General features: G+C 71.9%; 53 protein-coding genes. 27 read left to right on the forward strand and 26 right to left on the reverse strand.

What is annotated here, in order from left to right; translation table 11 throughout:
- Positions 1–18: 18 nt before the first annotated feature.
- Positions 19–315 (forward strand): hypothetical protein, encoded by a 297-nt coding sequence (locus tag ACZ5VC_RS29295; RefSeq protein ID WP_469122995.1) that lies wholly within the window; start codon positions 19–21, stop codon positions 313–315.
- 104 nt (positions 316–419) lie between these two features.
- The gene (locus tag ACZ5VC_RS29300; RefSeq protein WP_469122996.1) at positions 420–1,331 is read left to right on the forward strand and encodes an MBL fold metallo-hydrolase; all 912 of its coding nucleotides are present in this window, start codon (positions 420–422) and stop codon (positions 1,329–1,331) included.
- A gap of 25 nt (positions 1,332–1,356) precedes the next feature.
- Here ACZ5VC_RS29300 and ACZ5VC_RS29305 read toward each other — a convergent pair whose 3' ends face one another.
- Entirely contained in the window at positions 1,357–2,661 is a 1,305-nt protein-coding gene (locus ACZ5VC_RS29305; protein ID WP_469122997.1) for a glucarate dehydratase family protein, read from the reverse strand.
- Between the two features lie 132 nt (positions 2,662–2,793).
- On the opposite strand from ACZ5VC_RS29305, the gene ACZ5VC_RS29310 reads away from it, so the two are divergent.
- Positions 2,794–3,816 carry a phosphotransferase family protein gene (locus ACZ5VC_RS29310; RefSeq protein ID WP_469122998.1) on the forward strand — a complete coding sequence of 341 codons (1,023 nt, stop codon included), beginning with the start codon at positions 2,794–2,796 and terminating at the stop codon, positions 3,814–3,816.
- An 8-nt stretch (positions 3,817–3,824) separates the two neighbouring features.
- Positions 3,825–5,039 (forward strand): acyl-CoA dehydrogenase family protein, encoded by a 1,215-nt coding sequence (locus ACZ5VC_RS29315; protein WP_469122999.1) that lies wholly within the window; start codon positions 3,825–3,827, stop codon positions 5,037–5,039.
- A gap of 21 nt (positions 5,040–5,060) precedes the next feature.
- Here the strand turns inward: ACZ5VC_RS29315 and ACZ5VC_RS29320 are convergent, their stop codons facing one another.
- From ACZ5VC_RS29320 to ACZ5VC_RS29335, 4 genes are read right to left on the reverse strand one after another with little or no spacing between them, the layout of a single operon-like run.
- Positions 5,061–5,207 carry a hypothetical protein gene (locus ACZ5VC_RS29320; protein WP_468709527.1) on the reverse strand — a complete coding sequence of 49 codons (147 nt, stop codon included), beginning with the start codon at positions 5,205–5,207 and terminating at the stop codon, positions 5,061–5,063.
- 56 nt (positions 5,208–5,263) lie between these two features.
- Entirely contained in the window at positions 5,264–5,857 is a 594-nt protein-coding gene (locus ACZ5VC_RS29325; RefSeq protein WP_469123000.1) for a TetR/AcrR family transcriptional regulator, read from the reverse strand.
- 47 nt (positions 5,858–5,904) lie between these two features.
- Positions 5,905–7,560: a class I adenylate-forming enzyme family protein gene (locus tag ACZ5VC_RS29330; RefSeq protein ID WP_469123001.1), complete on the reverse strand. Its 1,656-nt coding sequence runs from the start codon at positions 7,558–7,560 to the stop codon at positions 5,905–5,907.
- The gene (locus ACZ5VC_RS29335; protein WP_469123002.1) at positions 7,557–8,321 is read right to left on the reverse strand and encodes an SDR family oxidoreductase; all 765 of its coding nucleotides are present in this window, start codon (positions 8,319–8,321) and stop codon (positions 7,557–7,559) included. Before ACZ5VC_RS29335 ends, ACZ5VC_RS29330 begins: the two co-directional genes overlap by 4 nt.
- A gap of 180 nt (positions 8,322–8,501) precedes the next feature.
- On the opposite strand from ACZ5VC_RS29335, the gene ACZ5VC_RS29340 reads away from it, so the two are divergent.
- From ACZ5VC_RS29340 to ACZ5VC_RS29365, 6 genes are all read left to right on the forward strand, one after another.
- Positions 8,502–9,749, forward strand: a complete 1,248-nt coding sequence (locus ACZ5VC_RS29340) for an exo-beta-N-acetylmuramidase NamZ family protein (RefSeq protein WP_469123003.1) — start codon at positions 8,502–8,504, stop codon at positions 9,747–9,749.
- Positions 9,750–9,826: 77 nt separating this feature from the next.
- On the forward strand, positions 9,827–11,143 hold the full coding sequence (locus tag ACZ5VC_RS29345; protein ID WP_469123004.1) for an erythromycin esterase family protein: 1,317 nt from the start codon (positions 9,827–9,829) through the stop codon (positions 11,141–11,143).
- 81 nt (positions 11,144–11,224) lie between these two features.
- The gene (locus tag ACZ5VC_RS29350; protein WP_469123005.1) at positions 11,225–12,490 is read left to right on the forward strand and encodes an alpha/beta fold hydrolase; all 1,266 of its coding nucleotides are present in this window, start codon (positions 11,225–11,227) and stop codon (positions 12,488–12,490) included.
- A 311-nt stretch (positions 12,491–12,801) separates the two neighbouring features.
- The gene (locus tag ACZ5VC_RS29355) at positions 12,802–13,431 is read left to right on the forward strand and encodes a hypothetical protein (protein ID WP_469123006.1); all 630 of its coding nucleotides are present in this window, start codon (positions 12,802–12,804) and stop codon (positions 13,429–13,431) included.
- Positions 13,432–13,519: 88 nt separating this feature from the next.
- Positions 13,520–14,233: a 3-keto-5-aminohexanoate cleavage protein gene (locus ACZ5VC_RS29360; protein ID WP_469123007.1), complete on the forward strand. Its 714-nt coding sequence runs from the start codon at positions 13,520–13,522 to the stop codon at positions 14,231–14,233.
- A gap of 66 nt (positions 14,234–14,299) precedes the next feature.
- Positions 14,300–15,379 carry an RNA ligase (ATP) gene (locus ACZ5VC_RS29365; protein WP_469123008.1) on the forward strand — a complete coding sequence of 360 codons (1,080 nt, stop codon included), beginning with the start codon at positions 14,300–14,302 and terminating at the stop codon, positions 15,377–15,379.
- 76 nt (positions 15,380–15,455) lie between these two features.
- Here ACZ5VC_RS29365 and soxR read toward each other — a convergent pair whose 3' ends face one another.
- Positions 15,456–15,926: a redox-sensitive transcriptional activator SoxR gene (gene soxR / locus ACZ5VC_RS29370; RefSeq protein ID WP_469123009.1), complete on the reverse strand. Its 471-nt coding sequence runs from the start codon at positions 15,924–15,926 to the stop codon at positions 15,456–15,458.
- Positions 15,927–16,047: 121 nt separating this feature from the next.
- Here soxR and ACZ5VC_RS29375 point away from each other — a divergent pair, with 121 nt between their 5' ends.
- Positions 16,048–16,509, forward strand: coding sequence for a MaoC family dehydratase (locus ACZ5VC_RS29375; protein WP_469123010.1), 462 nt, complete (start codon positions 16,048–16,050; stop codon positions 16,507–16,509).
- Between the two features lie 44 nt (positions 16,510–16,553).
- Here ACZ5VC_RS29375 and ACZ5VC_RS29380 read toward each other — a convergent pair whose 3' ends face one another.
- From ACZ5VC_RS29380 to ACZ5VC_RS29390, 3 genes are all read right to left on the reverse strand, one after another.
- On the reverse strand, positions 16,554–17,177 hold the full coding sequence (locus ACZ5VC_RS29380) for a TetR/AcrR family transcriptional regulator (RefSeq protein ID WP_469123011.1): 624 nt from the start codon (positions 17,175–17,177) through the stop codon (positions 16,554–16,556).
- A 71-nt stretch (positions 17,178–17,248) separates the two neighbouring features.
- A complete protein-coding gene (locus ACZ5VC_RS29385) occupies positions 17,249–17,536 on the reverse strand; it encodes a YiaA/YiaB family inner membrane protein (RefSeq protein ID WP_469123012.1) in 288 nt (95 codons plus the stop codon).
- Between the two features lie 73 nt (positions 17,537–17,609).
- A complete protein-coding gene (locus ACZ5VC_RS29390) occupies positions 17,610–18,761 on the reverse strand; it encodes an acyl-CoA dehydrogenase family protein (RefSeq protein WP_469123013.1) in 1,152 nt (383 codons plus the stop codon).
- 120 nt (positions 18,762–18,881) lie between these two features.
- On the opposite strand from ACZ5VC_RS29390, the gene ACZ5VC_RS29395 reads away from it, so the two are divergent.
- From ACZ5VC_RS29395 to ACZ5VC_RS29405, 3 genes are read left to right on the forward strand one after another with little or no spacing between them, the layout of a single operon-like run.
- Complete coding sequence (locus ACZ5VC_RS29395) at positions 18,882–19,529, forward strand: TetR/AcrR family transcriptional regulator (protein ID WP_469123014.1); 648 nt, start codon at positions 18,882–18,884, stop codon at positions 19,527–19,529.
- A 46-nt stretch (positions 19,530–19,575) separates the two neighbouring features.
- Positions 19,576–20,271 (forward strand): ArsR/SmtB family transcription factor, encoded by a 696-nt coding sequence (locus ACZ5VC_RS29400; protein ID WP_469123015.1) that lies wholly within the window; start codon positions 19,576–19,578, stop codon positions 20,269–20,271.
- 32 nt (positions 20,272–20,303) lie between these two features.
- Positions 20,304–21,260 carry a DMT family transporter gene (locus tag ACZ5VC_RS29405; RefSeq protein WP_469123016.1) on the forward strand — a complete coding sequence of 319 codons (957 nt, stop codon included), beginning with the start codon at positions 20,304–20,306 and terminating at the stop codon, positions 21,258–21,260.
- On the opposite strand, the gene ACZ5VC_RS29410 is transcribed toward ACZ5VC_RS29405, so the two are convergent.
- The 11 genes from ACZ5VC_RS29410 to ACZ5VC_RS29460 all read right to left on the reverse strand — a co-directional run bounded on the left by ACZ5VC_RS29410 (position 21,223) and on the right by ACZ5VC_RS29460 (position 36,496).
- A complete protein-coding gene (locus ACZ5VC_RS29410; protein WP_469123017.1) occupies positions 21,223–22,545 on the reverse strand; it encodes an MFS transporter in 1,323 nt (440 codons plus the stop codon). The genes ACZ5VC_RS29405 and ACZ5VC_RS29410 overlap by 38 nt on opposite strands.
- Positions 22,546–22,793: 248 nt before the next feature.
- Positions 22,794–23,873: a Zn-dependent alcohol dehydrogenase gene (locus tag ACZ5VC_RS29415; protein ID WP_469123018.1), complete on the reverse strand. Its 1,080-nt coding sequence runs from the start codon at positions 23,871–23,873 to the stop codon at positions 22,794–22,796.
- A gap of 18 nt (positions 23,874–23,891) precedes the next feature.
- Positions 23,892–25,283, reverse strand: coding sequence for an aldehyde dehydrogenase family protein (locus ACZ5VC_RS29420; RefSeq protein ID WP_469123019.1), 1,392 nt, complete (start codon positions 25,281–25,283; stop codon positions 23,892–23,894).
- Positions 25,284–25,374: 91 nt separating this feature from the next.
- Entirely contained in the window at positions 25,375–25,878 is a 504-nt protein-coding gene (locus tag ACZ5VC_RS29425; RefSeq protein WP_469123020.1) for a DUF3574 domain-containing protein, read from the reverse strand.
- Between the two features lie 136 nt (positions 25,879–26,014).
- Complete coding sequence (locus ACZ5VC_RS29430; RefSeq protein WP_469123021.1) at positions 26,015–27,247, reverse strand: MFS transporter; 1,233 nt, start codon at positions 27,245–27,247, stop codon at positions 26,015–26,017.
- A 1-nt stretch (position 27,248) separates the two neighbouring features.
- Complete coding sequence (locus ACZ5VC_RS29435) at positions 27,249–28,694, reverse strand: CitMHS family transporter (RefSeq protein ID WP_469123022.1); 1,446 nt, start codon at positions 28,692–28,694, stop codon at positions 27,249–27,251.
- Between the two features lie 134 nt (positions 28,695–28,828).
- Positions 28,829–31,024: a molybdopterin oxidoreductase family protein gene (locus ACZ5VC_RS29440; RefSeq protein WP_469123023.1), complete on the reverse strand. Its 2,196-nt coding sequence runs from the start codon at positions 31,022–31,024 to the stop codon at positions 28,829–28,831.
- Positions 31,025–31,209: 185 nt separating this feature from the next.
- Positions 31,210–31,986: a TetR/AcrR family transcriptional regulator gene (locus ACZ5VC_RS29445; RefSeq protein WP_469123024.1), complete on the reverse strand. Its 777-nt coding sequence runs from the start codon at positions 31,984–31,986 to the stop codon at positions 31,210–31,212.
- Positions 31,987–32,013: 27 nt separating this feature from the next.
- The gene (locus tag ACZ5VC_RS29450; protein ID WP_469123108.1) at positions 32,014–33,303 is read right to left on the reverse strand and encodes a hypothetical protein; all 1,290 of its coding nucleotides are present in this window, start codon (positions 33,301–33,303) and stop codon (positions 32,014–32,016) included.
- 125 nt (positions 33,304–33,428) lie between these two features.
- A complete protein-coding gene (locus tag ACZ5VC_RS29455) occupies positions 33,429–34,286 on the reverse strand; it encodes a hypothetical protein (protein WP_469123025.1) in 858 nt (285 codons plus the stop codon).
- Positions 34,283–36,496 (reverse strand): right-handed parallel beta-helix repeat-containing protein, encoded by a 2,214-nt coding sequence (locus ACZ5VC_RS29460; RefSeq protein ID WP_469123026.1) that lies wholly within the window; start codon positions 36,494–36,496, stop codon positions 34,283–34,285. The genes ACZ5VC_RS29455 and ACZ5VC_RS29460 overlap by 4 nt, the downstream gene beginning before the upstream one ends.
- Positions 36,497–36,682: 186 nt before the next feature.
- Between ACZ5VC_RS29460 and hmgA the strand changes: the two genes are divergently transcribed.
- The 3 genes from hmgA to ACZ5VC_RS29475 are packed head-to-tail and all read left to right on the forward strand — an operon-like array spanning position 36,683 to position 40,051.
- On the forward strand, positions 36,683–38,053 hold the full coding sequence (gene hmgA, locus ACZ5VC_RS29465) for a homogentisate 1,2-dioxygenase (protein WP_469123027.1): 1,371 nt from the start codon (positions 36,683–36,685) through the stop codon (positions 38,051–38,053).
- A gap of 29 nt (positions 38,054–38,082) precedes the next feature.
- Complete coding sequence (locus ACZ5VC_RS29470; RefSeq protein WP_469123028.1) at positions 38,083–38,832, forward strand: GntR family transcriptional regulator; 750 nt, start codon at positions 38,083–38,085, stop codon at positions 38,830–38,832.
- 28 nt (positions 38,833–38,860) lie between these two features.
- A complete protein-coding gene (locus ACZ5VC_RS29475) occupies positions 38,861–40,051 on the forward strand; it encodes a type ISP restriction/modification enzyme (protein ID WP_469123029.1) in 1,191 nt (396 codons plus the stop codon).
- Here ACZ5VC_RS29475 and ACZ5VC_RS29480 read toward each other — a convergent pair.
- Positions 40,033–40,764: a TetR/AcrR family transcriptional regulator gene (locus ACZ5VC_RS29480; RefSeq protein WP_469123030.1), complete on the reverse strand. Its 732-nt coding sequence runs from the start codon at positions 40,762–40,764 to the stop codon at positions 40,033–40,035. The genes ACZ5VC_RS29475 and ACZ5VC_RS29480 overlap by 19 nt on opposite strands.
- Before the next feature lie 62 nt (positions 40,765–40,826).
- Between ACZ5VC_RS29480 and ACZ5VC_RS29485 the strand changes: the two genes are divergently transcribed.
- From ACZ5VC_RS29485 to ACZ5VC_RS29495, 3 genes are all read left to right on the forward strand, one after another.
- The gene (locus ACZ5VC_RS29485; protein WP_469123031.1) at positions 40,827–41,765 is read left to right on the forward strand and encodes an ATP-binding cassette domain-containing protein; all 939 of its coding nucleotides are present in this window, start codon (positions 40,827–40,829) and stop codon (positions 41,763–41,765) included.
- The gene (locus ACZ5VC_RS29490; protein WP_469123032.1) at positions 41,762–42,538 is read left to right on the forward strand and encodes an ABC transporter permease; all 777 of its coding nucleotides are present in this window, start codon (positions 41,762–41,764) and stop codon (positions 42,536–42,538) included. Before ACZ5VC_RS29485 ends, ACZ5VC_RS29490 begins: the two co-directional genes overlap by 4 nt.
- A gap of 64 nt (positions 42,539–42,602) precedes the next feature.
- Positions 42,603–43,799 (forward strand): CaiB/BaiF CoA transferase family protein, encoded by a 1,197-nt coding sequence (locus ACZ5VC_RS29495; RefSeq protein WP_469123033.1) that lies wholly within the window; start codon positions 42,603–42,605, stop codon positions 43,797–43,799.
- A gap of 277 nt (positions 43,800–44,076) precedes the next feature.
- Here the strand turns inward: ACZ5VC_RS29495 and ACZ5VC_RS29500 are convergent, their stop codons facing one another.
- Positions 44,077–44,349 (reverse strand): hypothetical protein, encoded by a 273-nt coding sequence (locus ACZ5VC_RS29500; protein ID WP_468709586.1) that lies wholly within the window; start codon positions 44,347–44,349, stop codon positions 44,077–44,079.
- Between the two features lie 304 nt (positions 44,350–44,653).
- Here ACZ5VC_RS29500 and ACZ5VC_RS29505 point away from each other — a divergent pair, with 304 nt between their 5' ends.
- Complete coding sequence (locus ACZ5VC_RS29505) at positions 44,654–46,300, forward strand: serine/threonine-protein kinase (protein WP_469123034.1); 1,647 nt, start codon at positions 44,654–44,656, stop codon at positions 46,298–46,300.
- Here the strand turns inward: ACZ5VC_RS29505 and ACZ5VC_RS29510 are convergent.
- The gene (locus ACZ5VC_RS29510; RefSeq protein WP_469123035.1) at positions 46,284–47,090 is read right to left on the reverse strand and encodes an SGNH/GDSL hydrolase family protein; all 807 of its coding nucleotides are present in this window, start codon (positions 47,088–47,090) and stop codon (positions 46,284–46,286) included. The two genes, ACZ5VC_RS29505 and ACZ5VC_RS29510, sit on opposite strands and share 17 nt — an antisense overlap.
- Before the next feature lie 773 nt (positions 47,091–47,863).
- Between ACZ5VC_RS29510 and ACZ5VC_RS29515 the strand changes: the two genes are divergently transcribed.
- The 4 genes from ACZ5VC_RS29515 to ACZ5VC_RS29530 are packed head-to-tail and all read left to right on the forward strand — an operon-like array spanning position 47,864 to position 51,722.
- Positions 47,864–48,715 carry a glycosyltransferase family 2 protein gene (locus ACZ5VC_RS29515; RefSeq protein ID WP_469123036.1) on the forward strand — a complete coding sequence of 284 codons (852 nt, stop codon included), beginning with the start codon at positions 47,864–47,866 and terminating at the stop codon, positions 48,713–48,715.
- Positions 48,712–49,737 carry a glycosyltransferase family 2 protein gene (locus ACZ5VC_RS29520; RefSeq protein WP_469123037.1) on the forward strand — a complete coding sequence of 342 codons (1,026 nt, stop codon included), beginning with the start codon at positions 48,712–48,714 and terminating at the stop codon, positions 49,735–49,737. Before ACZ5VC_RS29515 ends, ACZ5VC_RS29520 begins: the two co-directional genes overlap by 4 nt.
- Positions 49,738–49,772: 35 nt before the next feature.
- Positions 49,773–50,546 carry a polysaccharide deacetylase family protein gene (locus ACZ5VC_RS29525; RefSeq protein WP_469123109.1) on the forward strand — a complete coding sequence of 258 codons (774 nt, stop codon included), beginning with the start codon at positions 49,773–49,775 and terminating at the stop codon, positions 50,544–50,546.
- A 54-nt stretch (positions 50,547–50,600) separates the two neighbouring features.
- A complete protein-coding gene (locus tag ACZ5VC_RS29530; RefSeq protein WP_469123038.1) occupies positions 50,601–51,722 on the forward strand; it encodes a DUF5925 domain-containing protein in 1,122 nt (373 codons plus the stop codon).
- Between the two features lie 88 nt (positions 51,723–51,810).
- Here the strand turns inward: ACZ5VC_RS29530 and ACZ5VC_RS29535 are convergent, their stop codons facing one another.
- Positions 51,811–52,185, reverse strand: a complete 375-nt coding sequence (locus ACZ5VC_RS29535) for a GntR family transcriptional regulator (protein WP_469123039.1) — start codon at positions 52,183–52,185, stop codon at positions 51,811–51,813.
- A gap of 83 nt (positions 52,186–52,268) precedes the next feature.
- Between ACZ5VC_RS29535 and ACZ5VC_RS29540 the strand changes: the two genes are divergently transcribed.
- Complete coding sequence (locus ACZ5VC_RS29540; RefSeq protein WP_469123040.1) at positions 52,269–53,198, forward strand: GNAT family N-acetyltransferase; 930 nt, start codon at positions 52,269–52,271, stop codon at positions 53,196–53,198.
- A complete protein-coding gene (locus ACZ5VC_RS29545) occupies positions 53,179–53,661 on the forward strand; it encodes a ribonuclease FAU-1 family protein (protein WP_469123041.1) in 483 nt (160 codons plus the stop codon). The genes ACZ5VC_RS29540 and ACZ5VC_RS29545 overlap by 20 nt, the downstream gene beginning before the upstream one ends.
- Before the next feature lie 115 nt (positions 53,662–53,776).
- Here ACZ5VC_RS29545 and ACZ5VC_RS29550 read toward each other — a convergent pair whose 3' ends face one another.
- Together ACZ5VC_RS29550 and ACZ5VC_RS29555 are read right to left on the reverse strand one after the other, a co-directional pair.
- Entirely contained in the window at positions 53,777–54,223 is a 447-nt protein-coding gene (locus tag ACZ5VC_RS29550) for a DUF6299 family protein (protein ID WP_469123042.1), read from the reverse strand.
- A gap of 96 nt (positions 54,224–54,319) precedes the next feature.
- Positions 54,320–54,772 (reverse strand): GNAT family N-acetyltransferase, encoded by a 453-nt coding sequence (locus ACZ5VC_RS29555; protein ID WP_469123043.1) that lies wholly within the window; start codon positions 54,770–54,772, stop codon positions 54,320–54,322.
- Positions 54,773–54,850 lie beyond the last annotated feature (78 nt).

Below are 54,850 nucleotides of genomic sequence, written 5' to 3' on the forward strand. Positions count from 1 at the left end.
CCATGCAGAGGCTCGGTCATGACCCTTCTCCACCACGAACACCCCACGCACGAGCACACGCACGGCCCCACCTGCGGCCACACGGCCGTCGAGCACGGCGACCATGTCGACTACGTTCACGACGGGCATGTGCACCGCGAGCACTCCGGGCACTGGGACGAGTGCGAGCCGGGCGAGCACACCGCGCACAGCGGACACGCACACGAACACGGCGACGGCTGTGGGCATCCGGCCATCGAGCACGGGGACCATGTCGACTACGTCCACGACGGGCATCGGCACGCGGCACACGACGGTCACTGGGACGATCACTGACCCCTCCCGGATCCGCTTCCCGGGCTTTCGGATCCGCTTCCCCCGGCGGTGCCTCGACTGGCAGGCTTCGACCCACCAGTTGCTCGTCTCACCGGGGGACATCCATGCCTGCCGACGACCCGTATCCCGTCCTGCTCGCCCCGGGCGTGCACGCCTATCTCCAGCCCGACGGCGGCTGGTGTCTGAACAACGCCGGGTTCGTCAGCGACGCGGGCAGCACCCTCCTCGTCGACACGGCCGCGACCGAGCGGCGCGCCCGGTCGCTGCGTGACGCGCTCGTGGGCAGCGGGGCCCCACTGCCCCGGATGATCGTGTCCACCCACCACCACGGTGACCACACCTACGGCAACGCGGTGTTCGCGCCCGAGGCAGTCGTCGTGGGGCACGAGTCCTGCCGCGCCGAGCAGATCGCGGCGGGACACCAGCTCCATCTCTTGTGGCCGCAGACGGACTTCGGGGACATCCGGCTCGTGCCGCCGACGGTGACGTACAGCGAACGGATCACGTTGCACATCGGCGAGCTGGAGGTGCGGGTGCTGCACCCCGGCGTCGCGCACACCACCGGCGATTCGATCATCCATCTGCCGGGGCGCGGGGTCGTGTTCACCGGCGATCTGATCTTCCAGGGTGGGACGCCGTTCCTGCCCATGGGTTCACTGCGGGGCTCGCTGCGGGCGCTGGAACTGCTGCGGTCGCTGGACGCGGAGACGGTCGTGCCCGGACACGGCGCCCTCACCGACCCCTCGGCGTACGACGCGACCGAGCGCTATCTGCGGTACGTCGCCGAGCTCGCCGCCGAAGGGCACGCCAAGGGGCTCACTCCGCTGGAGACCGCGCGCGGAGCGGATCTCGGCGAGTTCGGCGCGTGGCGTGAGAGCGAGCGGCTGGTGGCGAATCTGCACCGGGCGTACGCGGAGCTGCACGGCCTGCCGGACGGCTCGCCGCTGGATCCGATCACGCTGTTCGGTGACATGGCGATCATGAATGGCGGTGTGCCGGTGCAATGTCACGCGTAACGCGAAGGACAGAGGACCGCGGGCGTCACCAGCGCGGGATCGCGGGCGTCACCCACCCGGGATCGGCCTTCCGCATCGCCGCCGCGTCGTCCCGCTCCCGCAGCGCGCCGTCGTCCTCCAGCCAGCGCCGGTGGAGCGCCGCGAGCCTCTCGCGGTCCAGCTCGACACCGAGCCCGGGCGCGTCCGAGACGGTGAGCCTGCCCTCGCGGAAGACGTGCCGGGCGGTGATGACGTCCTCCGTCTGCCACGGGTAGTGGCTGTCGCAGGCATAGTCGAGGTTGGGGACCGTGGCGGCCACCTGCGTCATGGCGGCGAGGCTGATGCCGAGGTGGGTGTTGGAGTGCATGGAGAGCCCGATCCCGAAAGCGCCGCAGATCGCGGCCAGTTCGCGTGTCCGGTGCAGACCGCCCCAGTAGTGGTGGTCGGAGAGGACCACCCGCACGGCGCCGCGCGTGAACGCCTCGGGGATCTCGGCGAGGGTGGTGACGCACATATTGGTGGCGAGCGGCACGTCCGTGCGGGCCGCGATCTTCGCCATCCGTTCGGTTCCGCTCGCCGGGTCCTCCAGGTACTCGAGGACGCCCTCCAGCTCACGGGCGACGTGCAGCGAGGTCTCGACGGACCAGGCGCCGTTCGGGTCGAGCCGCAGGGGCTGTCCGGGAAAGGCCTCGGCGAGCGCCCGGACGGCGGCGATCTCCCGGTCCGGTTCGAAGACGCCGCCCTTGAGCTTGAAGGAGCCGAAGCCGTACGCGCGGGCGAAGCGGTGGGCCTGCTCCACGATGCCCGCCGGGTCGAGAGCGGCTCCCCAGTCGTCCCGTTCGGCCGGCACACCGGCCGGGTGTTCGGCCCAGCGGTGGAAGAGATACGCGCTGTACTCCACCGAGTCGCGCACCTTTCCGCCGAGCAGCGCGTGGACGGGCAGGCCCAGGGCCTTGCCCAGAGCGTCGAGGCAGGCGACCTCGAAGCCCGAGACGACGGAGAGCCGCAGTTTGTCCGCGGTCTGCACCCCGCGGAGCCCGCCCGCGTCGACCCCGGCGTCGACGGCCCGTGAGTCGCCGCACACCCTCTCCGCCAAGGAGAACAGGGCGTTCACATCCGTGACCGACTGCCCCGGCAGCGCGTCGGCGAGGGCTCGGGCGGGCTCCAGATACCTCCCGTCCCCATAGGTCTCCCCCAGGCCTGTGACGCCGCCGCGCGTCACCACTTCCACGATCAGCCTGGGCGTATAGGGCTGATGGACGCCCTGGGTGTTGAGCAGAGGGGGATCGGAGACGAGGATCGGTGTGAGCCGGACGTCCTCGATCAGCAGCGCGCTGCCCTCGATATTCATACGTGAACTGTATTCATGCACACGACCGGATATCCAGAGGGCGGCACTCGCTTTACCGTTCCGCACTGGACGACATACCGACTGGTCGGCATCATTAGCCGGAGTCGTCCCGTCACCCCGGAGGTGCGCACCATGAGCTCAACCCCGCCGCCAGGCCTCGATCCCGAACAGTTGCGCGGCCTTCTCGACCGCGAGCGCCCGGGGCTGGTGAGCGGACCGCTCAGCGCGCGCCTGATAGAGGGCGGCCGGTCGAACCTCACCTACGTCGTCGGCGACGGCACCGGACAGTGGGTCGTCCGCCGGCCGCCGCTCGGGCACGTCCTGGCGACCGCCCACGACATGAAGCGGGAGCACCGCGTGATCAGCGCGCTGCACCCCACGCCGGTCCCGGTCCCCCGGCCCGTGCTCCTCTGCGAGGACGAGTCGGTGCTCGGTTCGCCGTTCTACGTCATGGAGTTCGTGTCCGGCACTCCGTACCGTACGGCCGAACAGCTCGCCCCGCTCGGCCCGGAGCGCACGCGCGCGGCGGTCCTCGGGCTCGTCGACACCCTGGTCGACCTGCACGCCGTGGATCCGCAGGAGGTCGGCCTCGGTGACTTCGGCCGGCCCGATGGGTTCCTGGACCGGCAGCTGCGCCGCTGGGGCAAGCAGCTGGACGCGTCACGCAACCGCGAACTCGCCGGCATCGACGAGCTGCACGCCTCCCTCGGCCGCGCGCTGCCCGCTTCCCCCTCGCCGACCGTCATCCATGGCGACTACCGCCTCGACAACGTCCTGATCGGCGAGGACGACGGCATCAAGGCCGTACTCGACTGGGAGATGTCGACGCTCGGTGATCCGCTCACCGATCTGGGGCTGCTGGTGATGTACAGCGCGAAGCTGGAGCTGCCCGACTCCCCGATCAGCACGACGGCCACCGCCGCCGGCCACCCCACGCCCGCCGAGCTGATCGAGCGCTACGCCGCCCGCTCCGGCCGCGACACCTCCGCCATCTCCTGGTACACGGCCTTCGCCTGGTTCAAGCTCGCCGTGATCCTCGAGGGCATCCACTACCGCTACACCCTCGGCCAGACCGTCGGCGGCGGCTTCGACCGCATCGGCGAACTCGTCCCCGTCTTCATCGAGCACGGCCTCACCACCCTCCAGGAAGGCTGATCCCACCCATGGACTTCGCATTCGACGCCCGCACCGAGGAACTGCGGGCGAAGCTGCTCGCCTTCATGGACGAGTACGTCTACCCGGCCGAGCAGACCGCCGATGAGCAGCGGGCCCTGCTCGCCTCCCCGTGGGACACCCCGCAGGTGGTGGAGGACCTCAAGGCCGAGGCCCGCCGCCAGGGCCTGTGGAACCTGTTCCTGCCGGACGCGGAGTACGGGGCGGGTCTGACCAACCTCCAGTACGCGCCGCTCGCCGAAATCACCGGCCGCAGCCCGCAGCTGGCCCCGACGGCGCTGAACTGCGCGGCTCCGGACACCGGCAACATGGAGGTACTGACGCAGTTCGGCGACGAGGCCCAGCGCAAGCAGTGGCTGGAGCCGCTGCTCGCCGGGGAGATCCGCTCGGCGTTCGCGATGACCGAGCCGGAGGTCGCCTCGTCCGACGCGACGAACATCGAGACCCGGATCACCAGGGACGGCGACGACTATGTCGTCACCGGCCGCAAGTGGTACATCTCGGGGGCCATGAACCCCGACTGCAAGATCTTCATCGTGATGGGCAAGACGGACCCGGACGGTGCGGACATCCGGCGTCAGCAGTCGATGATCCTCGTGCCCCGGGACACCCCCGGCGTCGACGTCCGGCGCGCCATGCAGGTGTACGGCTACGAGGACCACTCCCACGGCGGCCACGCCGAGGTGTTCTTCGACGACGTCCGCGTCCCGGCGTCGAACCTGATCGGCGAGGAGGGCGGCGGCTTCGCGATCGCCCAGGCCCGCCTCGGACCGGGCCGGATCCACCACTGCATGCGGCTGATCGGCATGGCCGAGCGGGCGATCGAGCTGATGTGCCGCAGGGCCGTGTCCCGTACCGCCTTCGGCAAGCCGATCGCCCAGCAGGGTGTGGTCCAGAACTGGATCGCGGACGCCCGCGTCACCGTCGAGCAGTTGCGGCTGCTGGTCCTGAAGACGGCGTGGCTGATGGACACGGTCGGCAACCGGGGAGCCCACACCGAGATCCAGGCCATCAAGATCGCCACGCCGCGCGCGGTGGTCGACATCCTGGACAAGGCGGTGCAGCTGCACGGCGCCGGCGGGGTGAGCCAGGACTTCCCGCTCGCCGAGCTGTGGGCCTCGGCGCGGACCCTGAAGCTGGCGGACGGGCCCGACGAGGTGCACCAGCGCTCACTGGCCCGGCGCGAGTTGAAGCAGTACCTGTAGCAGTCCCCTGAAGCCGGCGGGTCAGTACTGCGCGAAGGGGCGGTGGTCGGCGAGCGCGAGCTCCCGCACGAACGCCGTGACGCGCAGGACCCGCCGGGCCAGGAAGTGGATCAGGGCCGGCCGGTACGAACCGTACGCCGCAGCCCACAGGGTCGGTACGCGGTCCATGCCTCCAGCGTGGACCCGTACCGGCCCGGGGTCCAACCGGGTCCGCGAGACGGGCGCTAAGGACGCAGGGCCCTCAGGAGCAGGTCCGCGAGCTGGTCGGCCACCTGCTGCGGGGTGAGCGGGCCGTCCGGGCGGTACCAGGTCGACAGGTGGTGGACCGAGCCGAAGTGGTAGTCGACCACCAGGTCGGCGGGGGTGGCCGTGGAGAAGACGCCGCTCCGCTGGCCCTCTTCGATCAGGGCCCGGAAGCGCTCGTGGTAGTACCGGCGCTCGGCGCGGACCTGCTTGTTCTTCTCCGGGCTCAGGTGGTGCATCGAGCGGAAGAAGATCGAGGCGTCGTCGAGGTTCTCGATGGTGGTGACCACCACGTCGGCGGCGGCGTCGCGCAGCCGCCGCTCGATCGGCGCGTCGGCGTCCGCGAAGGCGTCCAGGCGCTCCTGCTGGAGCCTGAGGACGCGCGAGTACACCTCCTGGAGCAGGTCTTCCTTGGAGCCGAAGTAGTGGTAGAGCGCTCCCTTGGTGACGCCCGCCGCCTCGACGATCTCCTGCACTGAGGTGCGGTCGTAGCCGCGCTCGGCGAAGAGCCGGGTGGCGGCGGCCAGCAGCCTCTGGGGGACGGGGGTACCGCTCCCGTCCGTCGTCCTGGCCATGTGCCGCCGCCTTCCGTGTGGTGAATCGTGTGACGCGTGTGCATTCTCTACGGCCGGGAACGCAGTTCCCGCCTGAGGATCTTCCCACTTGTCGTCTTCGGCAGTTCCGCCAGGATCTCGACCTCGCGCGGGTACTTGTACGCGGCGAGCCGCTCCTCGCAGTACGCGGAGAGTTCCACGGGGTCCAGCAAGTAGCCGGGGCGCAGGCTGACGTACGCCTTGACGCTCTCTCCCCGGTACGCGTCGGGGATGCCGACGACGGCCGCCTCGCGGACCGCCGGGTGGGTGTAGAGGACGTCCTCGACCTCGCGGGGCCAGACCTTGAACCCGGAGGCGTTGATCATGTCCTTCTTGCGGTCGACGACATAGAGCCAGCCGTCCGCGTCCATGAAGCCGATGTCCCCGGTGCGCAGTTCGCCGTCGGGGAAGGCCTGGGCGGTGGCCTCGGGCAGGCGCCAGTAGCCGGGGACGACCTGGGGGCCGCGGACCGCGATCTCGCCCTGCTCGCCGAACGGCACGTCCTGGCCCAGTTCGTCCACGATCCGGACGATGGTCTCGGGTCCCGGGACGCCGACGGAGAGGGTGCCCGAGCCGGGGTCGACCGGGGCCTCCTTCTCCGGCGGTACGGCGGCACAGGGCGCGGTGCACTCGGTCAGTCCGTAGCCATTGCGTATGTACGGGCCGAGGGCGGCGCGGAACTTCTCCACGAGGGCGGGCGGCACCGGCGCGCCGCCCGAGGAGATGACCTGGAAGGAGGAGAAGTGGTCCCGGGTGACGCCGGGGTGGGCGGCGAGCGCCATGAAGGCGGTGGAGGGGCCGACCGTGTAGGCGGGGCGGTGTTCGGCGAAGGCGTCGAGGACGACGCCCCCCTCGAAGCGGTAGGCGAGGGCGAGGGTGCCGGCGTTGGCGAAGCAGACGGCGAGCTCACAGACCATGCCCGTGATGTGGAAGAGCGGCGCGAGCGCGAAGTAGCAGGAGCCCTCCGGGATCGGGTGGCCGGTGCGCTGGCGCTCCGCGTTGTAGGTGATCGCTCCGTGCGGGTTCATGGCGCCCTTGGGGGTGCCGCTGGTGCCGGAGGTGTAACTGATCAGCGCGATGTCGTCGCCGGCCGGGTCACGGCCTTCGGGGGCGGTGTGCCCGGCGCGGGCGACGGCCAGCAGGTCGTCGGCGTCGCCGGGCGCGGGCAGCCGTTCGAAGCCGAGGACGCGCGGATCGTCCCGGGTCTGGAGGTCGAGCTCGCAGGCGGTGACGGCGAAGCGCACCGAGGGGGCGGCCGCGGCCGTCGCCCGCAGATAGCCCTCCCAGGCGCGGTCCGAGCAGATCAGCGCGGTGACCTCGGAGTCCTTCAGCACATGAGCGACCTCGCCGGACTTGTACATGGGATTGAGGGGCACGACGGTGGCGCCGGCCTTCCAGGCCCCGAGGAGCGCGAGGACGAAATGGGGGCTGTTCTGGAGCATGATCGCCACCCGGTCGCCCCGGCCGACCCCGCGCGCGGCGAGGTGCCCGGCGACCGAGTCGGAGAGCGCGTCGGTCTCGGCGTAGGTGAGCCTGCCGTCGAAGTAGGCGAGGGCGGCGTGTCCGGGGGCGCGTGCGGCGGACGCCCGGAAGGCGTGCACGACGCTCGCGGGCGGCGTGAGCGGCGCCTTCTGGGCGTCGCTCAGCTGCGCGAGCCATGGCTTCGCGGCATAGATCGAGGTCACCGGTGCGTCCCTTCCCACTTCTGCTGGAGGTGGTTCATATTGCCCAGCCAGCGTTCGGGGTCGGTTGCCCGGGCCCGGTAGTAGTCCGCGACCTCGGCATGCGGAAGGATCAGGAAGCGGTCGGTCTCGATGCCGTCGAAGAGGGCGTCGGCGACGTCCTCGGGCTCGATGGCGGTGGGGGCGAGGACCAGTTCGCCCGCGGATCCGGCGGCGGTGAGCATGTCCGTACGGACTCCCTGCGGGCAGATCGCGTGGACCTTGACGCCCCGGTGGCGGTAGGTGAGCGAGAGCCATTCGGCGAAGGCGTACGCGCCGTGCTTGGAGACGCTGTAGGGGGCGGCGCCGACCATGGTGAGCAGGCCGGCCGCGGAGACGGTGGAGACGAACCGGCCGCTGCCGCGCTCCAGCCAGTCGGGCAGCAGGGCGCGGGCCGCGCGGACGTGGGCCATCACATTGACGTCCCAGGCGGCGGCCCAGACCTCCTCGTCGGCGAAGGCGTCGCCGGGCGAGGCGAGGCCGGCGTTGGCGCAGTAGACGTCGATGGTGCCGTCGAGGGCGTCGCGGGCCGCCTCGACGACGGCCGAGGCGTCGCCGGGGACGGCGGTGGCGCCGATCTCGTCGGCGACGGCCTTGGTACGGCCGGGGTCGATGTCGTTGACGACGACCCGCGCGCCCTCCGCCACGAACCTGCGGGCGAGCGCGGCTCCGATGCCGCCTCCCGCGCCCGTGACCACTACCCCAGCGCCTTGCACCGAACTCATCGAAACCCGCCTCTCCGTCGTGACCGTGCCGACAGACTAACCAGTCGGTATGTAGTCGCGGAAGGGCCCGGGGCGAACCACCGTGCCGGGCTCGTTCCCCGGCGGCCCGGTGCGCGCTAGCGTGCGTGGCCGTGTCAGGCAGGGCGATCAAGGAGGTCCGATGAGTCCGGAGGTATCCCGATGAGCCTGTCCAGACGAGGCCTGCTGGCCGCCGGAGGGGTGGGTGTGGCCGCCGCCGCGGCCCCGCCCGCGACTGCCCACGGCGGGTCGCGCGGCCGGGTGCGCACCGGTTTCGACCGGCTTGCCGCCGACGGCTATGCCGCGCTGACCGGACAGCGGGTCGGCGTGGTCACCAATCCGACCGGGATCGCGGTCACCACGGGGGTGCGGCACATCGTCGACGTGATGCACGCCGACGAGCGGGTGGACCTGGTGGCCGTGTTCGGTCCAGAGCACGGATTCCGGGGAACGGCGCAGGCGGGCGGGTCGGAGGGACGGTACGACGACCCCGCGACCGGGCTGCCGGTCTACGACACGTATCTGAAGAGCGGGCAGGCCCTCGCGGACGTCTTCACGGCGTCGGGCGTCCAGACGGTCGTCTTCGACATCCAGGACGTGGGCGCGCGCTTCTACACGTACATCTGGACCCTTTACGACTGCATGGTGGCCGCGGCACTGGCCGGGAAGCGTTTCGTGGTCCTTGACCGGCCCAATCCGGTCACCGGACGGGCGGCGCTGGGGCCGGTCCTGGACCGGGCGTTCGCGACCTTCGTGGGCCGCGAACCGATCGCGCAGGCCCACGGGATGACGGTGACCGAGCTGGCGCGCCTTTTCAACGGCGAGTTCCTGGCGAAGCCGGTGGAGCTGGAGACGGTCCGCATGACCGGGTGGCGGCGCGGGGACTTCTACGACGCCACCGGGCTGCCCTGGGTGCCGCCGAGCCCCAACATGCCCACCCCGGAGACGGCGCTGGTGTACGCGGGCACCTGTCTCTTCGAGGGGACGAACCTCTCGGAGGGGCGCGGCACGACCCGGCCCTTCGAGCTTCTCGGCGCGGAGGGGATCGACCGGCGCTGGGCGCAGACGGCGAACGCCCTCGGGCTTCCCGGAGTGCGTTTCCGTGAGGCGTACTTCGCGCCGGTGTTCTCCAAGTTCCAGGGCAGGACGGTCGGCGGGGTCCAGCTCCATGTGCACGACCGGGAGGCGTTCGATCCGGTACGCACCGGAGTCGGGCTCCTGGTGTCGGCCAAGCAGTCCTGGAGCGGCTTCGCCTGGCGGCCCGACAACTGGATCGACAAGCTGACGGGCTCGGCGCGGGTGCGCACGCTGATCGACGCGGGCGCGGACACGGACGAGGTGGTGGGGGCCTGGGCGGCGGACCTGGCCGTCTTCCGGGCCCTGCGGGAGGGGTACTTGGTGTACCGCTGACACGGGGGCAGTCCCCCGTGCGCACAGGGGTGTGGGCTGGATGGCCGCCGGTCGCCGGCCGGCGACACCCTTGGTCCATGCACACATCACTACGACATCGGTTACCGGTGGTGGGGCTGCTCCTCACTCTGTGCCTGGGGGCGCTGGTCCCCGCGGCGCGGGCGCAGGAGCGAGCCTCCGACCCCGCCCGGGAACTCGCCCGTACCGCCCGCCCGCTGGAGGATCTGCGGCCGCTGGGCCGGATGATCGGCCCGGCGAAGGTCGTCGGGATCGGCGAGGCGACGCACAGCTCGTCGGAGTTCTTCACCACCAAGCACCGGATCTTCGAGTACCTCGTCGAGAGGAAGGGGTTCACCACCTTCGCCCTGGAGACGAGCTGGAGTTCGGGCCTGCTCGTCGACGCGTACGTACGAACGGGCAAGGGGGACCCCCGGCAGATCATGCGGGACGAGTTCCAGAACGCCTACCGGTTCTGGAACAACGAGGAGTACCTCGATCTGATCGGCTGGATGCGGCAGCACAATCTGCGGCACCCCGGCCACCCCGTGCGCTTCATGGGCAACGACGTCGGCCACGCGGGACCGCGGCTGTTCGACACGGTCACCGGCTATGTGGCCGACCGGTACCCGGAGCTGTTGCCGCGCTTCCGCGAGCTGTACCGGGCGTCGCGTCCGACGACCGGCACCGACGCGTGGATGAAGGCCTATCTGACCAAGCCGCACGAGGAGCGCCGGCGGATGGCCGCCGAGGTGAACCAGGCCCTCGCCCTCCTGGAGCGGCAGCGGCCGGGACCGGACCGCGAGCGGCACGCCTGGATGGTCCAGCACGCCCGCGCCATCGCCCAGGTCGGCACGGAGTACGCGTACGACATCCTCGGCGACGAGGTCGACGACGCGATGCTCTACCGCGACCGGACCATGGCCGAGAACACGGTGTGGTGGCAGCGGCGGACCGGGCACCGGATGCTGCTGTCGGCGCACAACGGTCACGTGGGCTACGAGACGAACGCGCCGCTTCAGTACCCGCGCCTGCAGGGTGCTTTCATGCGGGACGCGCTCGGGAGCGACTACGTGAGCGTGGGTGCCACCTTCGGGCAGGGATCGCTCAACGCCAGCGACACCCGTGAACCGGACGAGCCCATCAGGAAGTTCACTGTCGGCCCGATGCCCGAGGGCAGCAACGAGCACACGCTGGAGCGGGTGTCGCCGCGCGACTACTACCTCGATCTGCGGACCGCCCGCGGGCCCGCGCGCGGGTGGCTGGGCGAGTTCCGCCCGACCCGGTCGATCGGCACCGCGTACCCCTGGGACGGCGACGAGGCACCGATCCGCCTCGCCACCTCCTACGACCTCCTCATCCACTTCCACCGGGTGTCCGCGGCCGGGCTCCTGTAGGGGTCGTCGCAGGTCTGGCCGTCCCTCCGCCGCCGCAGGATGCTGAGCGCACAGCGATCCTCGACGCGGAGGGACGGGCCCATGGCCAACGCGGGTGCGGAGCCGTATCAGGAGATCACCTTCGACAAGGACGGAGACGTCGACGCGGCGCAGCGGGACGCGCTGGGGCGCCTCGGGGTCACGGATCTGGTGATGTTCGCCCACGGGTGGAACAGCTCCCGTTCCGTGGCGACCCGGTTGTACCGGAGCTTCTTCGCACCCTTCCCGGACGCGATCGGGAAAGCGCCCGGGGTGCGGGTCGGGTACGCGGGGGTGGTGTGGCCCTCGATGATGTTCGCGGACGAGCCGGTCCCCGACTTCGAGCACGGGGCGGCGCCGGACGCGCAGGGCGGGCCGGGGCTCGACGCGGCGACCCGGGCGGCACTGCTCGCGCTGTTCCCGGAGCGGGCGGCGGTCGTCGAACGGCTGGCGCAGCTGCTGGACGAGCAGCCCGGGGGCGAGGCGGCGTTCTCCGAGTTCGGCGCCCTGCTGCGGGAGTTCACCGGGACGGAGGGCACCCCGGGGCTGATCGCGGCTGAGGAGGCGCCGGATTTCCTCCGGGGGGACCCGGTGGAGATCTGCGACGCGTTCGCCCAGGCGCTGGCATCGATGGGCGGGGGTGGGCAGGAGCTGTTCGGCGGCGGGGTGAACCGGCTCTGGAAGGGGGCCAAGGAGGCGCTGCGGCAGGCCACCTACTACACGATGAAACGCCGGGCGGGCACCGTCGGGGAGCGGGGGCTCGGGCCGGCCCTCGGGTCGCTGTCCCGCTCGTCGCCCGCGCTGCGGATCCATCTGGTGGGGCACAGCATGGGTGCGCGTCTGATGGCGTTCGCCCTGCGCGGACTGCCCGACGGGGTACGGAACGTCAAGTCACTGACGCTGCTGCAGGGCGCCTTCTCTCATTACGCGTTCGCGCCGAGTCTGCCGCACGCCGTGCGGCAGAGCGGGGCGCTGCGGGACATGCAGCGACGGGTCGACGGGCCGGTCGTCGCCTGCTATTCGCGCCATGACACCGCGCTCGGCGTGATCTATCCGCTGGCGTCCCGGCTGGCCCGGGACTCCTCGAGCGTGGTGGGGCTCGACAAGCGGTGGTGGGCGGTGGGGCACGGCGGCATCCAGGCCGTGGCCGGGACGGCGGCGCTGACCCTGGAGGCGGCGCTGCGGGACGGGATCCCGGGAGCGGGCTGCGTGAACATCGACGCGGCGTCGGTGGTCCGGCGCGGCGGGCCCCCGGCGGGCGCGCACAGCGACATCTGCCACGCGGAACTGGCCCGGGTGGTGATCGCGGCGGGCCGGATCGGCCGGTGAGACCTGGGACCTCGCACGGGAAGGAGGCGTCGCTGAGGAGGCGTCGCTGAGGAATTCGGTCAACTTGCCGTCGGCGGGCCCGCCGTGGCCGCCTACGGGCGCGGCGTCCCGTCCGAGCCGGTCAGAGCCGTGCGCGGGGAGAGAACCGAGGAGCCGACGGGCGTGGACCTCGTCGCCGCACGCCTCCCGAATCACCACAACAAGCCGTCCTTGGCTCTTATGGGGCCCATCGGATTTTCGATGGAGCCGGATCGGGTAGTCGTACGTCCATTCCTTGACGCCGAAGTACCAGCGACGGAGGTGGCAGTGCGATGGCCGGTTTCCGGAGTCTTGCGAGACAGGTCCGCGATCCGAGGTCCGACCTGGCGCTGCGGAGGTATTCGCTCCGCAAGTGCCTGGAGAGGTTCGCCCCTTATGGGCACCGGGCGACCTGGAACCATCTGTGCGGACGGCACAGGTTCGACCCGGAGGACAGGGGGCCCGATCCGGCGCGGCTGGTGGCCGCGCTCGACGAACTGGAAGAGGCACGGAGGATCTGGCTCGCGTACGAGGTGGACTTCGCGAAGCGGCGCAAGCGCGAGAAGCACGACGGGTTGCGGCGCCCCGGGGTCTTCGACGACTGGCACCGGCGCACCTGGGGCGGCCGTGGGATCCTGCGGTGCGACGACCCGGACGTCCATCCGTCGGAGCCTCTCGACGAGGTGCTCCGACGGCTGATCGCCGCGCTGGGGTCCGGACCCGGGGATCACTGCCCGGTGTGCGCCGGCGACCGGATCGTCTGGCGGCCGGACTTGTCGCAGGAACCGTGGTTCGGCCCGGTCTGCACGGGCTGCGGGGTGGTGGTGCCCCAGCCGGTGCTGTCGTCCCGGGCGCTCGCGGTCGCGAAGCGCGGGCCGCGCGGACGGCTGTCCCTGCGCAAGGAGCTGGCTTCCGTGGCATGAGCCGGGGCGTGCGCGGGGGCGACGTGGGGCGGAATGCCCGGCGTCGGCGCGCCTCGCCTTGTCAGTGGCCCCTGGCACCATCGGTTCCATGATTCAGGTCTGTCTCAACGGGAGCCGCGGGGCGGCCGATTCGGCCGCCGTGCCCCTGTCTCCGAAGGAGCTGGCCCGGTCGGCCGCGGAAGCGGTCGCCGCCGGTGCCGTCGATGTGCATGTCCACCCGAAGACGCCGTGCGGTGACGACACACTCTCCCCGCGGGTGGTGGCGGAGGTGCTCACGGCGATACGGAGCGCGGTGCAGGTGCCCGTCGGGGTGACCACGGGGGCGTGGGCCGAGCCCGATCCGGTGCGTCGCGTGGAGCGCGTCCGCTCCTGGACCGTGCTGCCCGACCACGCGTCGGTCAACTGGCATGAGCCGGGGGCCGAGGAGGTCGCGGCGGCGCTGCTGGAGTGCGGCGTCGGCGTGGAGGCGGGCATCTGGTCGGGGACGGAGGGGGCCGAGCGTTTTCTGCGCTCCTCCCTGGGGCCCCGGGTGGTGCGGGTGCTCGCGGAGGTCACGGACAGGGACGCCGGGACCGCGGAGGCCTCGGCCCGGGCCCTGCTCGCCGCCCTGAGGCCCGCGCACGGGATACCGGTGCTGCTGCACGGCGAGGAGGGCGGCGCCTGGCCGGTGCTGCGGCTGGCCCGGCACCTCGGTCTGGCCACCAGGGTGGGACTGGAGGACGTCCTGGTCCTCCCGGACGGCCGATGCGCCCTGTCCAACGCCGAGTTGGTGGCGGCGGCGCGCGACATTACCAGGCGTTAAATCGATGGCTCCACCCCATTCTCGTCCGCAGAGTAGGGGCGATGAGACACGACCGAGGAGCCTGACATGTCGACGCTGCGCGTCACAGCCGAATTGCTGACCGTCCACGAGCACCCCAACGCCGACGCGCTCGAACTGGCCCAGGTGGGCCTGTACCGGGCGGTCGTCGCCAAGGGCGCCTATCGCAGTGGCGAAGCGGCCGTCTACATTCCCGAGCAGGCCGTCCTTCCCCTGGCCCTGGTCGACGAGCTGGGGCTGACCGGGCGGCTGGCCGGCGGAGCGTCCGACCGGGTCAAGGCGGTACGGCTGCGGGGCGAGTTGTCGCAGGGCATCGTCTGCCGGCCCAAGGCTCTCGCCGATGTCGACCTGAAGCGGGCGGCGGCCGAGGGCACCGACTTCGCCGAGCTCCTGGGCATCACGAAGTGGGTACCGCCGATACCGCCGACGATGAGCGGGGAGGTCGAGTCCGCACCCGAGCTGCTGCCGTGGGTGGACATCGAGAACGTGCAGCGCTACCCCGGGATCTTCGAGCCGGGCGAGCCCGTCGTGCTGACGGAGAAGCTGCACGGATCGGCCTGCCTGATGACGTACGTCGCGGACGGCGCCCGGGTGTACGTGTCCTCGAAGGGCTTCGGCTCGAAGGGGCTGGCGCTGACCGAGGACCCGCGCAACCTGTACTGGCGGGCGGTCCGCGGCCATGGTGCCCCCGAGGTCGCCGCCGCCCTCGCCGAGCGTCTCGGCGCCACCCGGGTCGGCGTCTTCGGTGAGGTGTACGGCGCGGGGGTGCAGGACCTGGCGTACGGCGCCGACGGCCGCCGGGAGACGCTGGGTTACGCCGCCTTCGACGTGTCGGCCGAGATCGACGGCCAGGTCCGCTGGCTGGACTCGGCCGAACTGACGACGCTGCTGGAGGACGGCGCGCTGCCGCTGGTGCCCCGGCTGTACTCGGGGCCGTACGACGTCGCGAAGGTGCTGGAGCTGGCGAGCGGGCGGGAGACCGTGTCCGGGCGCGAGCTGCATCTGCGCGAGGGGGTCGTGATACGCCCCGCCACCGAGCGGTACAGCCCGGTGGTGGGCGGCAGGGCGATCGCGAAGGCGGTCAGCCCGGCGTATCTGACCCGCAAGGGCGGCACGGAGTACGAGTAGCCGGCCCGCCGGAGCGGCGCGCCGCCGGCACCGGCCATGGACAGGGGGTCCGCCCACGGGGGTGGCGGGCCCCCGCTCACTTCTTCGCGGCGGGCCTCTCCGGCAGCAGCCGCGATCCGGTCAGGCGCTCGCCGAACACATCGTCCGGGTTGGACAGGACGCAGGTCTCCAGCGACAGACAGCCGCAGCCGATGCAGTCGGTCAGATGGTCGCGCAGCCGGCCGAGCTGTTTGATGCGTTCGTCCAGCTCCGAGCGCCAGGCCTGGGAGAGCTTCGCCCAGTCGTCCCGGGTCGGGGTGCGCTCCTCGGGGAGCTCGGCGAGGGCGTTCCTGATCGTCGCCAGCGGGATGCCCACCCGCTGCGCCGCGCGGACGAACGCGACCCGGCGCAGCGCGTCACGGCCGTAGCGGCGCTGGTTGCCACTGGTCCGGCGGCTGCTGATCAGCCCCTTGGACTCGTAGAAATGCAGGGCGGACACGGCCGCGCCGCTGCGTGCGGACAGCTGGCCGACCGTGAGCTCGTGGATCTTCTCTGGAATCTGCGGCACTCCTCGAACCCTACTGGGCGCCCGTTGACAGACAGCACGCCCACCCAACATGCTGAGCAAGCGCTTAGACATGAGCGGGGCGCGAGTCGCCCAGGGTGTGCGAGAGGCAGGGAACAGGGACATGGCAGAGCCGAGGATCTTCACCTCCGCCGAGGAGCTGCGCGCCGGAGTCGGTGAGCAGTTGGGCCACAGCGAGTGGCTGGAGATCGATCAGAAGCGGATCGATCTGTTCGCGGACGCCACCGGCGATCATCAGTGGATCCATGTGGATCCCGAGCGCGCGGCGGGCGGACCCTTCGGGACGACCATCGCGCACGGCTATCTGACGCTCTCGCTGCTGCCGACGCTGGTGCCGCAGATCCTGCGGGTCGAGGGCATGAAGATGGGCCTCAACTACGGCACCAACAAGGTGCGCTTCCCCTCCCCCGTGCCGGTCGGATCGCGGCTGCGCGCCTCCGCCGTGCTCCAGTCGGTGGAGGAGGCGGGCGGCGGCGTCCAGGTGACCGCGCTGGTCACGGTGGAGCGCGAGGGCGGCGACAAGCCGGTGTGCGTCGCCGAGTCGGTCTCCCGCTACTTCTTCTGACGGCCGCCGCCCCTTCCGGGGCCCGCCGGCTCCAGCGCGGGCGGCTACTTCTGGGCCGCGACCATTCTCAGGACGAGGTCGGCGTAGAACGCGCCGACCTCGTCCGGCGTCCGGCGCCCCTCCACGTTGAACCAGCGCGCCACGTCGATGCAGAGCGAGAGCACGGCGACCGTGGTGCCCGGCACGTCCGGCACGTCGAACTCGCCCGCCGCCACTCCCTCGTTGAGGATGCGGCGGACCACCGCGTCGCTCTTGCGGCGCAGCTCCATGATCTCGGTGCGGTGCTCGTCGCCGAGGGCGTCGAGTTCGTACTGGACGACCCGCGCGGTGGCGTGGCGCCCGGCGTGCCAGCGAACGAAGGACCGTACGGCGGCGGAGAGCCGGTCGGCCGCGGTCCCGTCGCTGTTCGCCGCCCCCTCCAGGATCTCCAGGGCCTTGTCGTGGCCGATCCGGCTGATCCGGTGGAGCAGCTCTTCCTTGGTCTTGTAGTGGATGTAGAGCGCGGCGGGGCTCATACCGGCCCGGCCCGCGATGTCACGGGTGGTGGTGGCGTGGTAGCCGCGCTCCGCGAACGCCTCTACGGCGGCGACCAGCAGCTTCCTGGCCGCCTCGGGGGCCACCTCGCCCCACGGCGCGTCCTCGCCGGTGGTCTCCTCCGCCGCAGTCATCGTTCGCCCCTTCTCAGGTCCATCCTCGGGTCCAGCAGGACGAACACCATACAACGACGGTGAGCAAGCGCTTAGAGCTTCTGGAACGGATCATGGTCGGCGAGGAGCTTCTCCAGCCGGGCCTGGTCCACCCGGCTGACGATCTGCCCGGCCTCCTGGCGGTCGCGGACGACCTTGGCGAGGGTGAAGGCGGAGGTCGTCAGATAGAGGACCGCGATCGCGAGGAAGGCCCGTACCCAGACGTCGGCCTCCAGATTGAAGATGCCGACGGAGACCGCTCCCATCGCGAGGGCGAAGGAGGCGACGGCCTGCCCGTAGTAGGCCGCCGTGTTCTGCTGCTTGACCGGTGTGTCACTCATGAGGACAGCATCGGGGACGTACGCCGGCGGCCGTATCCGCCCACATACTCACTCCCGTACTCACGTCGGGGGCTCAGAATGCCGAAACCCCGGTCAGCGCGCGGCCGATGATGAGCTTCTGGATCTGGCTGGTGCCTTCGTAGAGGGTCATCACGCGTGCGTCGCGCAGCAGCTTGCCGGCCGGGTACTCGTCGATGTAGCCGTAACCCCCGAAGACCTGCAGGGCGTTGTTGGCCGAGCGCACGGCGGCCTCGGAGGCGAAGAGCTTCGCCTTGGAGGCGGCGGTGGCGAACTCCCGGCCGCGGTCGACAAGATCGGCGACCCGCCAGGTGAGCAGCCGCGCCGCGTCCACGTCGACGGCGATGTCGCTGATCAGCTCCTGGACCAGCTGGTAGTGGGCGATGGACCTGCCGAACTGCTCGCGCTCGCCCGCGTAGCGCACGGCGGCGTCCAGGGCGGCCTGGGCGATGCCGACGCAACCCGCGGCGACCGACATCCTCCCCTTGGCGAGCGCGGACATCGCCAGCGAGAAGCCCTTGCCCTCGGGGCCGATCAGCGCCGACGCGGGGACCCGTACGTCCTCCAGGACCAGTTCGGCGGTGGCCTGGCCGCGCAGGCCGAGCTTGCCGTGGATGGTGCGGCGGGCGAGGCCCGGCGTGTCAGTGGGGACGAGGAAGGCGGAGATGCCCTTGTGACCGGGCGTGCCGTTGGTGCGGGCGAAGAGCAGCACGACATCGGCCCAGGTGCCGTTGGTGATGAACATCTTCGAGCCGTTGATCACCCAGTCGCCGCCGTCCCGCACGGCCCTGGTGGTGAGGTTGCCCGCGTCGGAGCCGGTGCCCGGTTCGGTCAGCCCGAAGCAGCCGATGGCCTCACCGGCGGTGAGCCGGGGCAGCCAGGCGCGCTTCTGGTCCTCGTCACCCCAGGTGGCGATGGTCTTCGCGACCAGGCCGAGGGAGACGGAGACGATCCCGCGCACCGAGGAGTCGCCGCGGCCGAGCTCCTCGGTGACCAGGCAGTACGCGAGATGGTCGCCGCCGGAGCCGCCGTACTCCTCGGGAACGGTGAGCCCGAGGAAGCCCAGCGCGCCGAGCTTCTTCACGATCGACTTGTCGACGTTCTCGGCGCGGTCCCACGCCACGGCATGGGGGGTGACCTCGCGGGCGACGAAGTCCTCGGCGAGCTGCCGTACGGCGGCCTGCTCCTCGCTCAGCTCCAGGTTCATCGGCCGACACCTCACTCCGGGATCGCTCCGGAGTCACTCCCGGACCACTGCCGGGACCACTCCGGGTTCGTTTTAATTAGCACTGCTAGTTTCTGCTGCGCAGGCCCTACTATGTGCGCCATGGCCCGACCGCGCAAGCCCCTCCTCAGCAGAGACCGCATCGTCCTGGCGGCAGCCGCGCTCGTGGACTCCGAGGGCCTCGACGCCGTCTCGACGCGGCGGCTCGCCGCCGAACTGGGCGTGAGCGGGCCCTCCCTGTACAACCACTTCCGCACGAAGGACGAGATCCTCGAGGCGGTCGCCGACGCCGTCAGCGCGCAGGTCGATCTGTCGATGTTCGAGGAGGACGACGGCCGGGACTGGCGCACCGCGCTGCACGACTGGGCCGTCTCCTACCGGGCCGCCCTCACCGACCACCCCAACATCGTTCCCGTCCTCGCCCGGGGCCCCGGGCGCAGGCCGGCCGGCCTGCGGGTGGCGGACGCGGTGTTCGGCGCGATGGTCCGCGCGGGATGGCCGGCCGCCCAGGCCACCTACATCGGCGCGCTGATGCGGTACTTCATCACCGGCTCGGCCCTCGGCTCCTTCGCCGAGGGCTTCGTGGACGACGAATCGGCCTACGATCCGGCCGACTATCCGCACCTCGGGCAGGCGCACCTGCTCGCCGACCGCCGCCAGAAGGTCGACGAAGGAGCCTTCGAGACGGGGCTGCGGGCGTTGATCGACGGGCTGGCCGTGCAGTACGAGACGGCCGCGCGCCCCCGGTAGCACGCTTCGGCCAGGGCCGAACTGTCCGTGCGCCATCCTGGAGGGCATGGCATCCAGAGATCTCGCCGCCCTCGCGGCCCTCTTCGCGGATGAGACCCGCGCCGCCTTCTGCCTCGCGCTTCTGGACGGACGGGCCTGGACGGCCGGGGAGCTGGCGCGGCACGCGCGGGTCGCGCCCTCGACGGCCAGCGAACACCTCGGCAAGCTCGTCGCCGGAGGCCTGCTCGCCGAGGAGCGGCAGGGCCGGCACCGGTACGTGCGGCTGGCCGACGAACGCGTCGCGCACCTCGTGGAGGATCTCGCCGCCCAGGCCGGGCCCGCCCGGCAGGACCCACCGCGGTCGCTGCGGGCCGCGAGCGCCGGCAGCGCGATGGCCCGCGGGCGCACCTGTTACGACCACTTGGCGGGGCGGCTCGGCATCGCGATCACCGAGGCGCTCACCACGCGCGGGCTGCTGCGGCAGGACACCGGCTTCGCGTTGAGCGACCGGGGCGTGGGGTGGTTCGCGGGCCTCGGCATCACGCTGGAGACGAAGGGGCGGCGGCCGGTCGCCCGGGGGTGCCTCGACTGGACCGAGCGCAAGCCGCATCTGGCGGGGGTCGCCGGGGCGGCGCTGTGCCGGCACGTGCTGGACGCCGGGTGGTGCGTACGAATCGGCTCCGAGCGGGCCGTGAAGGTGACGGCGGACGGCGAGCGGGCCCTCGGGGACCTGCTGGGCATCGAGCCCGCGATATTGCGGTGAGCGCCGAAGCGTCCGGAACGTACGGTCGGGCCATGACGAACCCCTCCCCCTCCGGCCGCCGTTCGCGGCGGCTCGCGCTCGCCGCCGCCGGTGCCACCGTCGTCCTGTGGGCCTCGGCCTTCGTGTCGATCCGCAGCGCCGGCGCGGCCTACTCCCCCGGGGCACTCGCCCTCGGACGGCTGCTGGCGGGTGCGCTCGTCCTCGGAGCCGTTCTGCTGGTCCGCCGCGAAGGGCTGCCGCCTCGCGCCGCATGGCGCGGGATCGCCGTGTCGGGCGTGCTGTGGTTCGGCGTCTACATGGTCGTCCTCAACTGGGGCGAGCAGGAGGTCGACGCGGGGACGGCGGCGATGGTCGTGAACGTCGGGCCCATCCTGATCGCGCTGCTCGGGTCCCGGCTGCTCGGGGAGACCCTGCCGTCCCGGCTGGTCGCCGGAATGGCCGTCTCGTTCGCCGGCGCGGTCGCGGTGGGGCTGTCCATGTCGGGCGAGGGCCACGCCTCGGTGCTCGGTGTGCTGCTCTGCCTGCTCGCGGCCGTCGCCTACGCGGGAGGGGTGGTCGGGCAGAAGCCGGCGCTGGCCCGTGCGAGCGCGCTGCAGGTGACGACGTTCGGATGCCTGGTGGGTGCGGTGGTGTGCCTGCCGTTCGCCGGGCAGCTGGCCGACCAGGCGGCCCGCGCGCCGATGTCGGCGACGCTCAACATGGTCTATCTGGGCGTGTTCCCGACGGCGCTGGCGTTCACGACCTGGGCCTACGCCCTGGCCCGGACGACCGCCGGCCGGATGGGCGCGACGACCTACGCGGTGCCCGCCCTGGTGGTGCTGATGTCCTGGGTCGTGCTGGACGAACTGCCGGGGCTCCTCACGCTCGGTGGCGGCGCGCTCTGCCTGGCGGGTGTGGCGGTCTCCCGCTCCCGGACGCGGACCGTGCCCGCGACCGGGAGCGGGGAGCCGGTCAGCTCCGGGCGGCAGCCCGGGAAGCCAGGATTTTGATCGAGATCAGCGCGATCACCCCGAGGCCGATGATGTAGCCGGAGACGGCCATCGAAGTGCCGGTCGCCTCCAGGAGCAGCACCATCACGAAGGGCGCCAGGCCGCCGCCGAACACGGCGGCGATCTGGTAGCCGAGGGACGCCCCCGTGTAGCGCATCTCGGCGGTGAACAGTTCGGCGAACAGCGCCGCCTGCGGGCCGTACATGATGCTGAGGAAGCAGCTGGTGACGAAGGTGCCGACGGCCAGCCACAGCAGGGACTTGGTGTCGATCAGCAGGAAGAGCGGGATCGCCCAGAGGACGAGTCCGGCCGCGCCCAGCGCGTAGATCCGCAACCGTCCGATGCGGTCGGAGAGCGCGGCGGACGCGGGTATCAGCAGCAGCTGGGTGAGGCTGACGCACAGGGACACGGTGAGGACCGCGCTGCGCTTCATGTCCAGTTCGCGGGTCGCGTAGTCCAGGACGCCGGTGATGATGATGTAGAAGGTCGCGGTGTTGACGGCGAAGGAGCCGCCCGCCAGGAAGACCGTGCCCAGGTGGTGGCGGAGGATCGTCCGCAGCGGGGAGGTGCGCTCGCCCTTCTCCCGCTCGGCCAGGGCGCGTTCCGCCTCGCGGAACTCGGGCGTCTCCTCGACCCGGGTGTGGATGTACCAGGCGAGGCCGAGGACCAGGAAGCCGACGAAGAACGGCACCCGCCAGCCCCAGGTGGCGAACTCGCTGTCGCCGGTGGTGGCGCCGGCGACCAGGAAGACGGTGTTGGCGGTCACCACACCGATGGGGACGCCGAGTTGGACGAGGCTGCCGTACAGGCCCCGCTTGCCCTCGGGGGCGTACTCGGTGGCCATGAGCATCGCGCCGCCCCACTGGGCGCCGACCGCGAGGCCCTGGACGACGCGGAGCAGTACGAGCAGGACGGGCGCGGCGATGCCGATCGTCTCGTACGTGGGGAGCAGGCCGATTCCGGCGGTGGCGAGGCCCATCAGGGTCAGCGCGAGGACCAGCATCGGCTTGCGGCCGCGCCGGTCGCCGAGGTGACCGGCGATGATCCCGCCGACGGGGCGGGCGAGGAAGCCGACGGCGAAGGTCGCGAAGGCGGCGAGGACTCCCGCCGACGAGCTGCCGGACGGGAAGTAGAGGTCGCCCAGTACGAGGGCGGCGGCGATACCGAAGACGAAGTAGTCGTACCACTCGACGGCGGAGGCGAGGGCGGCCGCGGTGGCCACCCGTCGGCGGTGCCGGTCGGTGGGAGCGGAGGCGGCGAGAGCGGGAGGGGGTGCCGTGTCCATGGGGTGCACACTCCGATGGGTGCCGGGGGGACGAGGGTCTTCGAGGGGGGCGGCTCCGAGATGTGCCGGGAACGTACCGACCAGCCGGTACGTCGGTCAACGGGTTGGGCGGAGGAGTTTTCCGCGAGCCCCTCACGCGGGGCCGCCCGGACGCGGGCAGCACCAACACCCCGGCCGCGCGCGGCGGCCGGGGTGCTGTGGGTGGGCTTCTGCCGGGAAGGACCCGGTCAGGAGGGGCTCGAGGAGCCCTAGAAGATCACCAGGGCCCGGCCCCCCTTGCCGGCGAGCATGTTGTCGAAGGCCCCGGGGATCCCTTCGAGGGTGATCCGCTCGGTGACGAGGGAGCCGAGGTCGAGGCGTCCGGCCCGGATGTGCTCCGCGAGCACGGGCAGGTCCTCGGCCGGGTTGGAGTTGCCGTAGACGCAGCCGGAGAGCGTGCGGCCCCAGTGGAAGATCTCCAGCGCGTTGAAGGAGACCTGCTGGTCCTTGCCGCCGATACCGACGACCGTGGTGCGGCCGCCGCGCCGGGTGGAGTCCCAGGCCGTCCGGATGGTGGCGGCGCGGCCGACGCACTCGACGGCCACGTCGGCGCCCTGGCCGCCGGTGAGCTTGCGGATCTCCTTGGCGGTCGTGTCTGAGGCGACGACGTACTCGGTGGCTCCGGCGGACCGGGCCAGCGCTTCCTTCTCGGGCGACACGTCGACCGCGATGACCGGGCCCGCGCCGGCGATACGGGCGGCCTGGAGCGTGGCGAGCCCCACTCCCCCGACGCCGAAGACGACGACCGACTCGCCGGCGCGGACGCGGGCGGAGTGGTGGATCGCGCCGTAGCCGGTCAGGACAGCGCAGCCGAGCAGGGCCGCGTCCGTGAGCGGGACGCCGTCCGGGACGGGAAGGACGCAGTTGGCCGCGACGACGGTCTCCTCCGCGAACGCGGCGACGTTCAGGCCGGGATGGAGCTCGGTGCCGTCCTCGGTGACGGCGTAGACGTTGCCCGCGCCGGTCAGGGCGTGGGCGCAGAGCCACACTTCGCCTATGGAGCAGTGGTGACAGGAGCCGCAGGAGGGCGCCCAGTTGAGGACGACGCCGTCACCGGGGGCGACATGGGTGACGCCCTCACCGACGGAGACGACGGTGCCGGCACCCTCATGGCCGAGGACGGCGGGCACGGGCACCCGCATGGTGCCGTTGGACAGGGACAGGTCGGAGTGGCAGACCCCGGCGGCGGCCAGGCGGATCCTCACCTGGCCGGGGCCGGGCTCCGGGAGTTCGATGCCGGTGATCTCCAGAGGAGATCCGACGGCGGGCAGGACAGCGGCGCGGACCACGGGCGTTGTTCTCCTGGCTCAGAACTGGAGGGACTTGGTCTGGAGGTACTCGGCAAGGCCGTGCGGGCCGAGCTCGCGGCCGACGCCGGACTGCTTGTAACCGCCGAAGGGGGCGAGCGGGTTGAAGCGGCCGCCGTTGATGTCGACCTGTCCCGCCTCCATCCGGCGGGCGAAGGCGACGGCCTCCTCCGGCTCGCCCCAGACCGCTCCCGCGAGCCCGTAGACGGTCCCGTTGGCGATGGCGAGCGCGTCGTCCTCGTCCTCGTACTTCAGGAACGCGACGACCGGGCCGAAGATCTCCTCCTGGGCGATGGTCATCTGCGGGGTGACGTCCGCGAAGACCGTCGGGGAGACGTAGTAGCCCTTGTCGAGCGGGGGTTCTGCGCCGCCCGCGACGATCCGGGCCCCCTCCTCGACGCCCTTCCTGATGTAGCCGCGCACGCGCTCCAGCTGCTTCGCGTTCACCATCGGGCCGATGCGGTCGCCCGGCGTGTACTTCGCGACGGCTCCGGCCGCGAGGGCGACGGCCTCGTCGTACTGGTCCTTGTGCACGAGCACCCGGGTCAGTGCGCTGCACCGCTGGCCCGCGTTGGACAGGGCGTTGGCCAGCCCGACCTCCACCGCCTTGGCCAGGTCGGCCGACGGCAGGATGACATTGGCGGACTTGCCGCCCAGCTCCAGGGCGACGCGCTTGACGGCCGAGCCCGCGAGCGCGCCGATCCGCTTGCCCACGGCCGTCGAGCCGGTGAAGGAGACCAGGTCCACGCCCTCGTGCTCGGCGAGGGCCTGGCCCGCGACCGGGCCGAGCCCAGTCACGAGGTTGAACACCCCGGAGGGCAGGCCCGCTTCGTGCACGGCCTCCGCGAAGAGCTGTGCGGTCAGCGGCGTGTCCTCGGCGGGCTTGAGGACGACCGTGCAGCCGGCCGCGAGGGCGGGCGCCACCTTGGCCACGACCTGGTGCAGCGGGTAGTTCCAGGGAGTGATCGCGCCGACGACCCCGACCGGCTCCAGCAGAACGGTGGAGTTGCCCAGCTTCTCCTCGAAGGGGTACGTGGCGGCCATGTCCGCGTACGTGCCCGTGACCAGCACCGGAAGCCCGGCGTGCACCTGCTGGGCGAGCTGCTGAGGGGCGCCCAGCTCGGCGGTGACCGTCTCGGCGATCTCCTCCTGGCGCGCGGCCAGGACGTCCCGGAGGGCGGCCAGCCTGGCGGCCCGCTGGGCGGGCGGGGTCGCGGCCCAGGCCGGGAAGGCGGCCCGGGCGGCCGACACGGCGGCGTCGACGTCCTCGGCGGATCCGGCCGGAACATGGGCGATGACCTGCTCGTCCACCGGATTGACCACCGCGATGGTCCCCGTGCCGACGGCGGGACGCCATTCCCCGCCGATGTACATCGCGTCGTGGGCCTTCATCCGCATCTCCTTCATACCGGCCGGTCGTCGTCGCACCCAAACTAGCGCTGATAGTTTTCTGGCGCCAGGGACCCCAAGTGTTGCCTGGCCCTCAGAAGTCCGCCAGCGTCGGCTCGTCGAGCCGCGCCACCGACTCCTGCGCGAAGGTCCGCTCGTAGGAGTCGCGAATGCGCTCGATCATCGGACCGCGCAGCCGCGCCTCGGTGGCGGGATACAGCAGGATCAGCTCGTAAGAGCGTTCCCGCTCGATGGTGCCGTTCGCGTCCCGCCACTGTCCACGGCCGTCCTGCACAGTCAGACCACTGGGAAAACTGGGCGTCACCTCCTTGTCGACGAAGGTCATGAACTGCCGGTCGGTCACGTCGGGACCGCCGTCCGGCCGCTCGGTGCCGAAGAAGAGCCGGGTCTCCACATAGGCCTTGCCGCGCACCTTCGCGTCCGCTGTGGCGGCGGAGGTGGAGGCGGAGGCGGCCGCCTGCTCGTCACCGAGGGTGGCGTACGCGGCAGGGGCGCCGGCCACGAGCAGGACGGCGGCCGTCGCGCCGGCGATCCGGGCGCGGCTCCACGTCGGCTTGGCAAGGGTCGGCAGAGGCATGAGTGAGGCCCTTCGGTGGGAGGGGGTCGGCGCCGATCACTCTGGCAGCCGGTCACCAGGAAGGTGCGCGGAAACACCGGTTCCGGCCGAAACCCGCCGCTATCGCCTCCAACCTCACGCCCGGTCGGCCACCGCCTCACGGAGAGGGGGCGCCGCGACCGGCTCGCGTCGCGCACCGGACGTCCGGTTCCCGCTGTTCACCGGCCGGGCGCCCCGCGCCTGTACGCCCCGCGCGTAGCCCCAGCCCCGCCGCCATCACCAGCAGCGCCGACAGCATCGCGAACGGCGCCGCGGTGCCCGCCGCTCCGGCCAGCAGGCCGGCCGAGGCGGGGGCCGCCACCTGACCCAGGCGGTTGCCGGTGAGGCGCAGGGCGAGGGCCGTCGAGCGGGCGTCCGGCGGGGAGGCCTGGACGACCGTCGTCATGGACAGCGGCTGCCCGACGCCGAGGCAGAAGCCGAGCACCACCAGCATCACGGCGAGCGTCCACACCGGCACCGGAAGCGCGATGGCCGCGCACACCAGGCCGGCGAGCAGGCAGGTGGCCGTGAGCAGCGCCGTACGGCCCAGGAGCCGGATCATCGGAGTCATCACCAGTCGGCAGGCGATGGTGGCCGCGGCGCGCAGGCTCAGCAGCAGTCCGACGGTGGCGGGGGCGATGCCCCGGTGCTCGCCGATCACCGGCAGATAGGCGGTGAGGATGTCGGTGGCGGAGAGCACCGCGAGGCTGATGAGGATCCCGGCCGGCACCCCTCGCGTACGGAGGATGCGGTGGACGGGGACCCTGGACCGGCCCGACGCCCGCGCGCCCGCCGCGGCCCTGTGCTCGATTCCCCGGAGCGCGGCGAACGAGAACGCGCAGACACCCGCCGAGACGATCAGGGCGAGGCCGCTCGTGCGTGCCATGTCACCGCCGATGACGAGTCCCGCGGCCACGGGTCCGATCAGCTGGCCCAGGGACGCGCCTATGGTGAAGTGGCCGAAGTTGCGGTCCTGTTCGGCCGGGACCGACTGGCGGGCGACGATCGACTGCGCGCCGATCACGAAGCAGAGATGGCCGAGGCCCATCACCCCGCTCCAGGCCGCCATCGCCGCCGGCGAGCCCACCGTGCCGCTGAGGACGCACCCGGCCGCGATGAGCAGGACGCCCACGGCCAGGAGCGGGGCGCAGCGGCCGCGGTCCGTCCTGCGTCCCAGCGGAACGGCGGCGAACAGCGGCAGCAGGGCGTACACCCCGGCGATCACGCCGATCGCGCGCTCGTCGGCGCCGAGGGCGAGCGCGCGGTACGAAACGGCCGGACGCGCCATCGACACCGCCCCCTGCGCGAAGCTGAAGGCGATGACGAGGCGCAGTAGCCACGGACGCTCCATATCAGATGATGCCGAAGAGGATTCCCGCTCCCAGGACCACGAGCGAGGTGAGCGCGGCCCACTTCACGGTGAACTTGGTGTGGTCGCCGAACTCGACCTTGGCCATGCCGACGAGCACGTACACGGCGGGAACCAGCGGCGACGACATGTGCAGGGCCTGGCCGACGAGGGAGGCGCGGGCGATCTCCAGCGGGGAGACGCCATGGGCGGCGCCCGCTTCGGCGAGGACGGGCAGGACGCCGAAGTAGAAACCGTCGTTGGACATGAAGTACGTCAGCGGCAGGCTCAGCAGGCCGGTGACCAGGCCCATGTGCGGGCCCATGCCCTCGGGGATCGCGCCGACGAGCCAGTCGGCCATGTGCTTCACCATGCCGGTGCCGGTGAGGACTCCGGTGAAGACGGCGGCGGCGAAGACCATCCCCGCGACGTTGAGGACGTTGTCGGCGTGGGCGGCGACGCGGGCCTTCTGGTCGGCCATCCTCGGGTAGTTGACCGTGAGGGCGAGAGCCGCGCCGAGGAGGAACAGCACCGGGATGGGCAGCAGTTCCAGGATCATCGAGGCCAGCAGGGCGACGGTGAGCGCGGCGTTGAACCAGTACAGCTTGGGGCGCAGCGTGGGGCGATTCGGGTCCAGCCCCTGGAAACCGCCGTCGCCCGAGGGGAACGCGGGGCCGTCGGGCGATCCCGCGGCCGGCTGCGCGCCGTCGGTCTCCCGGAGCGCCTGGCCCGGGGTCCGCGCGCCGTCGGACTGCCGGAGCGTCCCGGGGGTCTGCGCGCCGGCCTTCACCAGGACCGTCTCGGTCTCCGGCTCCAGAACCTCGCCGAGGGTGAGACAACCGATCCGCTTGCGCTCGCGCCGGCCGAGGACATACGCGAGGGCGAAGACGAAGAGCAGTCCGACGCCGAGGGCCGGGATCATCGGGACGAAGATCTCGGAGGCGTCCAGCTTGAGGGCGGTAGCGGCGCGGGCGGTCGGGCCGCCCCACGGCAGGGTGTTCATGACGCCGTTGGCCGTGGCGGCGACTCCGGTCATGACGACCAGACTCATGCCGAGGCGCTTGTACAGCGGGTACATCGCCGAGACGGTGATCATGAAGGTGGTGGAGCCGTCGCCGTCCAGCGAGACGATGGCGGCGAGTACCGCCGTACCGACGACGACACGCATCGGGTCTGCCTTGCAGAAGCGCAGGATGCCCCGGACGATCGGGTCGAAGAGGCCGACGTCGATCATCACACCGAAGTAGACGATGGCGAACATCAGCATCGCGGCGGTCGGCGCCAGATTGCCGACGCCTTCGAGGACGTAGTCGCCCAGCTTCGCGCCTTGTCCGACGAAGACGCAGAAGAGGGCGGGGATGAGCACGAGCGCCGCGATCGGCGACATCTTCTTCATCATGATCAGGACCAGGAAGGTCGCGATCATGGCGAAGCCGAGGATGGTCAGCATGAGGGACACCTAACGTTCACCCTTGAACTCCCACCGGAGAGCTCCCACCGGTGCGGCGGTTCGGATGACGTTAGGTGCCTGACAAACGCGTTAACAAGATGTTGACGTGTGAGCAATACGAGCAAAACCCCAGGTCATCGCGTTGGCGCAACGTCGACGGGGAATCCGTTGAGCACGGCGGTGCCGGACAGCGGGTCGAGCAGCGAGCCGTCCAGGAGCTGGTTCACGTTGACGCCGGGGCGGGCGGCGGCAACCGAGAGACGGGTGCCGGGCCGGTCGTGCCCCCAGCCGTGCGGAAGGCTCACCACTCCGCTCCGTACGGCGTCGGTGATCTCCACCTCGACCTCCAGCTCTCCCCCGTCGGCCTTGATCCGCGCGGGCCGGCCGTCCTCGAGCCCGATCCGGGCGGCGTCGTCGGGGTGGACCTGCAGGGTGCACGTGTTGGAGCCGCCGGTGAGCGCGGGGACGTTGTGCAGCCAGCTGTTGTTGGACCGCAGATGGCGGCGGCCCACGAGGACGAGGGGCGCGGCCGGTCCCTCCAGTGCGCGCCGCAGCCGGGGCAGGTCGGCGGCGATCGGGGCGGGCAGCAGCTCGACCTTTCCACTGCGGGTCTTGAGCACCTGACCGAGACGCGGCTTGAGGGGCCCGAGGTCGATGCCGTGGGGGCTGGCGATCAGATCGTCGAGGGCGAGGTCGTACGGGCCGAGGCGCAGCATCATGTCGAGGCGCCGCTCGGGTCCGCGCCCGGTCAGGGCGGCGGCGAGCTCCTTGGGGTTCTGGCCGTGGACCGGCGAGTGGGGCTCGGCGACGGCCTTGGCGAGGGCCCGGTCGATGACGAGGTCGTCGACCGCCGACGGATCGGCGCCGTGCAGTCCCCCGACGGCGAGGATCAGCCGGGCATGGATCTCGCACTCGTCCATGCGCCCCTCTTCCAGAGGAATGGCGGGCGGGCTGTAGCGGGCCTGGTTGCGTACGGCGAAGGCGTTGAAGGCGAAGTCGAAGTGCGCGGACCGGGAGGGCGGGGGCGGGGGCAGCACGACGTCGGCGTGGCGCGAGGTCTCGTTGAGATAGGGATCGACGCTGACCATGAAGTCGAGGCGCTCGGCCAGCGCCCTGTCGAGCCGGAGGCCGTCGGGGGCGGAGAGCACCGGGTTGGCGGCGATGGCGATGACCGCGCGGATCCGGCCCTCGCCGTCCGTGTCGATCTCCTCGGCGAGGGCCGACATGGGGAGTTCACCCTTGGCCTCGGGGTGGCCGGCGACGCGACTCGTCCAGCGGCCGAGGTCGAATCCCTTGCCGGGGCCCGGCGGGCGGGGCGCCGGGGCGGTGGCGGAGAGCGGGAAGAGAGCGCCGCCGGGACGGTCGAGGTTGCCGGTCAGGACGTTGAGGACATCGACGAGCCAGTTGGCGAGCGTGCCGTACTCGACCGTGCTGCTGCCCATCCGGCCGTACACGGCGGCGGAGGGCGCGGCGGCGAGCTCGCGGGCGATCGAGCGGATGTCGTCGGGGTCCATGTCGCAGGCCGGGGCGACCGCTTCGGGAGTGAAGTCCCGTACGGCCTCACGGACTTCTTCCACGCCCACCACCTGGCTGTCGAGCGCGCCCAGGTCGGTGAGGTCCTCCTCGAAGAGGACCTGGGCGAGCGCGGCGAGCAGCAGGGCGTCGGCGCCTGGCCGGATGGCCACATGCCGGTCGGCGAGCCGGGCGGTCCTGGTGCGGCGCGGATCGACGACGGTGAGGGTGCCGCCGCGCTTGCGGAGCGCCCTGAGCTTGCCGGGGAAGTCGGGGGCGGTGCACAGGCTGCCGTTGGACTCCAACGGGTTGGCGCCGAGCATCAGGAGATGGGCCGTTCGGTCCAGATCCGGTACGGGGATGGCGTAGGCGTCGCCGAACAGCAGCCCGCTGGAGACGTGCTTGGGCATCTGGTCGAGGGTGGACGCGGTGAAGAGGCTGCGGGTGCGCACCATGCTGAGCAGCACGGGCGGGTAGAGGGCACCGGCCATCGTGTGGACGTTGGGGTTGCCGAGGACGACCCCGACGGTGTTCGGACCGTGCTCGGCGACGAGCGCCGGGATCCGGGCGGCGATGAGGTCGAACGCCTCGGCCCAGGTCGCCTCCCGCAGCTCGCCGTCCTTGCGTACGAGGGGGCCGGTGAGCCGGTCCGGGTCGGCGTCGACCTCGGCGAAGGAGGCTCCCTTCGGGCAGATGAAGCCTTCGCTGAAGACGTCGTCCCGGTCGCCGCGAGCGCCGGTGACACGGGTGCCGTCGAGGGTGAGGGTCAGCCCGCAGGTGGCTTCACAGAGCGGGCAGATGCGCAGGGCGTCGGACATGGGGCTCCCCTGGGGCGGCGGCGGTGACGCGCGGGCACCATCGAGCATACCGACCAGTATGGATGGAGGGGAGGGGTGGCGGGGTGCGGACTGCGGGCTCGGAGCAGGGCCGCGGCAGGGGCAGGGCCGGGGCAGGGGGTCATCCGGGGCCAGGGCCGGGGCAGGGAGTCATCCGGGGTCAGGGCTCAGCCGAGGGCGGGAGCGAGATAGGCGTGGAGGAGCCGGCGGGTCTCCGCGATGAGGGCCGGGTCGCCGGACGGATGGGAGCGGAAAGCAAGTTGGAGCAGCGCGTCGGTCGCCTCGACCGCCACCAGCACCTTGCGCCGAAGGATCTCGTCGGCGGTACTGCCCAGGTAGATGGCCAGCAGGCCGCAGAGCCGGTCGACGACCAGATCGTTGGGGTCCTCGTCCCCACTCTCAACCTCGTCCTCGCCCCCGCGCTCGCCCTCGTCCTCGCCCTCGACGGCTCCGGGGGCGGTACGCCCCGGGTCGGTCGGGCTGGTCGGGCTCGGGGCCGGCACGCCGAAGTCGACCAGGGCGAAGCCCGCGACCGTGCGCTTCATGGCGATGTACTCGTCCAGTACGGCGTCGATGGCGCCGTACGAATCCAGCGTGGCGACGGCCGCCAGACGCGCCGCGATGCGCTCGGCGTAACTGTCCAGGTTCCGGTGGGCGAGGGCGGCGGCCATGGCGCGCTTGTTGCCGAAGAAGCGGTAGACCGAGCCGATGGGGACCCCGGCCCGGAGGGCGACGGCGCGGGTGCTCAGCTGCTCGTAGCCCACCTCGTCGAGCAGTTCGGCGCAGGCGTCGAGGATCCGGGCGAGACGCTCGGCGCTGCGCTGCTGGACGGGGGTGCGGCGCAGCGAACGCGGCGCGGGGGCCTGCCGGGGCGCGGCAGGCTTTGGCGCGACAGCGTTTGGCGGGGCGGGGTGGGGCCGGTTGGGCTGGGGCACGGGGTCCATGATGCCGCTTCCGTCGGGCGGCGAGGATCAGGCGATGAGCAGTCCGATGCCGCCGAGGGTGTACGTGATCATCAGCGCGAACAGCGGGAGCTGACCGGCCAGCGCCCGGGCGGGAGGGACGAGCCGCAGCGCGCGGTCGTGCGCGGCGACCACCCCCATGACATGACCGGTGACCACGGCGGCGATCTGGAGAGCGGCGAGACCGCCGGGGCCCAGCGGCGGCGCGGGCGCCTCGACAGGAGGCGGGAGGGGACCGGCCGAGAGGGCATTGTCAGTGGCGAGTGCCACCATGACGGTGCGTGGTCCTTCCGTCACGAAGAGGGTGAAGTAATGCGCGACGAGATAGCCGAGGGCGATCGGCACGAGTGAGTGGGCGAAGGCCTTGAGGGGGTGGGTGACCTCGCGGGCCGAGAGGCGGACCGCGCCCGCGCAGAGGCAGTAGAGAGCGGCGACGAGGGCCACGGCGCCGAGCAGCCCGAGGGTGGCGGTCGGGGTGTGGCCGAGGGGTGAGGTCTGGACGGTGGTGATCCAGGCCGGGGCGTCGGAGAAGCCGTCGTACGCGGTGGAACCGAGCAGGACGCAGAGGGTGGCGACGAGGCCGGGGGCGGGCGGCGTGGCGTCCAGGGAGTGGAAGGGGTTGCGCAGGACGAGGCGGCCGTCGTGTCGGCGGCCGAGGGGAGAGAGGCGGGCGATGAGGGTCGAGTAGACCTCGAAGGCATCGGCGTGGGCGAACCAGGCCTCGCCGTGGCGGGCGGCGCCGGCGAGATGGACGGCCGCGAAGGCGGCGAGGAAGAGGAGAAGGGTGGTGGGGGACGCGGGGTCGGGGGCGACGAGTTCGAGCCAGGTGAAGGCGAGCAGGCAGGCGGCGGCCGGCCGGAGTCCCACGTGCGGGGACAGCGGACGGGGGTTCTTCGTGGGACGGAGGGCGTGGAGCGCCCGCAGGGGGTTCAGCAGTCGCCCTACCGGGCCGAGGAGCAGAGAGGCGGGGACGAGACCGACCCAGAGGAGGACGTAGACGACCCCGGGCGCCGGGTTGTGGTCCGCGTCGTCGGGCCCCACAAGCAGCGAGAGGAGCACGAGCAGGGCGGCGGCCAGGCCGAGCAGGCGCAGGGCGGTGCGGGTGGCGGGGGCGTCGGCGAAGCGCTGGAGGGAGGCGGGGATCGGGCGGCCCGAGCGGTCGCCGTGGAAGCGGGACTCCGACCAGAGCAGGCCCAGCACGAGAAAGGAGACGAAGAGCGCGGCGAACGCGCCCGCGAAGGCGTAGAAGAGTGGAACGGGGAGGTCGTGCTGGGTACCGACCCCGTGTGCCAGAGGCATGGGGACGAGGGGCGTCGCGGCCGAGGGGGCTGACGTGGGGACGAGCAGCGTGGGGACGAGCGGCGTGGGGACGAGCGGCGTGGGGACGAGGTCGAAAAGGGGCAGGGCCGGGAGGGCGGGGGCGGTCATCGGACGGCGAGTTGGGTGAGGACGAGGCCGGAGTCGTGGGTCTCCACCTCGAAGAGGCCGGCGCGGTCCACGGTGAGGGTCAGAATGACGGGACGTCCGGCGGGCAGCGGCACGGTCCGGTCGTAGCCGTGCACATGGAGGGTGTCGGCGCGGTCGCTGGTCACCCGCAGGGCGACGCGCGCGCCCTTCCTCAACTCGACCCGTCCGACCGGCGGTTGGACGCGGCCACCGCTGACGCTGATGTCGAGGGTGCGTTCGAGGGCGCCGTCCGGGGCGGGCGGGGAGGGAGCCGGCTCGGGGGCGTGGGTGGGGGCATGGGGGTGACCGGCGGAGCCCGGCGGGCTGGTGAGCCTCGCCGTGGCCTCGACCGGCCTGCCCGCGACGGCCCAGGCCGTGTGGTCGTCGGCGTGGAGGCGCACCGTGAGGACGTGGGCGCCCGGGGGCACGGCGCTCGTGGGCAGATGGTGCCAGGGGCCGTAGAGACGGGCGATCTCGCGGCCGTCGAGGAAGAGGTGGGCATGGCCGCGGCCGAGGAGGGCGGCGGCGCCCACGCTCTCGGGGGTGAAGTGAAAGCGCTCCACGGCGAGTTGGAGGTTCCACCCGTCCTCCGGGTCGGGCCGGGCGATGAGACGGACGGCGGGGGCGCCCCCGGCCGGTACGTCCCGGAGCCGGTGGCCGGACTCGTCCTTCGTGTCCCGCAGCCTCCCGGCCGCCCCGGTCGCCTGCTCGTGGCCCGTGCCCGGCCGGTGGTGCGTGGTGGGCCGCCCGCCACAGCCCGCCGCGCCCAGCAGGACGAGTACGACGGCGAGCGCGCCCGCCGTCCGGCGCCCCGCGCCGCCGCGACCGGGCTTCACGCCGCCCCCTCGACACCGGCGCCGCCTCCGCTGCCTGCGCTGCCTTCGCCGCCTGCCGCTCGGGCACCCTCTCCGGAGCCACCTCCCGAGTCGCTCCGGCCCGAGAAACGGCCCGGGGAACGGCCCGAGGGAAGGGCCGCTCCGTCGGGGACGGCTGCCGCGCCCGGTGACCGGCGGACGGGATCCGGCCCGCCTTCCGCCCCCGTGCGCCCGGCCGCCACCGCCGCCCAGAGGACCCACACCACCGCGAACAGCGTCCTCGCCCACGCCGGGCCGAGCGGGATCCAGGGAATCATCAGGACCGCCTTGTCGAAGGCGTCGAGGAGGGTCAGTGCGCCGAGGATGAGCGTGGCCCGCGCGAAGGCGTGGCGGGTGGAGCGCAGGGCCAGGCCGATTCCGGTCCACCAGGCGCCGAGGAGCAGCAGTGCGAGGGCGGGGACGTACCCGGAGGACAGCCCGGTGGTCGATCCGGCGACGTCGAGGCCCAGACCGACTACGCCCAGCGCGGTCGCGACGGCCGCGAGCCGGCTGCCGCGCAGCCGGCGCCACCACAGGACGCCACCCACCAGGGCGAGTACGGCCGCGGCGGCCAGGGCGAGCTGGGTCTCGACGCGTTCGATTCCTCGGGCGCCGTACCAGTCGCAGCCGGCCGGCAGACGTCTTGCCTGGACGTTGTAGTCGGCGCAGACAAGGAGTTGGGCGAGCTTGACCGGTTCGCCCGCCAGCCGGTCGGAGCCGCCGGAGACCTCGCCGCGCCGGGCACCGCACGTGGGCAGGACCCGGGGTGAGGAGGGGCCGGTGCCGGACTGCCAGCAGTTGCCGCCGCCCTGTCCGTCCCACCAGACGTCGGTGCGGTTGGGGCGCGCCGCTCCGGATCTGTCGACGCCGAGGTGGTTGGCGGCGTACCGGTTGTGGTGCGAGGTGTCGGCCTGCTTGGACCAGGCGGACTCACCGCGGATGAAGGCGGGGACGGCGCTCAGGTAGAAGCCGGTGCGCCGGTGCCCGTACACCCAGTTGTTCTCGTAGAGGTTCCAGTTGCCACCGGCGGTGATGATGCCGGTACCGGGCGGCATGGAGATCTGGGGGCAGACGACTCCCTGTTCGTAGCCGCGCTCGATCGGCGGCTTGGCGCAGGTGCCGTCGGCGACATGGCGGTAGTAGTTCTCGTTGTTGTCGTGGATCAGGTTCCGCTCGAACCGCGCGTGGTTCTGCGGGAGTCCGGGGTGGCCGGGGAAGGCGCTGTCCATGGAGGCGCCGCCCATGTTGTGGTCGAACTCGTTGTCGTGGACGAGGACGGAGTCGCCCGCGGTCCCGGAGTAACCCACCATGTTGTGGTGGCTGCGGCAGCCGGTGATCTCGATGGAGTAGCGGGGGACGTCGTAGCCGCGGCCGTTGTTGATGTCGGAGGCGCTGCCGGGGTAGATGCCGGAGTCGCCGTTGCCGTACGACTCGCAGTTCTTGTAGAGGCCGTGATCACTGGCGAAGGTGAGGAAGCCGTACTCGTCGTTCCACCGCGTCAGCACGTCGTCGATGACGAAGCCGTCTCCGGCCAGCACGTACAGCGAGTTGAAGGTCGTGCGCTGGGCGGTGAAGTTGCGGAAGTAGACGCCGTCGGACTTGTCGGCGCGGATGGCGTTGAGCTTCTGGTACTTGGCGTCGAAGACGACGTCCGTGCGTGCCGCGCCCGTCCCCTCGATCTGGAGGTTCTTCTTGCCGAGGATGGCGACGAGGTTCTGGTTGTGCGGGCAGCGCTTCTGCTGCTCGTAGCTGAGGATCTGGTAGCCGAGTGCGGAGTCGGACGCCTTGAGGCGAGCGCAGGCGCCGGTCGGGGCGGGGAGTGAGGGTTCCTCCTCGTACAGCCCCGGGAGGACGGCGATGGTCATGCCGGGCCGGTCGACGGCGTCGACGGCCTGCTGCAGATGGCGGTAACCCTCGCGCAGGCAGCGGGCGTACAGCGCGAGATTGCGGGTGCGCAGGGCGTCCGGGTAGCCGGAGACCCGGCGCTCGAAGGCCGCCCGGTCGGTCTTGCAGACGAGGAGGTCCGGCTCCCCGGTACGCAGGACCGGGACGCTGCCGGAGCCGTCGGGGAGGGTGACGGGGCGTTCCTCATGGGCCCGGGCCGCGGGGGCGGCGGCGAGCGTGGCGAGGAGGGCGGCGGCGAGCGCCGGGAGCACGACCTGGATCCAGCGGGTCCACAGAGTGCGCGACATGCGCGTGAGAGTAGAGCAATGTTCATCTTTTGGAACCCCTCGCGCACGGGATTCGTCCGAGGGACGGCCCGCGCTCCCTCGTCACCTCGTTCAAAAGTCCCGTTGACGTGAGCCGCGCGGAATCCTACGGTCATGCATAGGATTCAGTCAGGGTGCAAGAACAGGGCGCAAGGACAGGAGCGGGCGATGAACACCGACCAGGCAGCCGGCGACCGGGCAACGGCCGACAGGGCAGCGACCGAACAGGCGAGAAAGACGGCCGAGGCACTGGCGTACCACTCGGGATTCGGCAACGAGCACAGCTCGGAGGCCGTCCCCGGCGCCCTGCCGCACGGCCGCAACTCCCCGCAGCGCGCACCGCTCGGCCTGTACGCGGAGCAGCTGAGCGGCACGGCCTTCACCGAGCCGCGCGCCCACAACCGCCGCTCCTGGCTCTACCGGATCCGCCCGTCGGCGGCCCATCCGCCGTTCGTACGGATCGACAACGGCGCGGTCCGCAGCGCCCCCTTCACCGAGACGGTCCCCGACCCCAACCGGCTGCGCTGGAACCCGCTGCCCGAGCCCGCGCCCGGCACCGACTTCCTCGCGGGCCTGTGGACGGTCGGCGGCAACGGCGACGTGACGCAGCGCGCGGGCATGGCCGTGCACCTCTACCACGCCAACTCCTCCATGACCCGCCGGGTGTTCGGCGACGCCGACGGCGAGCTGCTGATCGTCCCCGAGCACGGCGGCCTGCTGCTCCGCACCGAGCTGGGCATCCTCGCCGCCCGCCCCGGCGAGGTGGCGCTCATCCCGCGCGGGGTCCGGTTCCGCGTCGAGCTGCTCGACGAGAGCGCCCGCGGCTATGTCTGCGAGAACTACGGGCAGCCGTTCCAGCTCCCCGACCTCGGCCCGATCGGCGCCAACGGCCTGGCCAACGCCCGCGACTTCCGCGCCCCGGTCGCCGCGTACGAGGACGTCGAGGGCCCGGTGGAGGTGGTCAACAAGTACTGCGGGAACCTCTGGGCCGCGACCTACGACCACTCGCCGCTCGATGTGGTCGCCTGGCACGGCAACCACACCCCGTACGTCTATGACCTGCGCACCTTCAATGTCATCGGCTCGATCAGCTATGACCACCCGGACCCGTCGATCTTCACGGTGCTGACCTCGCCGTCCGACACCCCCGGCCTCGCGGGCGTCGACTTCGTGGTGTTCGCGCCGCGCTGGCTCGTGGGCGAGGACACGTTCCGTCCGCCGTACTTCCACCGCAATGTGATGAGCGAGTACATGGGCCTGATCGAGGGCGCGTACGACGCCAAGACGGCCGGCGAGGGGGGTTTCGTCCCGGGCGGGGGGTCGCTGCACAACATGATGTCCGCGCACGGCCCGGACCGGGAGACCTTCGACCGGGCCAGCGCCGCCGAGCTGAAGCCGCAGAAGATCGACGACGGCCTCGCCTTCATGTTCGAGACCCGCTGGCCGGTGACGGCGACCGGGCAGGCGGCGGGCGCCGCCCATCTGCAGAGCGGGTACGACGACGTATGGCAAGGTCTGGAGCGCCACTTCCGGCCGTAGTGACGTAGTACGGACGTACGGAGAAAGCCGTGACCGCCTTCGCCCCCGACTCGCTGATCCTGAACCGCAAACTGCCGCTCTGGTATCAGGTCTCGCAGTCGCTGCGCGCCTCGATACTGGGCCGGACGCCCGACGCCTCGCTGCGGCTGCCCACCGAGGAGCAGCTCGCCGCGCACTACGGCGTGAGCGTGCTCACGATGCGCCAGGCCCTCAAGGAGCTGGAGGAGGAGGGCCTGATCAGCAGGCACAGGCGGCGCGGCACGTTCATCGAGCCGGGCGCCCGGCGCAGCACCCCGCGCCGGCTGCTCGGTTCGATCGACGCGATCGTGGCCCAGCAGTCGGGCGAGGCGACCACGGTGCTCGGCCATGGCACCGAGCGGGTGCCGGGCGAGCTGGCCGAGTACTTCCCCGGCCAGTCGGAGGTGGTCGCCTATCGGCGGCTGCGCTGCGACGGGGAGACCGGCGAGCCCACCAACTGGGCGGAGAACGCGGTGCGTCCGGATGTGGCGGCCGGCCTCGATCCCGCCGATCTGGAGCGCTGGCCGATGACGAAGGTGCTGCGCGACCTGATGGGGGTGCGGATCAGCCGGATCACGGACACGGTCGAGGCGCGGCTCGCGGATCCGGAGACGGCGGCGCTGCTGGAGGTGCCGCTGCTCTCACCGATCCTGCACTACACGGGTGTGACGTACGACGAGGAGGGCCGGGTCGTGGATGTGGCCCGGATCCGGTACCGGGGCGACCGGTTCTCCTTCACGGTCACGGTGGAGGCCGACTGAGACCGGCACCTGCCCGCCGGTCACTAGCATGCCTGCCGTGAGAGACGACGTGTCCGCCCTGCCGCTGCTCGACGACCTCATGCCCTGGTCCGTGGCGCCGCTGCGGCTGGGGCGGTCGTGGATCCTCGCCCCCGACGTCCGTACCCTGCGGGCCCGCTGGGAGGCTCTCGTACGCGCCGAGGGGGGCGAGCGGGAAGCGCTGTTCCGGCCGACGCGGGCGCGCACACCGCACAGCTCGGTGGCGGCGCTGCCCGGGCAGGCGACGGGGACGGGACGGTTCGCCCGGGAGGCGGGGCCGTTTCCGGAGCCCGTACGGCTGGCCCACGGGCCGTTCGACGAGCAGTGGCTGATCCCGGACCACCGGCTGATCGATGTCGCCCGCCCGGAGATGTGGCGGGTGGCCGACGGTCATCAGCTCTTCGCGGTGGAGCAGGGGCATGTGCCCGGGGCGGACGGGCCGGCCCTGCTGGTCTGCGGCGTGCTTCCGGCCGGCCGTCCCGGACGCATCCGTCCGCTGTACCGGCGTCCGGGAGGCCTCGAACCGAATCTCGCGCCGGGTCTGCTGGACCTGCTGAGCGAGCGGTACGGGCGCGAGGTCACCGCCCGGCAGTGGTTCGCGTGGGCCGTGGCCGCCGCTCGGCTCTCCTCCTCCGGCTGCGTGGTGCCACTGGCCGCCGGCCCCTCCACGTGGGACGAGGGGGTGGAGCTGGGGCGGCGGATCACCGACATCCAGCTGCGCGGGGCCCGGGGCGGGGAGCGGCCCCGGCTGCCCGGCGGCCGCCGCCCCTATGTGCGCGCGGCGATCCCGGACCGGCCGGTGGAGATCGCGTACGACCCCGACGACGAGGCGATGCTGATCGGCGAGGGCCGGATCTCTCCCGTTCCGGCGGGGGCCTGGGAGTTCCAGGTGGGCGGCGCCGGGGTGCTGCGCACCTGGTTCGACCATCGCACGGCCCCGCCGGACGGGGGCGGCCTCGAGGCGATCGGCCCGGCCGCGTGGCCGCAGGAGTGGACCTCGGAGCTGCTGGAGCTGATGACCGTCCTGGCCCTGCTCGCCGAACTGCGACCGCACCAGGAGAAGTTGGCGGTGGGCGAGCAGATCTCCCGGGAGGAGCTGCGGGCGGCGGGCGTGCTCCCGGCACCGGCTTCGGCACGGCGGCCCGCCTCCGTCCTCGACCACCAGGAAGAGGGCCCCGAGGGTCAGTTCGCCCTGCTCTGAACCGGGTCGAAGGAGTCGAGCACCCGCCCCAGCGTCCGCGTGAAGATCTCGTCGGTGTCGATGGGTTCGGCGCCGGCCTCGGCGAGCACGCCCGCCAGCCTCGGGTAGGCGCCGGTCGCCGTCTGCCGGATCAGGTAGGCGCCGCGTACGGCCTGTTCCTGCTCCCGCGACCAGGGCAGGGAGCGGGCGCGCTCGGCGAGGGCGAGTTCGTTGGCCACGGTCATCATGACGGTGCCGTTGACCGTCGCGATCAGTTCCATCTTCGTGCCGCCGGGCAGGTCGAGGCCGTCCAGGCAGGTCAGGCAGTACTCCAGGAACCGCAGGGCGTGGGGGCCGAAGGCGTACCCGGTCGACATCAGCCGGATGACCCAGGGGTGACGGCGCATGATCGCCCGGGTCTGCCGGGCGACGGCGAGCATGTCCGCGCGCCAGTCGCCGCCGGGACGCTCGGGGAACACGTACTCCGCGCTGATCGCGTCGACCATCAGCTCGTAGAGGTCTTCCTTGCGCGGAACGTAGTTGTAGAGCGACATGGTGCCGCAGCCCAGTTCGGCCGCCACGCGCCGCATGGAGGCGGCCTCGATGCCGTCGGCGTCCGCGAGGCGCACGGCAGCCGCCGCGATGTCGCCGCGGCTGTACGCCGGTTTCGGCCCCCGGCCCGCACGCTCGGGGCGCGCCCAGATCACTTCCGGTTCGGCCGCTCGGCCCGCCATGGATCATCACCTCTCCCCCATCCTAGTTACGTACGGCGTACGTAGTGCGCTATGGTCCGGACATGACGACTACGTACGCTGTACTTAGTGAAGGCCTCCAGAAGCGGTACGGCGAGGTCCACGCGCTGCGCGGCCTCGATCTGGCCGTCCCCGAAGGCACCGTCTGCGGGGTGCTCGGACCGAACGGCGCGGGCAAGACCACCGCCGTACGCGTCCTCACCACCCTCGTCGCTCCCGACGCGGGGAGCGCCCGTGTCGCCGGCCACGACGTGGTGCGCGACCCGGCGGGCGTCCGCCGCCGCATCGGCGTCACCGGGCAGTACGCCTCCGTCGACGGGGACCTCACCGGCGCCGAGAACCTGCGCCTGTTCGCGAAGCTGCTGCGCGCTCCCCGCGCGCGGGCCGACGAACTCCTGGAGCGCTTCGGACTGACCGACGCCGCCGGGCGGCCGGCCCGCACCTACTCCGGCGGAATGCGCCGCCGTCTCGATCTGGCGGCGAGCCTGCTCGTACGCCCCCAGGTGCTCTTCCTCGACGAACCGACGACCGGTCTCGACCCGCACAGCAGGAACGGCATCTGGGACGCCGTCCGCGAACTGGCCGACGCGGGCACCACCGTGCTGCTCACCACCCAGTACCTGGAGGAGGCCGACCGGCTGGCGGACGACATCGTGCTGATCGAGGACGGCCGGGCCGCTCACCGCGGCACGCCCACCGAACTCAAGGCCATGATCGGCAGTTACGCGGAAGTGGTCGTCGCCGACCCGTCGCTGATGGAAGCCGCCGCGGCCGTCCTCGACCAACTGACCGGCTCCGCGCCCCTCCTTGACGCGGAGCGGCGCACGGTGGGCGCGGTGACCACGGACCCCACGCTCACCCTGCCCCGGATCGTCCGTGAGATCGACGCGGCGGCGGTGCGCATCGTCGACGCGAGCCTGCGTCCGCCCACCCTCGACGAGGTGTTCCTGCGCCTCACCGACCGCAAGGAGCTCGTCGCATGAGTGCGTTCGTCCACGACGGAACCGCTGTCCTCGGCCGCCATCTCCAGCGGATCAGGCACGACCCGGCCATGATGATCATGATGCAGACGATGCCGATCGTCTTCCTGCTCTTCTTCGGCTACGTCTTCGGCTCCGCCCTCGCCATGCCCGGCGCGGAGTACCGGGCCTATCTGGTGCCGGGGCTGCTGGTGGCGACGGCCGCGAACGGCGTCATGGCCGGGATGTTCACCGCCGCCCAGGATTCCCACCGCGGTGTGATGGACCGCTTCCGCACCATGCCGGTGAGCCGGTCCGCGGTGCCGCTGGGCCAGGCCCTCGCCGATCTGCTGACCAGCGCCGTCGGCATGGTCCCGCTCATGCTGGTGGGGCTGGCCATGGGCTGGCGGATCGAAGGCGGGGCGCCGGCGGCGCTGGCCGCCTTCGGCCTGCTGGTCCTGTTCCGCTTCGCCACCACCTGGGTGGGCATCCTGCTCGGGCTGATGTCCAGGAGCGAGGAGGCGGCGGGGCAGTTGGGCAGCGCCACCTTCATGCTGCCGCTGCTGTCCAACGCCTACATCCCGACCGACAACATGCCGGGGTGGCTGCGTACGGTCGCCGAGTGGAACCCGATCTCGGCAGTGACGACGGCGGTCCGGGACCTCTTCGGGAACGCCGAGGTGCCGGCGGACGCCGCCTGGCCGGTGGCGCACCCGGTGGCCGGGGCGCTGACCTGGTCGCTGCTGCTGATCGCGGTGTTCGCGCCGCTCGCCGTCAGGCGGTACGCGCGCCGGTAGCTCCACCCGGGCGGAGGCCGGGGGCGGCCCGGGGCCCCGGGGACCGCCCCCGGCAGAATGCGGTATGACCACTCAGCCACTCCCCCTCGACGGCATCACCGTCGTCGCCGTCGAACAGGCAGTCTCGGCTCCCTTCGCGACGCGCCAGCTCGCCGACCTGGGCGCCCGTGTGATCAAGATCGAGCGTCCGGACGGCGGGGACTTCGCCCGGGGCTACGACACGGCGGCGGGCGGACTGGCCTCGCACTTCGTGTGGTGCAACCGCGGCAAGGAGTCGCTCGCGATCGACCTCAAGGATCCGCAGGGCCTGGCGCTCGTCCGTCAACTCGCCTCCGGTGCCGATGTGTTCGTCCAGAACCTCGCGCAGGGCGCGGCGGCGCGGCTGGGCCTGGACGCGGCCACCCTGTGCGCGGCGCACCCCCGGCTGGTCGCCGTGGACATCTCGGGGTACGGCGCCGGAGGGCCGTACGCGCACAAGCGGGCGTACGACATGCTCGTGCAGTGCGAGTCCGGCCTGGTGTCGGTGACCGGGACCCCGGACCGGCCGGTCAAGGCCGGGATTCCGGCGGCCGACATCGCGGCGGCCATGTACGCCTACTCCGGGGTGCTGGCGGCGCTGCTGCGGCGGGCGACGACGGGACGCGGCGGGCCGGTGGAGATCTCCATGCTGGAGTCGCTGGCCGAGTGGATGGGGCATCCGCTGCACCATGTGATGCACGGGGGCACGACCCCGGCGCGTACGGGGGTCGGGCACGCCGTCATCGCGCCGTACGACGCCTACCCGACGGCGGACGGGAGCGAGGTCCTGCTCTCCGTACAGAACGACCGCGAGTGGCGTCGGCTCGCCGAGCAGGTCCTCGGCCGCCCCGATCTGGCCGCCGATCCGGCCTTCGCGACGAACACGGCTCGGGTGGAGCACCGCGAGAGGACGGACACGGTGGTGGGAGAGGCGCTCGCCGTGCTCCCGGCCGCGGAGGCGGTCGCCCGACTGGAGGCGGCGGGCATCGCCTGCGCCCGGCTCAACACGGTGCAGGACCTGGCGGCCCACCCCCAGTTGGAGTTCCGTGACCGCTGGCGCGAGGTCGGCTCCCCGGTGGGGCCGCTGCGCGCGATGCTTCCGCCGGTCACTTTTCCGGACGCGCCGCCGCTTCCCATGGGCCCGATCCCGGCACTGGGCGCCCACACGGACGCGATCCTGCGGGAGCTGGGTGTCGGCGAGCGGGAGGTGGCGCGGCTGCGGGGGCGCGGGGTGGTCGCCTGACGGGCGAGGCGCGGGCCGCCCGGCGAGGCAGGGGTCCGGGTTCGCCGTGGCCCGGGCGGGCCGGCCGGCGCCGGGCCGCGCGGACCGGAAGTTTCGGCGCGGGATGCGAGCGCGGTCGTGGGCGCGACACCGGGCAGGGGTGGGGCGGGGAAACCCCACGAAAGGAGCCGTCAGGCGGGGACGCGAGCGGGGCGGGTGCGCATGACGGGCACACGGGCCCCACCTGAGCGGCGGGGGCAGGCACAGGCCCGAAGGCCTGGCCTTGACGGAGCAGGTGCTAGTGGCGGCTGCCGAAGAGCGAGCGCCGCAGCCGTCGCAGCGGCGCGAAGAGCGAGACACGCGCGCTCCTGCTTCCGATGCTTCCGCGTCGGTGCGCGACATCGCGCGACGTCAGTTCACGCATCAGCAGCGTCGCTTCGGCCGCCTCGCGCTGCGGGACGGCAGGGCCGCCGAGCACCGAGAGGTGGCGGTCGAGACGCGAGCTCGTCGCGCTGCTCCCACAGGTGATCGCAGGCACTCGTGGCCTGCTTCGCACCGTTATCTGTTCCATGTCACTCCCCACCCGTACGAGGGCACCCGGCCCGGGCAGGTTAACCCTATCGCTCCGCAGTGACACCCGTGTATCCCGCTCACGGGATTCACCGTACCCGTACGGGGGTTGACGGTCACTCTTCGAATGCGCCCGATTCCAGGGCGAGTTGGACAGGTGTCGATCCGTCACCTTCCGCCCGGTACCGGCACCCCCGCGAGGCCTTTGTGATCTCCACCACCAAGATCACGAAGACACGTCGTCCGAAGGGGACGCACTCGCGCCTGGTTGAGCTAGCTTGGAGTGGTTTTCGACCCTGCAGCGGATGGGGGACCTCGCCGTGAGCGAAGTGCCGGGCGACGAGCGTCTGGTCGCGGGGCGGTACCGCCTTCTCAGCCCCCTCGGGGAGGGCGGCATGGGGGTGGTGTGGCGGGCCCGGGACGAGGTGCTCGCCCGCGAGGTCGCCGTCAAGGAGGTCCGCGCGCCTGCCTGGCTGGACGACACGGACGTGCGACGGCTGTACGCGCGTCTGGAGCGGGAGGCCTGGGCCGCGGCCCGTATCTCGCACCGAAATGTCGTCACCGTCTACGACGTGGCGACCGAGGAGGGCCGGCCGTGGATCGTCATGGAGCTGATCCGGGGCCTCACCCTCTCCGAGACGCTGGACGCCGAGGGCCCGATGACACCGCAGCGCGCCGCACGCGTCGGCGCGGACGTCCTCGCGGCGCTGCGCGGCGCCCATGAGGCGGGGGTGCTGCACCGGGACGTGAAGCCCGGCAACGTCCTCATCGCCAACGACGGCCGGGTCGTCCTGACGGACTTCGGCATCGCCGTGGTGGAGGGGACCTCCAATCTGACGATGACCGGCGAGCTCGTGGGCTCCCCCGAATTCCTCTCGCCCGAGAGGGCGTTGGGGCGCACACCCGGCCCGGAGTCGGACCTCTGGTCGCTCGGGGTGCTGCTGTACGCGTGCGTGGAGGGGCACACCCCCTTCCGCCAGGACACCCCGCTGAGCACGCTGCGCGCCGTGGTGGACGAGGAGTTGCCGCCGCCGCGGCGGGCGGGGGAACTCACCCCGGTGATCGAGGGGCTGCTGCGCAAGGACCCGGCCGAGCGTCTGCCGGCCGAGGAGGCCGAGCGCCAGTTGCGGGTCATCGGCGCGGGCGGCGCCTTCCGTGCCGCCCCTGCGCGGTCCGGTACGCCGGTTGCGCCCGTCCCGTACGGCCCTTCCGACGAGGCCGGGCGCACACCGCCGATGCCGCTGCCCGGTCCTGGTCCCGGTACCAGCCCCGGTCACACCGCGACCACCGGATCCACGCGGCCGGAGCGGCCGCGGCGCGCCGTCGCCGTGCTCGCCGCCGGTGTGGCCCTTCTGCTGCTGGCCGTCGGCGCTCTCGTCTACGCGCTGCTGCGGGCCAACGACCGTCTCGGGCCGCCGGGCGGGGGCACCACCACGAGCCGTGGCGGAGCGACGCCGCCGACCGGGCAGCCGAGTCCCACTCCCACGCCCACCCCGACGCCCGGCACCAGGAGCCCGAGCGCCTCGGGCACACCGTCCGCCACCACGCCCCAGCAGAGCGTCCGGGTACGGGTGAGGGCGGTGCGCGACACCTACAGCGGGACGTGTCCCCCGCCCGAGGCCCAGGCCCCCGCCTTCACGGCGACGATCGCGGTCGGCCGCGTGCCGGTCACGGTGGCGTACCGGTGGGTGACCGAGAGCGGGGAGAGCGGCGGGGCGGAGTGGAGGACGCTGGAGTTCCCCTCCGGCGGGCCGAAGGAGAAGCAGGTCGATCACGTCGAGTTGACGCACCGGGAGAACGACACGCGCCGCGACCGGATCCGGCTGGAGGTGCGTACGCCGGTCGAGGCGCGCTCCGACTGGGTCGCCTTCTCGCTGACCTGTGAGCGGGAGACCCCGACGGACGGGGCCTCCCCGCCGACCCCGACGGGGTCGGTCACACCGCCGCCCTGAAGGGGGGCAGATAGCCGCCGGACTGGCCGGAGGCGGTGGGATGGTACGACTCGCCGATGTTGAGCCAGTTCAGGCTGTGCAGCCAGGCCGAGCCGGAGCAGATCTCGTGCCCGGTGAAGGCCGGGGTGACATCCGCGAAGGTGAAGCCGTGGTCGGCCGCGCGCTTGGCGGTCGCCGTGTTGAGGTGGTCGGCGCCGCCGTTGATGGCGATGCGTTCGTTCTCGGTGAGTCCGGCGACGCAGCTGCCGCCGATCTTGTAGAAGCGGGGGTAGCCGAGGACGACGACGCGCGCCGACGGAGCCTTGGATCTGATCGCCGAGTACACCGCGTCCAGCTTGCCGGGCAGGGTGGTGTCGACGTACGCCTTGGCTTGATTCACTCGGTTGATGCAGGTGGCTTCGGACTGGAGGACACAGGTCGTCATGACGTCGGCGAAGCCGGCGTCATTGCCGCCGATGGTGATCGAGACGAGGTCGGTGGCGGCGGAGAGGGGGCCGAGCTGACCGGCCGTGACATCACCCGTACGAGCGCCCGAGCAAGCGGTGAACGCGAACGACGAGGGTGAGTTGGCCGAGGCCCAGAGGACGGGGAACGCGCGGGTGCTGCGCTTGCAGTCGCCGCCGGCGCTGTCGTAGCTCCCGGCGCCGACACCGGAGGAGTAGGAGTCGCCGAGAGCTACGTAGTCGAGCGCGGCGCTCTCCGCGGACTGCGCCGGCCCCGCCCCGGTGAGGGTGAGAACGGCGCCGAGGAGGAGTGACGATGAGAAAGCCGCGATTCGGGACAGTTTCATGGAACCTCCCTTTAGCAGGATCTCTGCCTCAACTGTCGTAGCAGCGCGCATAGCTCACTGGAAGTGTCCATGCCAAGGAGATTCCGCGCAGGCTTCCTGACAAGGCGTCATGGGCTCTCGGCGAGGAGATCCGGCATCGGGACCCTTGCGGGCAAACCACCCGCGCGGACCATAGAGAACAAGCCACGAGGGCGCCTACGGCGCGAGTCGGTCACAGAGGTCCACGCCGGCACCCGAATCCGCCCGGCGCGCGCCCCGCCCGGCCGGGAACCGTAGCGGAATCAATTCGCGCGCCGATGGGCTGGACTTCCTCGCCATAAACGGAATTCCGGGGGGGCGAATTGAATAACTCCCCCGTCACTTCTGCCACTTGATCCCACACCTGTTCAGCGGCAACCTATCGATCGGACTCGGCGTCTCCACTGTCAGAGAAAGGCAATTCGGCAAAAAGTGAGACCATCATTTGGGTCTTGCCATACAGTCCCATTCATCAATACCGTCGTACATCTCACCCGCAACGGACCATCATGCAAAGCGGCTCAGGGGAGGGCTTCGGCGTCGCGATGGTTCCGGGGCGGGGCGCGTAGGGGGGTGCCGCGCTCGGTGGACGTACGTGTGCCGAGTCGCGTGCCACGCGGCCAGTCATGCCAGCTCACTCATGCCGCACGGAGGTCCGTTCCGTGACGGCCGGGTGAGACCCCCCTTTCGAACCGGACACATCACCGGACTGCCCGGGGGTCGGGCGGTCCACCGGACGAGAGGGAAACCCGACCATGAGTTCTTTCCTGCGCCCGCCGGCCACGGGCTCACTCGAGAATCATTCCGTCACATCCGAATCCGCCGGCAGTCGAATAGCCGCTCAGTATCGCGCCATCACTTCCCATTTGGCGATCACTCCGCCGGTGAGCGTGGTGATTCCCGCGATGAACGAGGCGGACAATCTTCCGTACGTCTTCAAGACACTTCCGGACTGGATCCATGAAGTGGTCCTGGTCGACGGAAACTCCACCGACGACACGGTCCGGGTCGCTCGCGAGCTGTGGCCCGACGTGAAGGTGGTCAGGCAGGCCGGCAAGGGCAAGGGCGACGCCCTCATCAGCGGATTCGCCGCCTGCACGGGCGACATCATCGTCATGGTCGACGCCGACGGCTCGGCGGACGGCCAGGAGATCGTCTCCTATGTCTCCGCGCTGGTCGGCGGCGCGGACTTCGCCAAGGGCTCCCGCTTCGCCAACGGGGGCGGCACCGACGACATGACGCCGATGCGCAGACTCGGCAACCGGGTCCTGTGCGGGATCGTCAACGCCAAATTCGGGGCCCGGTACACCGATCTCTGCTACGGCTACAACGCCTTCTGGCGTCGCTGCCTCGACGACATCGCCCTCGACTGCACCGGCTTCGAGATCGAGACGCTGATCAACATCCGGGTCGTCAAGGCCGGCCTCAGAGTCCAGGAGGTGCCCAGCCACGAGTATCTGCGCATCCACGGCGTCAGCAACCTCAACGCCGTACGGGACGGCATCCGCGTCCTCAGGGTGATCCTGAAGGAGAAGGGGGTCCGCCGCCCGGCACGCCGCCGGCCGACCGCGCTCTCGGTCAACGTCCCACGCGGGGAGGTCTCTTGAAGCACCGCCGGCTCTCCGTGGTGATCTGCGTCTACACCGAGGACCGCTGGGACGACATCATCGCGGCGGTCGACTCGGTGCGGCAGCAGTCCCGGCCGCCCCTGGAGACGCTGCTCGTCGTCGACCACAACCAGCGCCTGCTGGAGCGGCTCACCGAGGAGTACGGGAACGAGACGGTACGTGAGGAGGTGCGGGTGCTCGCCAACGCGGGCCCCCGCGGCCTCTCCGCCGGCCGCAACACGGGCATCGCCGCCGCGCACGGCGACATCGTGGCCTTTCTCGACGACGACGCGGTGGCCGAGCGGGACTGGCTGCGGTACCTCGACGAGGGGTTCACCGACCCCCGGGTGATGGCGGTCGGCGGACGGACGGTGCCCGCCTGGGCGTCCGGCCGCCGGCCGGTGTGGTTTCCCGAGGAGTTCGACTGGATCATCGGCTGCACCTACCGCGGCCTGCCGCCCGGCCGGATCCGGGTGCGCAACGTCCTCGGCGGCAACGCCTCCTTCCGGCGCACCGCCTTCGACGCCGCGGGCGGCTTCGCCACCGGCATCGGACGGGACGGCGACAAGCGGCCGCTGGGCTGTGAGGAGACCGAACTGTGCATCCGGCTCGGGACCGCCCTGCCGGACGCGGTGCTCCTCATCGACGACCGCGCCGTCATCCACCACAAGGTCCCCGCCGCGCGGGAGCGGTTCGGATACTTCCGCGCCCGCGCCTACGCGGAGGGGCTGTCCAAGGCCCTCGTGGCCCGGAGCGTGGGCACGGCCAAGGGGCTCGAGTCGGAGCGGCGGTACACCACGCGGGTACTTCCGGCGGGAGTGCTGCGCGGTCTGTACGACGCGGTGCGCGGCCGGCCGGGCGGCGCGGGGCGGGCCGCGGCGATCGTCACCGGTGTGGTGGTGGCGGCGGGCGGCTACGTACGGGGGGCGCTGGATGCCCGCAGGGGCGGGACGACGTTCTCGTACGGGCGGATCGGCGACCTCGGTGACCCGACGGCTCACGCGACCGGAGAGGTCCGGTGACCGGCCGGGGGGACGGCCGGCGCGTGCCGATCCTGATGTACCACGCGATCGGGAACCGCCCCGCGAAGGCGGCGTACGGCCTGTCCGTGTCCCCCGAGGACTTCGCCCGGCAGCTGGACCTGCTCGGTGAGCGCGGCTTCACCCCGCTCACCGCCGCGCAGCTCGCCGGCGCCTGGCGGTCGGGCGGCCCGCTGCCGCGCCGGCCCGTCCTGATCACCTTCGACGACGGCTACGAGGGGGTGCACCGGCACGCGCTGCCGGTGCTCGCCGAGCACGGCTTCGCCGCCACCCTGTTCGTCTCCACGGGGTGGCTGCGCGGCCCCCACGACGAGGGCGGGGCGCCGGACACCATGCTCGACTGGGACCAGGTGCGTGCGCTCGCCGCCGCCGGGACCGAGATCGGCGGTCACACCCACACCCATCCGCAGATGGACCAACTCCCCGACGGGAGGCTGGCCTTCGAGACGGCACACTGCAGGGAGGTCATCGCCGGGGAGCTCGGCGCGGCACCGGTCTCCTTCGCCTATCCGTACGGCCATTCCAGCCGGCGCGTACGGCAGGCGGTCCGTGCGGCCGGGTTCGCCCAGGCGCTCGCCGTCGGCAACGCGCTCGCCCGGCGCCGGCAGGGGCCGTACGCCCTGGAGCGGGTGACGGTGCGGCGCACCACCGGGATCGAGGAGTTCGAGCGGCTGATCGAGGGCCGCACCGTCGTTCGGACGTTCGCCCGGGACCGGGTCCTCACGAAGGGATACGCCGTCGTCCGACGCGCCCGGCGCGCGACGGCCGTCCTGGCCAGGACACATACGTAGCGCACCACGTCAAAAGACCGTGCGCGGACAGGCCCTGTGGCAGATCATGGGCGCATGTCTGCCACGCCGTCCGACCCGCCCGACCCGTCCGATCCGCGGCACGCCCTGCCCATCCGTCTCACCGTCGACGACAGCGACTCACCGTCCGACGTCGTCGACGCGCTGTTTCTCGGCCGCTTCGCGACGGGCGAGCAGCCGTACTCGCACAGCTCCACCATCGACCGCGTCAAGCCCGGCGCCACGCTGCTGCCGCCGGGCGCCACGGTGCTGCGTTCGGCGAAGGACGACGACCGCAGCGCCGTGCTCGCCGAGGGCGAGGGGTGGACGCTGCTGATCTCGCGGTGGAACCGGGGCGCCGACGTCACGGTCACCGCCGTCCGGTCCGAGCTGGCCGAGAGCGTACTGAAGCAGGCCACGGACGGCGCGCAGGACGAGCCGGAGCCCCAGCCGTCGAGTGTCTCGATGGGCTTCTGGTACGTGTCGCCGCGGCGCGGCCCGCACCGCACGACACGGCAGATCTCGGCGGGCACCTGGGACGAGGTACGGCCCAACTACACGGCTCCGGTGGCCGAGGCGATGGACCGGCTGATGAAGGTCACGCCGGACGACATCGCCGGGCGGCTGCTCCTGCTGCACGGGCCGCCCGGCACCGGCAAGACGTCCGCGCTGCGGACACTCGCGCGGTCGTGGCGGGACTGGTGTCAGGTCGACTGCGTCCTGGACCCGGAGCGGCTGTTCAACGACGTCGGCTATCTGATGGACATCGCGATCGGCGAGGACGAGGGCACGGCGAAGGGCCGCTGGCGGCTGCTGCTCCTGGAGGACTGCGACGAGCTGATCCGCGGGGAGGCCAAGCACACGGCCGGCCAGGCGCTGTCCCGGCTGCTGAACCTCACCGACGGTCTGCTCGGCCAGGGCCGCAATGTCCTGGTCGGCATCACCACCAACGAGGACCTGGAACGCCTGCACCCGGCGGTGGTCCGCCCCGGCCGGTGCATGGCCCGCATCGAGGTGGGGCCGCTGTCCCGCAAGGAGGCGGTCACCTGGCTCGGCACCGAGGAGGGGGTCGGCCGGGAGGGTTCGACGCTGGCGGAGCTGTACGCGCTTCGGCGGGGCAATCCCCCGGCGTCCATCCCGGACCAGAACAAGGGCGCGGACGCGGGCCTGTACCTGTGAGGCGGGGGTATGTCGGTATGTGGACGAGGCCTGGCGGCATCCGGACCGGGTCGCCCCCGGCACCGGACGCCCAGATGCTGACCTGTCGTCAGTTCCCGTACGTCGCCCTCAGGGCCTCCTCCACCGCCGCCCCTGCCGCCTCCCGTGTCAGGCCCAGGCGGTGGGCCTCCGTCGCGTAGGCCGCCGCGGCCGCCGCCGCCCGGCGGTCCGCCGCGTCGCCCGCCGCCGCCACGAACGTGCCGTGGCGGCCCCGGGTCTCGATCACCCCGTCGCCCTCCAGCGCGCGGTAGGCCTTGGCGACCGTGTTGGGGGCGAGGCCCAGTTCGTCGGCGAGGCCCCGCACCGTGGGGAGCTTGTAGCCGACCGGCAAGGCACCGGTCCTGGCCTGCTCGGAGATCTGGGTGCGCAGCTGTTCGTACGGGGCGGTCGCGGAGTCCGTGTCCACGGCGATCTTCAGGGTCACGGACCCGATTCTCCCCCACCGCCCCGCGCGTCGCCGGAAAATGGGAGGCGACCGCGTTGGGGCGGAGCGTAGCGTGCGGCCCCATGACTGTGATCGTCCGTGATTTCCGTCCCGGTGACGACAGTGACGCCGAGGCGGTGACCCGGGTCCGGCGCGCCGCGCTCCCCCACCTGGTGACGACGCCCGAGGCCCTCGCCTTCGGTGTCGAGAACGCCAACCCGGCGTCGAAGTACCGCCTGTTGGTCGCCGAGAAGGACGGCGAGATCATCGGGACGGCCCATACGGGCATCGTGTACGACAGCGACGAGCCCGGTCAGTCGTTCGTGAATCCCAATGTCCACCCCGACCACCGCGGCCAGGGCGCGGGCGGGTTGCTGCTGCGTACGGCCGAGGAGCATCTCGCGGCCGCCGGCGCGACAGCCGTGTACGCCTGGGTGCTCGACGACCCGGACTCGATGGTCTTCGCCCAGAACCGGGGCTTCTCGCCCAGCCGTTCGGCCCTCTTCCTCCGTCTCCGGCTGGCGGACGCCACCCTGCCCGAGCCGCCCGCGCTCCCCGCCGGTGCCGAGCTGCGCACCGCCGCCGACTTCGCCGGCGACCCCCGTCCCCTCTTCGAGGCGGACGCGGCGGTGACGGCCGACGAGCCGGGGGACATTCCCGTGACCCTCGACGACTACGAGGACTGGCTGAACCGCATCTGGAACGACCCGCTGCTCGACCGGGAGCTGACGACGGTCGCGGTGGCGGACGGGAAGGTCGTCGCCTTCAGCGCGGCCCTGACGGACGGGCGGACCCGCTACATGTCCGGCATGACCGGGACTCTGGCCCCGTACCGGGGGCGGGGCCTCGCGAAGATCGTCAAGGCCGAGTCGCTGCGGCGCGCCCGCGCGGCCGGTTACACGGAGGCGTTCACCGGCAACGACTCCGCCAACCGTCCCATGCTGTCGGTGAATCAGTGGTTCGGGTATGAGCTCTGCGCCATGGAGGTACGGCATGTCCGCACGATCGGTTGACGTGGTCCTGGTCAAGGGGGGACGTACGAAGATCCGCTATCCGGCAACCGTGGTCGCCGACGACGGGACCCGGCTCACCGTGCGCGCCCCGTGGGCGGCCGACGGTGTGCGGGACTTCGGGTTCGTACGGTTCGAGCCGGGCGACGTCTTCATCGAGCACTACTGGCGCGACCGGTGGTACGCGGTGAAGGAGGTCCGGGCCTCCGACGGCGCGTTGAAGGGCTGGTACTGCGACGTCACCCGTCCGGCGGCCGTGGACGGTGCCGAGGTGGTCGTCGAGGACCTCGATCTCGATCTGTGGGTGTCGGCGGACGGAACCGAGGTGCTGCGGCTCGACGAGGACGAGTTCGAGGCGAGCGGTCTGGCGGACGCCGATCCGCAGGCGGCGGCGCAGGCACGTCTGGCCCTGGACGAACTCGAGCGGCTCGCCCGTGACGGGCTCGCGCCGATGCTGAATCTCTAGCCGGCCGGGTCGGGTCGGAGGCCGGGTGTCCGCCAAGGCGTCCGGCCGGATGTCCTGCCGTGGACGTCCGCCGGACGACCTGCTGGGGGCTCCGGCAAGATCCGAAAGACAGGCCCTAGCTGCCGCTCTCGTTCAGCGTGATGTCCGCCTTCCGGGCGGCGAGGAACTCGGGCAGCGGAAGACCCCGGGGCCCGGGCGTCAGCTTCATCAGGGTGGCCTCCGCCTGGGCGGCCCCCGGCTGGTAGCCGGCCCCGGTGACCGCGCCGCTGTTGGTCCAGGTGTGCGCCTGGCCGTCGCACACGGCCCGGGTTCCACCGATACCGGCGGCCCGGTTGTGCTGGACGACGCTGCTGCTCACGTACACCGGGCCGGTCCCGCCGTCGTCGAGACACCGGTACGTGCCGGTGAGGGTGACGGTTCCGTCTGCGGCGACGGTGCCGGTGTTCTCGACGGTGACGTCGTCGACCGGGCCGGCGTGGGCGGCGGGCGCGGCGGCGAGTCCCGCCAGCAGCAGGCTGCTCGCGGTCACGCCGAGGGCGAGACGGGACGGACGGACGCTCATGGGGGGTGTCCCTTCGGGGGGTGGGGGTGACGATGTCCGCCAGGGATACCGGATCGCACCTCCCCGGCGTCGAAACCTCACCCGATCGGTGGCGCGTTACACCCGTCCGTTGACCAGCCGCTTGCGGTAGTGAATACGGTCGTACGGTCCGTCCACGCGCCGCTCGACGACCTCGTAGCCGTACTTCGGGTAGATCTTCTGGTTCTCCCACATCATGGCGTTCGTGTACAACCGGATCTCCGACAGCCCGAGTTCACGCGCGTACGCGTCGGCGAAGGCGAGGAGTTCACGGCCGAGACCCGTGCCGTGGGCGTCGGGATGGACGGCGATCGAGTCCAGGAAGAGATGACCGGGGCGCGGGACGAGCACGACGAGCCCCATGACGGGGTCTCCGGTGACGAAGACCTGCCCCGCGGCCACCTCCGCCCCGTGGTCGGCCTCCATCGGGGCGGGGACGACGCCGATCCGCTCGATGTAGGGGTGGTAGGCCGCGTCGGTCACGGCCTTGACCCGGGGGACGTCGTCGATGGTCGCGGGACGGATGATCATGTGTCCACGGTACGACGGCGAGTGATCCCCTTCTTGATCAGGGGCCAGGTCCCCAGGAGCAGGATCAGCGCGTGGACG

Source organism: Streptomyces sp. NPDC033174 (assembly GCF_055577795.1).

What these genes read in the sequence shown, in the direction of transcription:
- ACZ5VC_RS29445 (WP_469123024.1), bottom strand. Translation starts at nt 31,986, where the DNA reads ATGGACCCCGTGCCCCAGCCCAACCGGCCCCACCCCGCCCCGCCAAAC.
- ACZ5VC_RS29475 (WP_469123029.1), top strand. Translation starts at nt 38,861, where the DNA reads ATGCCTGCCGTGAGAGACGACGTGTCCGCCCTGCCGCTGCTCGACGAC.
- ACZ5VC_RS29430 (WP_469123021.1), bottom strand. Translation starts at nt 27,247, where the DNA reads ATGGAGCGTCCGTGGCTACTGCGCCTCGTCATCGCCTTCAGCTTCGCG.
- ACZ5VC_RS29555 (WP_469123043.1), bottom strand. Translation starts at nt 54,772, where the DNA reads ATGATCATCCGTCCCGCGACCATCGACGACGTCCCCCGGGTCAAGGCC.
- ACZ5VC_RS29360 (WP_469123007.1), top strand. Translation starts at nt 13,520, where the DNA reads ATGATTCAGGTCTGTCTCAACGGGAGCCGCGGGGCGGCCGATTCGGCC.
- ACZ5VC_RS29530 (WP_469123038.1), top strand. Translation starts at nt 50,601, where the DNA reads ATGTCTGCCACGCCGTCCGACCCGCCCGACCCGTCCGATCCGCGGCAC.
- ACZ5VC_RS29450 (WP_469123108.1), bottom strand. Translation starts at nt 33,303, where the DNA reads ATGCCTCTGGCACACGGGGTCGGTACCCAGCACGACCTCCCCGTTCCA.
- ACZ5VC_RS29375 (WP_469123010.1), top strand. Translation starts at nt 16,048, where the DNA reads ATGGCAGAGCCGAGGATCTTCACCTCCGCCGAGGAGCTGCGCGCCGGA.
- ACZ5VC_RS29425 (WP_469123020.1), bottom strand. Translation starts at nt 25,878, where the DNA reads ATGCCTCTGCCGACCCTTGCCAAGCCGACGTGGAGCCGCGCCCGGATC.
- ACZ5VC_RS29320 (WP_468709527.1), bottom strand. Translation starts at nt 5,207, where the DNA reads ATGGACCGCGTACCGACCCTGTGGGCTGCGGCGTACGGTTCGTACCGG.
- ACZ5VC_RS29345 (WP_469123004.1), top strand. Translation starts at nt 9,827, where the DNA reads ATGCACACATCACTACGACATCGGTTACCGGTGGTGGGGCTGCTCCTC.
- ACZ5VC_RS29385 (WP_469123012.1), bottom strand. Translation starts at nt 17,536, where the DNA reads ATGAGTGACACACCGGTCAAGCAGCAGAACACGGCGGCCTACTACGGG.
- ACZ5VC_RS29315 (WP_469122999.1), top strand. Translation starts at nt 3,825, where the DNA reads ATGGACTTCGCATTCGACGCCCGCACCGAGGAACTGCGGGCGAAGCTG.
- ACZ5VC_RS29505 (WP_469123034.1), top strand. Translation starts at nt 44,654, where the DNA reads ATGGGGGACCTCGCCGTGAGCGAAGTGCCGGGCGACGAGCGTCTGGTC.
- ACZ5VC_RS29420 (WP_469123019.1), bottom strand. Translation starts at nt 25,283, where the DNA reads ATGAAGGCCCACGACGCGATGTACATCGGCGGGGAATGGCGTCCCGCC.
- hmgA (WP_469123027.1), top strand. Translation starts at nt 36,683, where the DNA reads ATGAACACCGACCAGGCAGCCGGCGACCGGGCAACGGCCGACAGGGCA.
- ACZ5VC_RS29350 (WP_469123005.1), top strand. Translation starts at nt 11,225, where the DNA reads ATGGCCAACGCGGGTGCGGAGCCGTATCAGGAGATCACCTTCGACAAG.
- ACZ5VC_RS29510 (WP_469123035.1), bottom strand. Translation starts at nt 47,090, where the DNA reads ATGAAACTGTCCCGAATCGCGGCTTTCTCATCGTCACTCCTCCTCGGC.
- ACZ5VC_RS29395 (WP_469123014.1), top strand. Translation starts at nt 18,882, where the DNA reads ATGGCCCGACCGCGCAAGCCCCTCCTCAGCAGAGACCGCATCGTCCTG.
- ACZ5VC_RS29300 (WP_469122996.1), top strand. Translation starts at nt 420, where the DNA reads ATGCCTGCCGACGACCCGTATCCCGTCCTGCTCGCCCCGGGCGTGCAC.
- ACZ5VC_RS29545 (WP_469123041.1), top strand. Translation starts at nt 53,179, where the DNA reads ATGTCCGCACGATCGGTTGACGTGGTCCTGGTCAAGGGGGGACGTACG.
- ACZ5VC_RS29365 (WP_469123008.1), top strand. Translation starts at nt 14,300, where the DNA reads ATGTCGACGCTGCGCGTCACAGCCGAATTGCTGACCGTCCACGAGCAC.
- ACZ5VC_RS29490 (WP_469123032.1), top strand. Translation starts at nt 41,762, where the DNA reads ATGAGTGCGTTCGTCCACGACGGAACCGCTGTCCTCGGCCGCCATCTC.
- ACZ5VC_RS29310 (WP_469122998.1), top strand. Translation starts at nt 2,794, where the DNA reads ATGAGCTCAACCCCGCCGCCAGGCCTCGATCCCGAACAGTTGCGCGGC.
- ACZ5VC_RS29480 (WP_469123030.1), bottom strand. Translation starts at nt 40,764, where the DNA reads ATGGCGGGCCGAGCGGCCGAACCGGAAGTGATCTGGGCGCGCCCCGAG.
- ACZ5VC_RS29380 (WP_469123011.1), bottom strand. Translation starts at nt 17,177, where the DNA reads ATGACTGCGGCGGAGGAGACCACCGGCGAGGACGCGCCGTGGGGCGAG.
- ACZ5VC_RS29550 (WP_469123042.1), bottom strand. Translation starts at nt 54,223, where the DNA reads ATGAGCGTCCGTCCGTCCCGTCTCGCCCTCGGCGTGACCGCGAGCAGC.
- ACZ5VC_RS29410 (WP_469123017.1), bottom strand. Translation starts at nt 22,545, where the DNA reads ATGGACACGGCACCCCCTCCCGCTCTCGCCGCCTCCGCTCCCACCGAC.
- ACZ5VC_RS29460 (WP_469123026.1), bottom strand. Translation starts at nt 36,496, where the DNA reads ATGTCGCGCACTCTGTGGACCCGCTGGATCCAGGTCGTGCTCCCGGCG.
- ACZ5VC_RS29405 (WP_469123016.1), top strand. Translation starts at nt 20,304, where the DNA reads ATGACGAACCCCTCCCCCTCCGGCCGCCGTTCGCGGCGGCTCGCGCTC.
- ACZ5VC_RS29495 (WP_469123033.1), top strand. Translation starts at nt 42,603, where the DNA reads ATGACCACTCAGCCACTCCCCCTCGACGGCATCACCGTCGTCGCCGTC.
- ACZ5VC_RS29435 (WP_469123022.1), bottom strand. Translation starts at nt 28,694, where the DNA reads ATGCTGACCATCCTCGGCTTCGCCATGATCGCGACCTTCCTGGTCCTG.
- ACZ5VC_RS29500 (WP_468709586.1), bottom strand. Translation starts at nt 44,349, where the DNA reads ATGGAACAGATAACGGTGCGAAGCAGGCCACGAGTGCCTGCGATCACC.
- ACZ5VC_RS29485 (WP_469123031.1), top strand. Translation starts at nt 40,827, where the DNA reads ATGACGACTACGTACGCTGTACTTAGTGAAGGCCTCCAGAAGCGGTAC.
- ACZ5VC_RS29340 (WP_469123003.1), top strand. Translation starts at nt 8,502, where the DNA reads ATGAGCCTGTCCAGACGAGGCCTGCTGGCCGCCGGAGGGGTGGGTGTG.
- ACZ5VC_RS29355 (WP_469123006.1), top strand. Translation starts at nt 12,802, where the DNA reads ATGGCCGGTTTCCGGAGTCTTGCGAGACAGGTCCGCGATCCGAGGTCC.
- ACZ5VC_RS29390 (WP_469123013.1), bottom strand. Translation starts at nt 18,761, where the DNA reads ATGAACCTGGAGCTGAGCGAGGAGCAGGCCGCCGTACGGCAGCTCGCC.
- ACZ5VC_RS29400 (WP_469123015.1), top strand. Translation starts at nt 19,576, where the DNA reads ATGGCATCCAGAGATCTCGCCGCCCTCGCGGCCCTCTTCGCGGATGAG.
- ACZ5VC_RS29305 (WP_469122997.1), bottom strand. Translation starts at nt 2,661, where the DNA reads ATGAATATCGAGGGCAGCGCGCTGCTGATCGAGGACGTCCGGCTCACA.
- ACZ5VC_RS29440 (WP_469123023.1), bottom strand. Translation starts at nt 31,024, where the DNA reads ATGTCCGACGCCCTGCGCATCTGCCCGCTCTGTGAAGCCACCTGCGGG.
- ACZ5VC_RS29325 (WP_469123000.1), bottom strand. Translation starts at nt 5,857, where the DNA reads ATGGCCAGGACGACGGACGGGAGCGGTACCCCCGTCCCCCAGAGGCTG.
- ACZ5VC_RS29515 (WP_469123036.1), top strand. Translation starts at nt 47,864, where the DNA reads ATGAGTTCTTTCCTGCGCCCGCCGGCCACGGGCTCACTCGAGAATCAT.
- ACZ5VC_RS29335 (WP_469123002.1), bottom strand. Translation starts at nt 8,321, where the DNA reads ATGAGTTCGGTGCAAGGCGCTGGGGTAGTGGTCACGGGCGCGGGAGGC.
- ACZ5VC_RS29525 (WP_469123109.1), top strand. Translation starts at nt 49,773, where the DNA reads ATGTACCACGCGATCGGGAACCGCCCCGCGAAGGCGGCGTACGGCCTG.
- ACZ5VC_RS29295 (WP_469122995.1), top strand. Translation starts at nt 19, where the DNA reads ATGACCCTTCTCCACCACGAACACCCCACGCACGAGCACACGCACGGC.
- ACZ5VC_RS29540 (WP_469123040.1), top strand. Translation starts at nt 52,269, where the DNA reads ATGACTGTGATCGTCCGTGATTTCCGTCCCGGTGACGACAGTGACGCC.